This is a genomic window from Enterovibrio coralii (assembly GCF_001559595.1).
Lineage (GTDB): Bacteria > Pseudomonadota > Gammaproteobacteria > Enterobacterales > Vibrionaceae > Enterovibrio > Enterovibrio coralii.
Window position 1 is genome coordinate 57,672 of sequence record NZ_LNTY01000058.1, and the last position, 57,671, is coordinate 115,342.

At 50.8% G+C, this 57,671-nt stretch carries 47 protein-coding genes, 1 other RNA gene and 12 pseudogenes (2 of these 60 cut by a window edge); 40 read left to right on the forward strand and 20 right to left on the reverse strand.

The window, feature by feature from the left end:
• The 7 genes and pseudogenes from mreC to tldD form a co-directional block, all read left to right on the forward strand.
• Nucleotides 1–895 carry the 3' portion of a rod shape-determining protein MreC gene (gene mreC / locus ATN88_RS21855; protein WP_067419678.1) on the forward strand. 56 nt of this gene lie to the left of the window's left edge, so 895 of the gene's 951 nt are visible here — the last part of the coding sequence; its start codon lies beyond the left edge, outside the window; the stop codon is at nt 893–895.
• Nucleotides 888–1,376: a rod shape-determining protein MreD gene (mreD, locus tag ATN88_RS21860; protein WP_067419679.1), complete on the forward strand. Its 489-nt coding sequence runs from the start codon at nt 888–890 to the stop codon at nt 1,374–1,376. Before mreC ends, mreD begins: the two co-directional genes overlap by 8 nt.
• Before the next feature lie 12 nt (nt 1,377–1,388).
• A pseudogene (locus tag ATN88_RS21865) lies at nt 1,389–1,975 on the forward strand (Maf family protein).
• Nucleotides 1,972–3,441: a ribonuclease G gene (gene rng / locus ATN88_RS21870; RefSeq protein ID WP_067419680.1), complete on the forward strand. Its 1,470-nt coding sequence runs from the start codon at nt 1,972–1,974 to the stop codon at nt 3,439–3,441. The pseudogene ATN88_RS21865 and the gene rng overlap by 4 nt, the downstream one beginning before the upstream one ends.
• Nucleotides 3,442–3,459: 18 nt before the next feature.
• Nucleotides 3,460–7,338: a YhdP family protein gene (locus tag ATN88_RS21875; RefSeq protein ID WP_067419681.1), complete on the forward strand. Its 3,879-nt coding sequence runs from the start codon at nt 3,460–3,462 to the stop codon at nt 7,336–7,338.
• Nucleotides 7,338–8,155, forward strand: a pseudogene (locus ATN88_RS21880) (carbon-nitrogen hydrolase family protein). The gene ATN88_RS21875 and the pseudogene ATN88_RS21880 overlap by 1 nt, the downstream one beginning before the upstream one ends.
• A gap of 79 nt (nt 8,156–8,234) precedes the next feature.
• Nucleotides 8,235–9,679, forward strand: a pseudogene (tldD, locus tag ATN88_RS21885) (metalloprotease TldD).
• A gap of 53 nt (nt 9,680–9,732) precedes the next feature.
• Here tldD and yjgA read toward each other — a convergent pair.
• The gene (yjgA, locus tag ATN88_RS21890) at nt 9,733–10,263 is read right to left on the reverse strand and encodes a ribosome biogenesis factor YjgA (RefSeq protein WP_067419682.1); all 531 of its coding nucleotides are present in this window, start codon (nt 10,261–10,263) and stop codon (nt 9,733–9,735) included.
• Nucleotides 10,264–10,484: 221 nt separating this feature from the next.
• Between yjgA and pmbA the strand changes: the two genes are divergently transcribed.
• Nucleotides 10,485–11,825 carry a metalloprotease PmbA gene (pmbA, locus tag ATN88_RS21895; RefSeq protein WP_067419683.1) on the forward strand — a complete coding sequence of 447 codons (1,341 nt, stop codon included), beginning with the start codon at nt 10,485–10,487 and terminating at the stop codon, nt 11,823–11,825.
• A gap of 250 nt (nt 11,826–12,075) precedes the next feature.
• On the opposite strand, the pseudogene mgtE reads toward pmbA, so the two are convergent.
• From mgtE to ATN88_RS21955, 12 genes and pseudogenes are all read right to left on the reverse strand, one after another.
• Nucleotides 12,076–13,441, reverse strand: a pseudogene (gene mgtE, locus ATN88_RS21900) (magnesium transporter).
• Between the two features lie 235 nt (nt 13,442–13,676).
• Complete coding sequence (locus tag ATN88_RS21905) at nt 13,677–13,952, reverse strand: HPr family phosphocarrier protein (protein ID WP_067419684.1); 276 nt, start codon at nt 13,950–13,952, stop codon at nt 13,677–13,679.
• Nucleotides 13,949–14,800, reverse strand: coding sequence for an RNase adapter RapZ (rapZ, locus tag ATN88_RS21910; RefSeq protein WP_067419685.1), 852 nt, complete (start codon nt 14,798–14,800; stop codon nt 13,949–13,951). The genes ATN88_RS21905 and rapZ overlap by 4 nt, the downstream gene beginning before the upstream one ends.
• A gap of 12 nt (nt 14,801–14,812) precedes the next feature.
• Nucleotides 14,813–15,256, reverse strand: a complete 444-nt coding sequence (gene ptsN, locus ATN88_RS21915; RefSeq protein ID WP_067419686.1) for a PTS IIA-like nitrogen regulatory protein PtsN — start codon at nt 15,254–15,256, stop codon at nt 14,813–14,815.
• A 2-nt stretch (nt 15,257–15,258) separates the two neighbouring features.
• On the reverse strand, nt 15,259–15,546 hold the full coding sequence (gene hpf / locus ATN88_RS21920; RefSeq protein ID WP_067419687.1) for a ribosome hibernation promoting factor: 288 nt from the start codon (nt 15,544–15,546) through the stop codon (nt 15,259–15,261).
• Nucleotides 15,547–15,572: 26 nt separating this feature from the next.
• Nucleotides 15,573–17,047: pseudogene (locus ATN88_RS21925) on the reverse strand (RNA polymerase factor sigma-54).
• A 72-nt stretch (nt 17,048–17,119) separates the two neighbouring features.
• Nucleotides 17,120–17,845: an LPS export ABC transporter ATP-binding protein gene (gene lptB / locus ATN88_RS21930; protein WP_067419688.1), complete on the reverse strand. Its 726-nt coding sequence runs from the start codon at nt 17,843–17,845 to the stop codon at nt 17,120–17,122.
• Between the two features lie 6 nt (nt 17,846–17,851).
• Nucleotides 17,852–18,361 carry a lipopolysaccharide transport periplasmic protein LptA gene (lptA, locus tag ATN88_RS21935; protein ID WP_067419689.1) on the reverse strand — a complete coding sequence of 170 codons (510 nt, stop codon included), beginning with the start codon at nt 18,359–18,361 and terminating at the stop codon, nt 17,852–17,854.
• Nucleotides 18,342–18,908, reverse strand: a complete 567-nt coding sequence (gene lptC / locus ATN88_RS21940; RefSeq protein WP_067419690.1) for an LPS export ABC transporter periplasmic protein LptC — start codon at nt 18,906–18,908, stop codon at nt 18,342–18,344. Before lptC ends, lptA begins: the two co-directional genes overlap by 20 nt.
• Nucleotides 18,905–19,461, reverse strand: a pseudogene (kdsC, locus tag ATN88_RS21945) (3-deoxy-manno-octulosonate-8-phosphatase KdsC). Before kdsC ends, lptC begins: the two are co-directional and overlap by 4 nt.
• Nucleotides 19,461–20,429, reverse strand: a pseudogene (locus tag ATN88_RS21950) (KpsF/GutQ family sugar-phosphate isomerase). The pseudogenes kdsC and ATN88_RS21950 overlap by 1 nt, the downstream one beginning before the upstream one ends.
• A 9-nt stretch (nt 20,430–20,438) precedes the next feature.
• Complete coding sequence (locus tag ATN88_RS21955) at nt 20,439–21,401, reverse strand: calcium/sodium antiporter (RefSeq protein WP_067419691.1); 963 nt, start codon at nt 21,399–21,401, stop codon at nt 20,439–20,441.
• Nucleotides 21,402–21,787: 386 nt separating this feature from the next.
• Between ATN88_RS21955 and mlaF the strand changes: the two genes are divergently transcribed.
• From mlaF to murA, 7 genes and pseudogenes are all read left to right on the forward strand, one after another.
• Nucleotides 21,788–22,585 carry a phospholipid ABC transporter ATP-binding protein MlaF gene (gene mlaF / locus ATN88_RS21960; RefSeq protein WP_067419692.1) on the forward strand — a complete coding sequence of 266 codons (798 nt, stop codon included), beginning with the start codon at nt 21,788–21,790 and terminating at the stop codon, nt 22,583–22,585.
• Between the two features lie 35 nt (nt 22,586–22,620).
• Nucleotides 22,621–23,363: pseudogene (mlaE, locus tag ATN88_RS21965) on the forward strand (lipid asymmetry maintenance ABC transporter permease subunit MlaE).
• A gap of 3 nt (nt 23,364–23,366) precedes the next feature.
• Nucleotides 23,367–23,843 carry an outer membrane lipid asymmetry maintenance protein MlaD gene (gene mlaD, locus ATN88_RS21970; RefSeq protein WP_067419693.1) on the forward strand — a complete coding sequence of 159 codons (477 nt, stop codon included), beginning with the start codon at nt 23,367–23,369 and terminating at the stop codon, nt 23,841–23,843.
• Nucleotides 23,844–23,849: 6 nt separating this feature from the next.
• Nucleotides 23,850–24,500 carry a phospholipid-binding protein MlaC gene (gene mlaC, locus ATN88_RS21975; RefSeq protein ID WP_067419694.1) on the forward strand — a complete coding sequence of 217 codons (651 nt, stop codon included), beginning with the start codon at nt 23,850–23,852 and terminating at the stop codon, nt 24,498–24,500.
• A complete protein-coding gene (locus ATN88_RS21980; protein WP_067419695.1) occupies nt 24,497–24,802 on the forward strand; it encodes an STAS domain-containing protein in 306 nt (101 codons plus the stop codon). Before mlaC ends, ATN88_RS21980 begins: the two co-directional genes overlap by 4 nt.
• Before the next feature lie 20 nt (nt 24,803–24,822).
• Nucleotides 24,823–25,080 (forward strand): BolA family iron metabolism protein IbaG, encoded by a 258-nt coding sequence (gene ibaG, locus ATN88_RS21985; RefSeq protein ID WP_067419696.1) that lies wholly within the window; start codon nt 24,823–24,825, stop codon nt 25,078–25,080.
• A 16-nt stretch (nt 25,081–25,096) separates the two neighbouring features.
• Nucleotides 25,097–26,353 (forward strand): UDP-N-acetylglucosamine 1-carboxyvinyltransferase, encoded by a 1,257-nt coding sequence (gene murA / locus ATN88_RS21990; protein WP_067419697.1) that lies wholly within the window; start codon nt 25,097–25,099, stop codon nt 26,351–26,353.
• A gap of 88 nt (nt 26,354–26,441) precedes the next feature.
• Here murA and degS read toward each other — a convergent pair whose 3' ends face one another.
• From degS to zapG, 3 genes are all read right to left on the reverse strand, one after another.
• The gene (degS, locus tag ATN88_RS21995) at nt 26,442–27,506 is read right to left on the reverse strand and encodes an outer membrane-stress sensor serine endopeptidase DegS (RefSeq protein ID WP_067419698.1); all 1,065 of its coding nucleotides are present in this window, start codon (nt 27,504–27,506) and stop codon (nt 26,442–26,444) included.
• Nucleotides 27,507–27,634: 128 nt separating this feature from the next.
• Complete coding sequence (locus ATN88_RS22000; RefSeq protein ID WP_067419699.1) at nt 27,635–29,002, reverse strand: Do family serine endopeptidase; 1,368 nt, start codon at nt 29,000–29,002, stop codon at nt 27,635–27,637.
• A gap of 87 nt (nt 29,003–29,089) precedes the next feature.
• On the reverse strand, nt 29,090–29,500 hold the full coding sequence (gene zapG, locus ATN88_RS22005) for a Z-ring associated protein ZapG (protein WP_067419700.1): 411 nt from the start codon (nt 29,498–29,500) through the stop codon (nt 29,090–29,092).
• Between the two features lie 182 nt (nt 29,501–29,682).
• Here zapG and zapE point away from each other — a divergent pair, with 182 nt between their 5' ends.
• The 8 genes and pseudogenes from zapE to sspB all read left to right on the forward strand — a co-directional run bounded on the left by zapE (nt 29,683) and on the right by sspB (nt 36,032).
• On the forward strand, nt 29,683–30,786 hold the full coding sequence (gene zapE, locus ATN88_RS22010) for a cell division protein ZapE (RefSeq protein ID WP_067419701.1): 1,104 nt from the start codon (nt 29,683–29,685) through the stop codon (nt 30,784–30,786).
• Between the two features lie 233 nt (nt 30,787–31,019).
• Nucleotides 31,020–31,448: a 50S ribosomal protein L13 gene (gene rplM, locus ATN88_RS22015; protein WP_067419702.1), complete on the forward strand. Its 429-nt coding sequence runs from the start codon at nt 31,020–31,022 to the stop codon at nt 31,446–31,448.
• Between the two features lie 12 nt (nt 31,449–31,460).
• Nucleotides 31,461–31,850 (forward strand): 30S ribosomal protein S9, encoded by a 390-nt coding sequence (rpsI, locus tag ATN88_RS22020; RefSeq protein ID WP_067419703.1) that lies wholly within the window; start codon nt 31,461–31,463, stop codon nt 31,848–31,850.
• A gap of 396 nt (nt 31,851–32,246) precedes the next feature.
• Nucleotides 32,247–32,837, forward strand: a complete 591-nt coding sequence (gene petA / locus ATN88_RS22030) for a ubiquinol-cytochrome c reductase iron-sulfur subunit (protein WP_067419705.1) — start codon at nt 32,247–32,249, stop codon at nt 32,835–32,837.
• Nucleotides 32,837–34,101, forward strand: a pseudogene (locus ATN88_RS22035) (cytochrome b). Before petA ends, ATN88_RS22035 begins: the two are co-directional and overlap by 1 nt.
• Nucleotides 34,098–34,834 (forward strand): annotated as a pseudogene (locus tag ATN88_RS22040) (cytochrome c1). The pseudogenes ATN88_RS22035 and ATN88_RS22040 overlap by 4 nt, the downstream one beginning before the upstream one ends.
• Before the next feature lie 86 nt (nt 34,835–34,920).
• The gene (sspA, locus tag ATN88_RS22045; protein ID WP_067419706.1) at nt 34,921–35,556 is read left to right on the forward strand and encodes a stringent starvation protein SspA; all 636 of its coding nucleotides are present in this window, start codon (nt 34,921–34,923) and stop codon (nt 35,554–35,556) included.
• Entirely contained in the window at nt 35,556–36,032 is a 477-nt protein-coding gene (sspB, locus tag ATN88_RS22050) for a ClpXP protease specificity-enhancing factor (RefSeq protein ID WP_067419707.1), read from the forward strand. Before sspA ends, sspB begins: the two co-directional genes overlap by 1 nt.
• A gap of 77 nt (nt 36,033–36,109) precedes the next feature.
• Here sspB and ATN88_RS22055 read toward each other — a convergent pair whose 3' ends face one another.
• The 4 genes from ATN88_RS22055 to ATN88_RS22070 are packed head-to-tail and all read right to left on the reverse strand — an operon-like array spanning nt 36,110 to nt 39,452.
• Nucleotides 36,110–36,661, reverse strand: a complete 552-nt coding sequence (locus ATN88_RS22055; protein WP_067419708.1) for a BON domain-containing protein — start codon at nt 36,659–36,661, stop codon at nt 36,110–36,112.
• 3 nt (nt 36,662–36,664) lie between these two features.
• Nucleotides 36,665–37,255 (reverse strand): phosphoheptose isomerase, encoded by a 591-nt coding sequence (locus tag ATN88_RS22060; RefSeq protein ID WP_067419709.1) that lies wholly within the window; start codon nt 37,253–37,255, stop codon nt 36,665–36,667.
• Nucleotides 37,256–37,258: 3 nt separating this feature from the next.
• Nucleotides 37,259–37,627: a YraN family protein gene (locus ATN88_RS22065; RefSeq protein WP_067419710.1), complete on the reverse strand. Its 369-nt coding sequence runs from the start codon at nt 37,625–37,627 to the stop codon at nt 37,259–37,261.
• A complete protein-coding gene (locus tag ATN88_RS22070; protein WP_067419711.1) occupies nt 37,611–39,452 on the reverse strand; it encodes a penicillin-binding protein activator in 1,842 nt (613 codons plus the stop codon). Before ATN88_RS22070 ends, ATN88_RS22065 begins: the two co-directional genes overlap by 17 nt.
• 55 nt (nt 39,453–39,507) lie before the next feature.
• Between ATN88_RS22070 and rsmI the strand changes: the two genes are divergently transcribed.
• The 17 genes and pseudogenes from rsmI to lpxC form a co-directional block, all read left to right on the forward strand.
• Nucleotides 39,508–40,371, forward strand: coding sequence for a 16S rRNA (cytidine(1402)-2'-O)-methyltransferase (gene rsmI / locus ATN88_RS22075; RefSeq protein WP_067419712.1), 864 nt, complete (start codon nt 39,508–39,510; stop codon nt 40,369–40,371).
• Between the two features lie 53 nt (nt 40,372–40,424).
• An RNA gene (gene rnpB / locus ATN88_RS22080) (RNase P RNA component class A) lies at nt 40,425–40,803 on the forward strand.
• 320 nt (nt 40,804–41,123) lie between these two features.
• Nucleotides 41,124–41,582, forward strand: coding sequence for a division/cell wall cluster transcriptional repressor MraZ (gene mraZ / locus ATN88_RS22085; protein WP_067419713.1), 459 nt, complete (start codon nt 41,124–41,126; stop codon nt 41,580–41,582).
• Between the two features lie 12 nt (nt 41,583–41,594).
• Complete coding sequence (rsmH, locus tag ATN88_RS22090) at nt 41,595–42,548, forward strand: 16S rRNA (cytosine(1402)-N(4))-methyltransferase RsmH (RefSeq protein ID WP_067419714.1); 954 nt, start codon at nt 41,595–41,597, stop codon at nt 42,546–42,548.
• A complete protein-coding gene (ftsL, locus tag ATN88_RS22095) occupies nt 42,548–42,859 on the forward strand; it encodes a cell division protein FtsL (protein ID WP_067419715.1) in 312 nt (103 codons plus the stop codon). Before rsmH ends, ftsL begins: the two co-directional genes overlap by 1 nt.
• Nucleotides 42,859–44,523: a penicillin-binding transpeptidase domain-containing protein gene (locus ATN88_RS22100; RefSeq protein WP_408607730.1), complete on the forward strand. Its 1,665-nt coding sequence runs from the start codon at nt 42,859–42,861 to the stop codon at nt 44,521–44,523. The genes ftsL and ATN88_RS22100 overlap by 1 nt, the downstream gene beginning before the upstream one ends.
• Nucleotides 44,524–44,608: 85 nt before the next feature.
• Nucleotides 44,609–46,096: a UDP-N-acetylmuramoyl-L-alanyl-D-glutamate--2,6-diaminopimelate ligase gene (gene murE / locus ATN88_RS22105; RefSeq protein ID WP_067419716.1), complete on the forward strand. Its 1,488-nt coding sequence runs from the start codon at nt 44,609–44,611 to the stop codon at nt 46,094–46,096.
• Complete coding sequence (locus ATN88_RS22110; RefSeq protein WP_067419717.1) at nt 46,093–47,454, forward strand: UDP-N-acetylmuramoyl-tripeptide--D-alanyl-D-alanine ligase; 1,362 nt, start codon at nt 46,093–46,095, stop codon at nt 47,452–47,454. The genes murE and ATN88_RS22110 overlap by 4 nt, the downstream gene beginning before the upstream one ends.
• Nucleotides 47,448–48,530, forward strand: coding sequence for a phospho-N-acetylmuramoyl-pentapeptide-transferase (gene mraY, locus ATN88_RS22115; RefSeq protein WP_067419718.1), 1,083 nt, complete (start codon nt 47,448–47,450; stop codon nt 48,528–48,530). Before ATN88_RS22110 ends, mraY begins: the two co-directional genes overlap by 7 nt.
• Nucleotides 48,531–49,873 (forward strand): annotated as a pseudogene (murD, locus tag ATN88_RS22120) (UDP-N-acetylmuramoyl-L-alanine--D-glutamate ligase). It abuts the gene before it with no gap.
• On the forward strand, nt 49,870–51,081 hold the full coding sequence (gene ftsW / locus ATN88_RS22125) for a cell division protein FtsW (protein WP_067419719.1): 1,212 nt from the start codon (nt 49,870–49,872) through the stop codon (nt 51,079–51,081). The pseudogene murD and the gene ftsW overlap by 4 nt, the downstream one beginning before the upstream one ends.
• Nucleotides 51,053–52,122, forward strand: a pseudogene (gene murG, locus ATN88_RS22130) (undecaprenyldiphospho-muramoylpentapeptide beta-N-acetylglucosaminyltransferase). The gene ftsW and the pseudogene murG overlap by 29 nt, the downstream one beginning before the upstream one ends.
• Before the next feature lie 12 nt (nt 52,123–52,134).
• Complete coding sequence (gene murC, locus ATN88_RS22135; protein ID WP_067419720.1) at nt 52,135–53,598, forward strand: UDP-N-acetylmuramate--L-alanine ligase; 1,464 nt, start codon at nt 52,135–52,137, stop codon at nt 53,596–53,598.
• A 175-nt stretch (nt 53,599–53,773) separates the two neighbouring features.
• Entirely contained in the window at nt 53,774–54,571 is a 798-nt protein-coding gene (locus ATN88_RS22140) for a cell division protein FtsQ/DivIB (RefSeq protein ID WP_232313479.1), read from the forward strand.
• A 17-nt stretch (nt 54,572–54,588) separates the two neighbouring features.
• A complete protein-coding gene (ftsA, locus tag ATN88_RS22145) occupies nt 54,589–55,845 on the forward strand; it encodes a cell division protein FtsA (RefSeq protein WP_067419721.1) in 1,257 nt (418 codons plus the stop codon).
• Between the two features lie 33 nt (nt 55,846–55,878).
• Nucleotides 55,879–57,054, forward strand: coding sequence for a cell division protein FtsZ (ftsZ, locus tag ATN88_RS22150; protein WP_067419722.1), 1,176 nt, complete (start codon nt 55,879–55,881; stop codon nt 57,052–57,054).
• Between the two features lie 115 nt (nt 57,055–57,169).
• Nucleotides 57,170–57,671 carry the 5' portion of a UDP-3-O-acyl-N-acetylglucosamine deacetylase gene (gene lpxC, locus ATN88_RS22155; protein WP_067419723.1) on the forward strand. Its footprint extends 416 nt past the window's final position, so 502 of the gene's 918 nt are visible here — the first part of the coding sequence; its start codon is at nt 57,170–57,172; its stop codon lies off the right edge, out of view.

Genomic DNA, 57,671 nt, shown 5'->3' on the forward strand with positions numbered 1-57,671 from the left:
TTTGGTATCAGCCAGCTTAATGCTGGCTGATAGCCGTCTTGGTGCATTTACAAACTTCCGCTATCTGCTTAACTCCATGGTCGCGCCGCTGCAATACGCGTCGAACGTACCGCGTGACATGTTGGACAATCTGTTCCGTCAGTTCACGTCTCATCAGCAACTTCTTATTGATAACGCCAAGCTTAAAGAAGAAGTGTTAACGCTTCGCTCTGGCCAATTGCTGTTTGATCAAATGGAGCAAGAAAACCAGCGACTACGAGAATTGCTGGGATCGCCGTTTGTGCGTGATGAACGCAAAATGGTGGCGGAGGTCATGGCCGTGGACTCCGATCCTTATAAGCACCAAGTCATGATCGATAAAGGTCGAACAAACGGTGTGTATGAAGGACAGCCCGTGATTAACGAACGCGGGATTGTCGGACAAGTTTCTTATGTGGGCGCGCACAACAGCCGCGTTCTGCTGATCACCGACCCAACGCATGCGATCCCTGTTCAGGTCGTCAGAAATGACGTGCGTGTGATTGCGGCAGGTCGTGGTCAAACCGATAACATCCAGCTGGAAAACATTCCAAGCAGTGCAGATATTGAACCCGGCGACATGCTGGTGACATCTGGCTTGGGCGGTGTGTTCCCAGAAGGGTATCCGGTCGCGAAAGTCACCTCATTCTCGTTTGATAACAAACGTCCGTTTGCACAGGTGGATGCCAAGCCTGAAGTGCAGTTTGACCGCTTGCGTTACCTGCTGCTTGTTTGGCCGACAAATGTGGACAAGAACAATGCCCCAGCAGCGACTGCACCTGTGACGGAACAGCCACAAACCGAGGCTGCTGAGAAACCAGCAGACGCAGAGAACAAACCGGCAGACGCAGAGAATAAAGAGAAGACCGATGGCTAATTCTACCTTGCGTGGCCACGCACTTATTTGGCTGTCGTTTATTGTCGCCCTGATTTTACAGGCCGCACCTTGGCCGGGAGAGCTGGCACCGTTCAGACCGTCATGGGTATTGCTGGTGGCGTTTTACTGGGTGCTTGCTTTGCCACACCGCGTCAACGTGGGTACGGCACTGGTGCTGGGTTTGCTCTGGGATTTGATGCTGGGTTCTACGCTGGGTGTACGAGGCCTGATGATGTCAGTGCTGGTGTATATCGTGGCACTGAACTTTCAGATGCTGCGTAATATGTCGTTGTGGCAACAGGCGGCAATTTTGTCGTTGCTGACGCTGGCAGGCAAAGTGCTCGAATTTTGGGCGGAATATTTGGTCTCCGATGTGAAGTTTGACCCAACCCTTCTTTGGTCTGGTGTGCTTAACTTCTTATTGTGGCCTTGGTTATTTTTGCTGTTGCGACGCGTGCGTCGTCAGTTCTCGATTAAATAAAGTGGTGAGCCAATGGCGGATCTTCAGCTTTATCTCGCATCTGCCTCTCCTCGCAGAAAGGCACTGCTTGAACAACTAAACCTTTCTTTCGACGTATTGCGCGTCGACGTTGAAGAGCAACGCCAAGCTCAAGAGCAAGCGGTGGACTATGTCCGCCGTTTGTCCTTTGATAAGGCCATGGCGGGTGTCCAAGTGGCACCACAATCCTTACCTGTTCTGGGCTCAGACACCATCGTTGTCTGTGACGGGCAGGTGATGGAAAAGCCAAAAGATATCGAACATTCACGCCAAATGCTGTCGCTGCTATCCGGTCGACAGCATCAGTCATGACAGCGGTGACGCTTGCTGACAGGAACCATTCACTGACAACGCTTGTCACAACAGATGTATGGTTTAAGTCGCTGTCTTTAGACGAGATAGATGCTTACTGGGAAAGCGGCGAGCCGTGTGACAAGGCTGGAAGCTATGCTATCCAAGGCCTCGGCGGTCGTTTCGTGACTCGCATTGAAGGTAGCTACCATGCGGTGGTGGGTTTGCCTCTTTATGAAACAGACGCTCTGTTTAACGAATTTAAAAAATTAAGCGGTGAAAACCTATGAATACAGAGTTGCTAATTAACGTAACGCCTACGGAAACGCGCGTTGCGATGATTGAAGGTGGCAACCTTCAGGAAGTACACATTGAACGTGAAGCCAAGCGCGGCATTGTCGGCAATATCTACAAAGGCAAAGTGAGCCGAGTATTGCCAGGCATGCAGGCGGCGTTTGTGGATATTGGTCTGGATAAAGCGGCATTCCTACATGCGTCTGACATCGTTCCACACACCGAATGCGTGTCTGAGAACGAAAAGCAGCAGTTCCAAGTGCGTGATATCTCTGAGCTGGTTCGCCAAGGTCAGGACATTGTTGTGCAGGTGGTCAAAGACCCGTTGGGTACCAAAGGTGCACGCCTGACTACCGACATCACCTTGCCATCTCGTTATCTGGTGTTTATGCCAGGCGCATCTCACGTGGGTGTCTCTCAGCGCATTGAAAGCGAAGAAGAGCGCGAGCGTTTGAAAAACATCGTGGCAGATTACTGTGACGATTTGGGCGGCTTTATCATTCGTACTGCGGCTGAAGGTGCGTCAGACGAAGAGATGGCGCACGATGCCGCATTCCTGAAACGCCTGTGGAACAAGGTGATTGAGCGTCGCTCTAAGCGTCCATCTAAGTCGATGCTTTATGGCGAACTGGGTCTGGCACAGCGTATTTTGCGTGACTTTGTTGGCACGGAAATCAACATGATTCGCATCGACTCACGCACCGCGATGGAAGCATTGCGTGAATTTACCGAAGAGTTCGTACCTGAGCTAAGCGAGCGCATTGAGCTTTACACAGGCGAACAGCCAATCTTCGATATGTACGATACCGAGAACGAAATTCAGCGTTCGTTGGATCGCAAAGTGGAATTGAAGTCAGGTGGATACCTTATCATCGACCAGACCGAAGCCATGACCACCATCGATATCAATACCGGTGCGTTCGTTGGTCGTCGTAATCTCGAAGAAACCATTTTCAACACCAACATCGAAGCAACCCGAGCGATTGCGCGCCAGCTTCGCCTTCGTAACCTTGGCGGTATCATCATCATCGATTTCATCGACATGAGTTCGGATGAACATCGCCAGCGTGTTATTCAGTCTCTGGAATTGGCATTGTCACGTGATCGCGTGAAGACCAATATCAATGGCTTTACCCAGCTTGGTCTGGTTGAAATGACACGTAAGCGCACCCGCGAGAGTATCGAGCACGTGCTGTGTGGTCAGTGTCCGACCTGTGAAGGTCGTGGCGCAGTGAAAACCATCGAGACAGTGTGCTACGAAATTTTACGTGAAATTACCCGTGTTAACCGCGCTTACGACGCAGACAAGTTTGTGGTGTATGCATCGCCTGCTGTTGGTGAAGCACTGGAAGGTGAAGAGTCTCATGCTGTTGCTGAGCTTGAAGTCTTTATCGGTAAGCAAGTGAAAGTGCATATTGAACCGCTCTATACCCAAGAGCAGTTTGATGTCGTCATGATGTAGTGAGAGTAGCTACGGTTGATGATGAAATTTGCCCGTCGTGTGGCAACGATAATTAAGTGGACACTGGTAAGCCTTTTGGTGCTTGCCGCAGTAGTAACAGGCGCGATGCGCCTGTTCTTGCCTAACTTAGACACCGCAAAAGCTCCCATGCAAAAATGGGCGAGCGACGTCAGCGGTTTTTCTGTCGACTTTGGTTCTTTCAAAGGCCATTGGCGTTATCTTGTTCCTTCCCTGACCCTTCACGATCTGTCGCTGTCGACAGAATCCAGTCACCATACTGTTCTGACGACGGACAGCATCGAGATCCAAATCGATCTGTGGGATTCACTGAGAAAGTGGGAACCCACGTTTTCGAATGTCGCCATTGATGGCTTACGTTTGGACCTTACCCAGCTTCCTGCGAGAAATGACAAAGAAGAAACCGGATTGAAAAAGCAGCTAGAGCAGCTGTTTTTGGTCGGTCTTGGGCACTTCTCCGTTCACGACGCCAAGTTGGTCGTGATGTCACCCGCTCAAGAGCGCAAAACTATCGCGATCCAGTCGCTGCTTTGGGATAACCAATCGGGCAAGCACCATGTTCAAGGCGTGGTGAGTGTTGAAGGGACCTCGCTCAATCAAGTTGATATTCGAGGCGTATTTACCGAAAACCGTGGTTTAACTTCGTTGGATGGCGAGTTCTACCTCAATGCTGAAGATGTTTCGTTGCAAGAGTGGGTGAGCAACTACATCAACCCAGAGTTTAAGTTGTTCAGTGCCACCGTGGGCGGTGAAGCTTGGCTGACCGTTGAGCAAGGTCTGCCGAAAAAAGCCCTGCTGAATCTCTCTGACTCTGCCATGGCGTGGGAGCCGAAATCGACAGCCATTGAATCACAAGGCTCCACACGCACCTTGTCTGTTGAACGTGGTCAGGTATTCCTGTCCTGCGACAGCGAGCAGCAATGGCACTTAGCCACCAATGCCTTTGCCATAAAAACTGGTGAAAGACTCTGGCCAGAGCCGCACGTCAAATTGAATGTCGAAGGCGAAGACTGGAAACTGAATCTCGACCAGTTGGATATCAATCTTCTGGCGCCACTGACAGAAGTGGTTGAGCTGCCAAAAGGCGTCGAGAACGCGCTTCAAATGCTGGCTCCCTCTGGCAAGGTCACCGATATCCGCGTGGCTAAGCAAGCCGGTAAAGACATCGCGTATTCCGCCAACATCAATAACCTCGCGTTCAACCACTGGAGCTATTTGCCGGAAGTACACAAACTGAATGTGGATGTGCAGGGTGTCGGTACCAGTGGTAAAGCGGTGTTGTCGATGAAAGATGACATCTTGCCTTACGGAAACTTCTTCCAAGCCCCGCTTAACATTGAGCACGGTGACGTTGAACTGTACTGGGATTACAACGATACCCGCACGGTAATTTGGTCTGATCGGGTTAATGTTGCTGCGCCGCACATCAATGTAAACGGCGAGTTCAGGCTAGATTTGCCGCATGAAGGTGAGCCTTGGCTGGCGTTTTATGCCGAAGCGAATGCCAACAATGCGGGCGAGACATGGCGTTATTTGCCGACATTGGCCCTTGGCTTTGAGCTCACCGACTACCTTTCTTCCGCTATCCGAGGCGGGCAAGCTGAGCATGCCAAACTGGTTTGGTTTGGTGACTTTGACACCTTCCCTTATCTCAAGCACGAAGGCGTGTTCCAGGCATACGTACCACTGAAAAATGGCCAATTCAGCTTTGACACGCAATGGCCGACGCTGACCGATCTTCGCTTGGACTTGTTGTTCCAAAACGACTCGCTGTTCTTAGATGCCTCCAATGTCAGCTTGATGAAAGCGCGTGGCTATAACCTCAAAGGCGAAATTCCATCGTTCAGTGAAGATTACTCCAAGCTTCTGATAAAAGCGGACGTCGAAGCCACGGGTGATGAATTGCATGAGTACATGCTGGCGACACCGCTGGTGGACTCGGTAGGTGCAGCTTTGACTCATGTTCAAGTGGGTGGTGAAGTGCACGGCAGTATCGACCTCAACATCCCCCTCAATGGCGATGACGTTGACGTCAAAGGCTCGGCAAGGCTCAAAGACAATGTGGTGTCGATTGTTAGCCCAGAAATGACGCTCAATAAGGTCAACGGCGCCATTGAGTTCAATAATGACATTGTTTGGTCGAAAGGCTTTGATGCCATGTTGCTGGAACAGCCCATCAATGTCGGCTTTAAAGGCGAAACCGAAGCGGATAACTATTTAGTAGATATTGATATCCAAGGTGATTGGCAGGCGGACAAACTAAAGCAAGCGTTAGATATCCCTGATTTAGATTTGGTCGAAGGGCAGTCTAAGTGGGATTTGGATGTCGGCATTGCGCTGAAAGATATCGGCTTTACCTACGATGTGAAGCTCGATGCGGATTTGGCAAACATGCACATCGACTTGCCTGCACCGCTTAACAAAGCGGTACTACAAAACAGCAAAGGCACATTGCGAGCGTCGGGCGATGCTGAACGTCTGATTGGCCAAGTCTCTTTGCCAAACGTGAAGTATCAAGCGGATGTCGATATTCGCGGCACCTTACCAGAAGTGCTTCGTAGCCGCTTGGTGGTCGGTGAAGGTGAATTGTCGCTCCAGCCATTGCTTGGCAATGCTGTGAGCATTGATGTGCCGACGCTGGATATTGCCTCTTGGAGCAAGGTTGTTGAGCGCGTCAAACAAGCTGACAGTAAGAACGACAAGCCGTTTCCTGTCATCTTGCACCATCCTTCGCGTATCAACGTGAAAGCGAAAAAGCTGTTGGCAGGCGAGATGACCTTCAACAACTTCGCCATGGCCGCGCGCGACAAGAGTAACGGCTTCCACATTTTGGTGGGCAGTGAAGAGTTGGCTGGTGATGCGTGGTGGGATGGTAAGAAACTTCTCACTGTATCCATCGAGCATTTGTTCTTGAACGTCGACCTCGACAAAAAAGACGAAGACGACAAGGAAACGACGCGAGAAACCAGTTTTGCCACCAATGCCGATAAAGAGATCATGGCGAATATCCCGTCGACCGATCTGGTTATCAATGAGCTTTGGGTGCAAGGGTATCGACTGGGTCGCGTGGAAGCGCAGGTGCTGAAATCTGGCAATACCTTGACCTTGTCCAAAATGTCGATTGGCAGTGGTGAAACGCGTTTGACGGCGAACGGTCGCTGGGCCATCACGGATAAAAACGTCAATGAAAGCCGCATTAAATTCGATATCAAAGGCAACAACAGCAGCGACTTGATGGGACGCTTTGCGGTGTCTGGTGGTATTCAAGACGCCAGCTTTATGACCAAAGCCAACCTGAAATTTAATGGTACCCCTTGGTCTATTAACCTCGCGACACTCAATGGCAATGCGGAAACCAAGCTGGAAAACGGGTATGTCAGCGGTGTCGGTGGTGCGGGTCGACTGCTTGGCTTGTTCAGCCTTGATTCGATTTTGAGAAAAATGCAGCTTGATTTTACTGGGGTATTTGAAGACGGTCTTGCTTTTGATGAGATAAGCGGTAGTGCAGCAATCACGAACGGGGTCGTGGTCACTGATAATATTCAGATGAACGCGCTGGCAGGTGATATGTTTATTAAAGGGATAGCAAATTTGGTGGAAAATCAGGTAAATGCTGATGTCCGCTTTGTCCCGGATCTGACATCGGGCATTCCCGTATTCACCGCCTTTGCTGTCACGCCTCAAACCGCACTCTACGTACTTGCTGTCACCACGGTGATTTCGCCAGTAGTAGATGCGTTTACCCAAGTCAGGTATCAGGTAACCGGGTCGATTGATGATCCCGTCGTCAGGGAGCTTTCTCGTATCACGGGAGAGGTGACGTTACCTGAGCAGGCGACCGAGCGTCTGCGTACCGAACAGCAAGGGAGCGAAAAATAATGACGAAATTCGGTGTCGTGCAAATGAATTCTGGCGCGGTTGCAGAGGACAACTCGACGTGCTGGAAGGACAGTTAAAGCAACTGCGTACTCAAGGCGTCCGCTTGGTCGTGACGCCTGAAAACACCCTGGTATTTGGAAAAAAGGAAGACTACGAGAAATACGCTGAGCATCTAGGCCACGGCCCGCTTCAAAAGAAGCTTTCTCAGCTCGCGTTTGATCTTGGCATCTGGCTGGTGATTGGGTCTTTCCCTATTCGCAACAACGACGGCACGCTGAGCACCACGTGCTTAGTCTATGACGCGGCGGGTAACCTTCGCGCATCTTACGAAAAGCTGCACATGTTCGATGTGGATATTGCGGATAACCATCGCAGCTACCGAGAATCGGATACTTTCAAAGCCGGTGAAGACATGGCGTTGGTAGACACGCCATTTGGTACGCTCGGCCTTTCAATTTGTTACGACATCCGCTTCCCGCAACTTTACGCCGCGCTGCGTCAGCGTGGTGCGGACATCATCATTGTGCCAGCGGCTTTCACCAAAGTGACGGGCAGTGCCCATTGGGAAGTGTTATTGCGTGCTCGCGCCATTGAAACCCAATGCTGGGTGCTGGCTGCCGCGCAATGTGGCTCGCACGAAGGCGGCCGAGAAACATATGGCCACTCAATGATTGTCGACCCTTGGGGACAGGTTGCTTGCGGACTCACGGACCACATTGGTACCGCGTGGGCAGACGTAGATCTTGCGACCAACAGTGCGATTCGGAGCAAAATGCCCGTATTGCAGCATGCTAGGTTGCAATGCGCGATGAAATAGCGCAGTCTCAAATCATCAATAACCCTGCGGCCTGACGCTGCAGGGTATTCTATTTTCAGTGCTAAAGAGCAGTTAATTCATGAGTCTGGAACACGTCGAAGAAACGATGCTGCACCTGTCAGGTATCAGCAAAAGCCAAATCAGCCAAACGCTGGAGCATTTGGCGGCAAGAAATATTGATTACGGTGATGTGTATTTCCAGTCATGCTGGCACGAGTCGCTGGTCTTGGAAGACAGCATCATCAAGGATGGCTCCTTTAATATCGACCGTGGTGTCGGTGTTCGCGCAATCACGGGTGAGAAGACAGGCTTTGCTTACTCTGACCAAATCAACGCCGATGCGTTGATGCAAAGCGCGACCGCGGCACGTGGTATTGCTGACAAAGGCGGCAAACTAAAAGTTTCTGCATTTTCTACCCGTCAGTATCCAGAAATTTATCAAGGCATTGACCCGCTACACAGCATGACCAAGCAGCAAAAGATTGCCTTGCTGCAAGAAGTTGATGCCTACATCCGCGCGAAAGAGCCACTTATTCAAGAGGTGTCAGCGAGCATCAGCGGTGTGTACGAACAAGTGCTGATTGCGGCGACAGACGGCACGTATGCCGCAGACATTCGTCGCTTGTGCGCCTGTCAGTCAGTGTACTGGTAGAGAAAGACGGCAAGCGCGAGCGTGGCTCAGCGGGCGGTGGTGGTCGTTTCGGCTACGAATATTTTGTTAGCGATGAAGACGGTAAAACCGTCGCCATGCATTACGCCGATGAAGCAGTGCGTCAGGCATTGATCAATCTTCATGCGAAAGCAGCACCAGCAGGCACCATGCCAGTGGTTCTGGGTGCAGGTTGGCCGGGTGTACTGCTGCACGAGGCAGTAGGGCATGGTTTGGAAGGTGACTTCAACCGTAAAGAGTCGTCTGTCTTTACTGGCCAGATTGGTGAGCAGGTGACATCGCCGCTTTGTACCATCGTCGATGACGGTACATTGAAAGACCGCCGTGGTTCATTGAACATCGATGATGAAGGTGTGCCGGGTCAATACAATGTGCTGATTGAAAACGGTATCCTGAAAGGCTACATGCAGGACAAACACAACGCGCACTTGATGGGCGTTGCGCCAACCGGTAATGGCCGTCGTGAATCTTATGCGCATCTGCCGATGCCACGCATGACCAACACCTACATGTTGGCAGGCGAAAGTACGCCGGAAGATATTATCAGCAGCGTTGAGTATGGTTTGTACGCACCAAACTTTGGTGGCGGTCAGGTAGACATCACCTCAGGTAAGTTTGTGTTCTCAACCAGCGAAGCGTATCTGATTGAAAACGGGAAGGTGACGACACCAGTGAAAGGTGCAACACTGATCGGTAGTGGTATCGAAGCCATGCAGCAAGTGTCTATGGTTGGTAACGACCTGAAACTCGACCGTGGTGTCGGTGTGTGTGGTAAAGCGGGTCAAAGTGTCGCGGTGGGAGTCGGTCAACCTACTTTGAAGTTGGATGCAATGACGGTCGGTGGCACCGAATAAGCACTCAGCCATATTGAATGCATAAAAAAGCCGGAACTCAGTTCCGGCTTTTTTTATTCCGCATCAGCAGCCTTTAGGGCTTTCAGCATTTGGAAAATCTCGCGAGACGCTTTTGGCGGCTTGTTGCCTTCCAGCTCTTTCTTCGCTTGGCGAGCCAATTGGCGCAGCTTCTGACGGTCTGCACTTGGGTATGCTGCGACCACATCATTGATAGCTTTGTCGCCTTCAGCCACAACACGATCACGCATCTTCTCAAGCTTTTTCAGCTCAATAGATTGCTGGCTGTGTTTGTTGCGCAGCATGTCCAGTGCAGCCTGAATTGGCTCTGGGTCGCGAGAGCGCATCATCTTACCAATCAGCTGAAGCTGACGGCGACGGGCTTCTTTTTCAAAGCGCTGTGCATCAATGATTGCGTCGCGAAGATCGTCATCCAGTGGAAACTTAGCCAATACAGCAGGTTTCAGAGCAACCAGCTCCTCGCCCAACTTTTGCAGTGCTTCCATGTCACGCTTCATCTCGGATCGGCTAACCCAGATGATTTCTTCTTCCTCTTCCCAAGGCTCTCTTTTGTTCTTGCGGCCCATATTCAATCCCGAGGTTATCGCTTACTTTAACTGCGTAGTGTATACCGAAAGCAGATGAACAAGAAATAGTAAGCGTTGAGCAAGCGGTCATCTCGCTTTATGCGCGGGTTATCAAAAGAGGGGATTTGTGCCAGTAATTGTCGTGTTTGCCTGAGTTTTTTCGGCAAGCCAGACGAGGAGAGTGGTATGCTTAGAAGCAACAGACATTATGTGATGAGTTTATGGACGTGAAACAACAAGTTGCTCAGCAGCGTGCCGAGCTCGAAGTCGCTGTAAAGCGCGCACTGGATATGGCGAGCAAGAAAGCTGACGCCGCAGAAGTCGCTATTACAAAAACGACAGGTATCAGTGTCGCAACGCGTATGTGCGAAGTTGAAAGCGTCGAGTTCAACAGTGACGGTGCTTTGGGGATCACTGTGTATCGCGGCCAACGTAAAGGCAGCGCATCGACGTCTGATCTGTCAGAAAAAGCGATCGCAGAGACCGTTGAAGCGGCCTTGGATATCGCGAATTACACCTCGGAAGACCCTTTCTCCGGCCCAGCACCCGCAGAGCTGATGGCGTACGAATACCCAGATCTGGATTTGTTCTACCCTGACGAGCCAGAGCCGGACCACGCCGCAGAAAAAGCGATCGCCGCAGAGCGTGCCGCACTGGAATACGATGAGCGCATCAAATTCAGTGATGGTGCAAGCTACGACAGCCACTACGGTGTCCGCGTGTACGGCAACAGCCATGGCATGCTCGGAAGCTATGCATCTAGCCGACACAGCATTAGCTGTAGCGTGATTGCAGAAGACAGCAAAGGCATGGAACGTGATTACAGCTACACAGTCGCACGCGACAAGAGTGAGCTTTGGACGCCAGAGAAAGTCGGTATTGAAGCGGCGAAGCGCACCATCATGCGTATCGAACCTCAGCGCATGAAAACCTGCCAAGTACCTGTGATGTTTGCTGCCGACGTTGCAACAGGCCTTCTGGGGCATCTGGTCATGGGTATCAGCGGCTCTAACCTGTACCGCAAGTCTTCATTCCTATTGGACAAACTTGGCCACCAAATCCTGCCAGAGTGGTTCAGCGTCTACGAGCGTCCACACCTGCTAAAAGGCATGGCGAGTGCGCCATTTGACAGCGAAGGTGTGGTCACGAAAGACTTGGATATCATCAAAGGTGGCGAGCTTCAAACGTATCTGGCAACCAGCTACGCAGCACGCAAGTTAGGCATGCAGCCAACGGGTCATGCGGGTGGTATTCACAACTGGTTTGTTGGCAACACCGGACAATCGTTCGAGCAAATGCTGAAAGAGCTGGGGACAGGTGTACTGGTCACAGAGCTAATGGGCCAAGGCGTGAACATCGTAACAGGCGACTACTCGCGCGGTGCGGCCGGTTTCTGGGTGGAAAACGGCGAGATTAAGTACCCAGTGAGCGAGTTCACCATTGCAGGTAACCTTGCAGATATGTACAAGCAGATTGTGGCAGTGGGTGCGGATACGGAGTTCCGTAGTCAGATCCAGACTGGCTCGATTCTCATCGAATCTATGAAAATTGGCGGCGAGTAAATCGCGTCGCCCTTTATACCCTGACGTCGTTCGCTGCATATTTTTGCCCTAGTCACTTAGCTTACTAAGCTCCCAGGGACAAAAATATTTGCTGCCTTGTCAGAGCACAAATGGCTTAGCGATTGCAGCGATTTGCTTCAGGGATACAAAGGTTTGAGGCCTAGCTACAACAAAATTGGCTTAGAAAAAATGGGCTAGCAGATGACTGGCTCCAAATAGAAAAAGGCTTTCGAGAGAAAGCCTTTTTTCGTTATACGAGGAAGAGGGTTGCGAGGCCGAGGAAGACGGAAAGGCCCACCATGTCGGTGATGGTGGTCAGTGCCATACCGCCTGCGAGGGCAGGGTCGACTTTCATCTTCTTGAGCACAATCGGGACGGTCACACCGGCAACACCGGCAACAAAGAGGTTCGTCATCATGCGGCGGCGATGATACCACCAAGCATGATATCGCCTTTCCACAGCACGACCACACCACCAATGATACTTGCCCAAACGACACCGTTTAATAGGCCTACCATGGCTTCTTTGCTTAACAGCCAGCGGGTATTCGAGTCACCGATGTGCCCGACAGCCAGACCGCGGATCACGAGTGCGACGGTCTGGTTACCTGCCACACCGCCCATTGACGGTACGATGGTCATAAGCACGGCAATAGCTGCCATCTGTTGAAGGGTTGCTTCAAACAAGTTTGATACAGAAGCAGCAGCCAGTGCGGCAAGGACGTTACAACCCAGCCAGATGCTTCGGCTACGGGCGGACTTCAATACTGGCGCGAAGGTATCTTCTTCATCATCCAGACCCGCCATACTCATCATGGAGTGTTCTGCATCTTCACGGATGATATCAACCACGTCATCGATGGTGATACGACCGACGAGCTGGTGCTCTTCATCAACAACAGGTGCAGATACCCAGTTACGGCGTTCAAAGATGCTGGCAACATCGCTGTCTTCCATGTCGACAGGGATAGCGTCATCCACGTCTTCCATGATGTCCAACACTTCGGTGTCTGGCTGCGTGGTGAGAAGGACGGTGATTGGCAATTCACCAATCAGACGACTGTTTTCATCAACAACGTAAAGGGCATCGGTGGCTTCTGGCAGTTCACCTTTCATGCGAAGGTAACGCAATACCACGTCAACGGTCACGTCTGAGCGAATGGTCACCACTCGGTATTCATCATACCGCCGGCGGTGTCTTCCGGATATGCCAGAGCTTGTTCTACGCGGGCACGATCCTGCGCATCCATTTGCGACAGGACGTCTTGCGAGACCTGTTCTGGAAGGCTTCGCAGCAGGTATGCCACGTCATCGGTATCCATGCCTTCCGTTGCAGCAGCGAGCTGATCCGGTTGCATGTGTACCATGATCCCGTCTTTGACGTCTTCCGACAGCTCTTCAAGGATCTCACCTTGCTCTTCGGGATCGGTTAATTGCCACAGAACCAAACGGCTCTTTGGTGGGGAGGCCTCAAGAAGATGGGCAATATCTTCCGGTTCCATGTCCTCGAGCATGCGTCGGACATGGACGAACATACCGTTTTCTAAGGCGCGGCTAACTTCCTGCAACGTTTGATGCGTTTGGCTAGGTTGTTCTACTTCGTAATTCTCTGCCATGGAAATGTCCGTTTGACGACGGGGGATACCCATTCTGGCTGCGTGTTTGAGCGATATAGTTTGGCGTAATGCGGGCGCAGTGTTGGCAAAATACGTTGCATTACTTTTTGTTCAATGCGTAATCAGACGGGTATAGCGCAATGACATGAATATTAACGCAAACTACGGGCAGTGTCTTTTGACAATTGCCCGTGTAGGAAAGTTGAGACATAAGAGGAGAGAATTAGCGAGAGACTTAACTCTCTTCGTCAAACCCGGCTTCGATAAGCGAAGTGACTGCGTCGAGTGCCTGTTCGGCCTGAGTGCCATTGGCCGATACCATGATTTGCTCGCCTTGGCTGGAGTCCAGTAGCAGGATTGCCATGACGCTATCAGCAGTAACCGTTTGATCACCCTTGGAAACCGTGACTTCGGCATCAAAGCTTTGCGCCAGTTCTACCAGTTTTATCGCTGCGCGAGCATGCAAACCTAATCGATTTCTGATCAGGACTTCTTTGCTAAGTTGACTCATATTTGTCCTTCAAGCGTACGGTGACGCACCTGAACTTGCTGGCCGTTTGCGGCAAAGTAGTCTGCCAAAAACTGTGCAATGTAAACGGAGCGATGCTGGCCACCCGTACAGCCAATGGCGACGGTAAGGTAACTGCGGTTGTTCTTCTCAAGTGCTGGCATCCAAGACTCCAAGAAGCTTTTCACTTGCGCGATAAGCATGGCGACGTCTTGCTCGGCAGCCAGAAACATTTTCACTGGCTCATCTAACCCCGTTAAAGGGCGAAGTGATGGATCCCAGTGGGGGTTTGGCAGGAAACGCACATCGAAGACGTAATCCGCATCCGATGGCAATCCATGCTTGAAACCAAAGGACTCAAACACCATGACCAAGTCGCGATTGGTGCGGCCTAGCACCAGCGAGCGAACGGCTTCGCTGAGGTCGTGCACGGAGTGCTTTGAGGTGTTGATGACCTTGTCGGCACGCTCTTTAAGCGGCGTGAGTAGATGTTTTTCTTGTTCGATCGCTTGCTCGAGAGTCAGGTTGTTTCGAGAAAGAGGGTGCAAGCGACGGGTTTCGCTAAAGCGTTTGACCAGTTCTTTGTCATCAGCATCGAGGAAGAAAAGATCGATATCGAGATCTTTCGGAAGCTTCGCCAGTGTATGAGCGATCTCGTCCGGATCGTCTGGCATGTTGCGAATGTCGATACTGACGGCGATTTGTGAATCATCACCAATTTGTTCTGCCACAAACTGCGGCAACAAGCTGACGGGGAGATTGTCGACACAGTAGTAACCCAAGTCTTCCAGCACTCGAAGTGCAACGGATTTCCCTGAGCCTGAACGACCGCTGACGATTTTCAGCTGCATGAGTGTGATTCTCTATCCGGTGATGATGTCGTACAGCTCTTGGTCTGAGCTGGCGTTACGCAGTTGACGACAAATTTGTTTGTCACCCAGCTTTTGCGCAATCAGAGACAGGGTAGTGAGGTGCTCTTTGCATTGGTCGTCTGGAACGAACAGTGCGAACATCAGGTCGACAGGTTGATTGTCGATGGCGTCAAATTCAATAGGCTCAGCGCATTGAATCAAAACGCCAACAGCATGGTCGCTGTTGAAGATGCGACCGTGAGGAATGGCAATACCGTTACCTATCCCTGTACTGCCCATCTTTTCCCTGCCAAGCATACACTCGAACAGTTTCTGAGGGTTTTGATCCAACTCGTTAGCAGCGAGTTCGCTGATCAGTTCGAGTGCACGTTTCTTACTTGAACAAAGGACTGCACTTTTGGTGCAGTCCAACTTAAGTACGTCTTTAAGTTCCATGATTAATGGTGGTTCATCTTTTCTTTGTGTTTGGTTAACTGCTTGATCAGCTTATCAGTGAGTGCGTCAATAGCCGCATACATGTTGTCTGAATCGGCTTTCGCGTGAATTTCGCCATTATTGACATGCAAGGTCGCTTCGGCAATCTGCTGCAATTTTTCGACATTAAGCACAACGTAAACGTTATTGATGTGATCAAAGAAACGCTCAAGTTTATCAAACTTGGTCATCACATATTCACGGAGAGAGTCGGTAACTTCGACGTGGTGACCGGTCAGATTGATTTGCATAAACATCTTCCTTCTGGTTAAGACGCCTAGATAAGGCGCTTGCGCTGATTTGACGGTGCGATGCCCAGTGACTCACGATATTTTGCAATCGTTCGTCGTGCTACCTGGATCCCTTGCTCCGCCAGCAATGTGGCAATCTTACTGTCGCTGAGAGGTTTCGCCGGATTTTCCGCGGCGACCAGCTTTTTCACCAGCGCCCGTATTGCCGTAGAGCTGCACTCACCGCCATTGTCGGTACTGACATGGCTTGAGAAGAAGTATTTTAATTCGAAGATACCCCGTGGGGTGTGCATGTATTTTTGAGTCGTTACACGCGAGATGGTGGATTCATGCATATCCACGGCGAGAGCGATATCGTTCAGCACCATTGGCTTCATCGCTTCTTCGCCATACTCGAAGAAATCTTGTTGATGTTCGACGATGCAGCGCGCGACTTTCAAAAGCGTTTCGTTGCGGCTTTCAAGACTTTTAATCAGCCATTTCGCATCCTGAAGGTGGCTGCGAATAAACTGGCTGTCGGCAGCACTGCAACCGTTCTTGGTCAGTGCGGCGTATTGTTGGTTCACTTTTAGACGCGGCACGCTGTCCGGGTTGATTTGTACGACCCATTTGCCGCGGTCTTTGAACACAGAGACATCAGGTATGACGTATTCTGCTTCGTTGGTAACGATAAGGTTACCGGGTCTAGGCTCCAAGCTGTGAATGAGGCGCATGACTTCTTTAAGATCTGCCTCTTTCAGCTTGGTGTCTTTCATGATCTGGCGAAAATCACGGTTAGCCAGCGAGTCCATGTGCTCTTTAAGCACCATGCGAGACTCTGCCAACCACGGCGTGTCTTCAGCAAAGGCGGCCAGTTGGATCAGCAGACACTCTTGCAGTGATCGAGAAGCAACGCCAAGCGGGTCAAATTGCTGAACGCGTTTTAGAACGGCTTCGACTTCATCCAGTTCAACCTCTTCGTCTTCTGCGCCAAGACTTTCCAGAATGTCTTCGCAGGTCACCGTGAGGTAGCCTTTGTCGTCAACCGCATCAATGATGGCGGTTGCAATGGCTAAGTCGACTTCGGTGAACGGGGTCAGTTGGACCTGCCATACCAAATAGTCGTGCAAGGTTTCCGTGGTTTCGCCTTGGTAAACCGGCACGTCATCACCGAGAGCAATGCCCGTGCTGCCCGTGTTGGCACTGTAGACGTCGTCCCATGTGGTATCGACAGGTAAATCATCAGGCATTTCTTGCTGGCCCAATGCGTCGGAGCTGTCTAGAGAGTCGGAGCTGTCAGCAGAGACAGTGATATCGTCGCCGTTTTCAAATTCCTGCGCGCTATCGCCATCAATGCTGCTATCTGAGGATTCATCTTGCTCGAGAAGAGGGTTTGCTTCGAGTGCCTCTTGAATTTCCTGCTGCAAATCCAGCGTCGACAACTGTAACAGGCGAATACCTGTTGAAGTTGCGGCGTCATGGCTAGCTGTTGGCCAAGTTTTAGCTGGAGCGAGGGTTTCATAGTTATTGTGGCACCTTTATTTCTCTTGTCAGTGCATGTTCTTAGAATGAATACGCCAACCGTATTCTTTAACTATAGCCTGAACTGGTCGCCGAGATAGACTCGTTTTACATGCTCGTCGTTTAGCACTTCATCAGGAGTGCCATGCGCGATCAAGTGTCCCTGACTAACAATATAGGCGTGCTCACAAACACTCAGTGTCTCACGTACGTTGTGATCGGTAATTAACACACCCAAGCCTCTGTCGCGCAGATGCTCGATAATCTTCTTAATGTCGATGACGGAAATCGGGTCTACGCCTGCAAAGGGTTCATCAAGCAAGATGAATTTCGGGTTTGCAGCCAGCGCGCGCGCAATCTCAACACGACGACGTTCGCCACCTGACAATGCCATACCCATGCTATTGCGGATATGTTGGATGTTGAACTCGTCGAGCAAGTCCTCAGCTTTGTCTTGTCGTTCAGCCTTAGAAAGCTCTTTGCGCGTTTGCAGCACCGCCATCAGGTTGTCGTAGACACTGAGCTTACGGAAGATAGACGCTTCCTGCGGCAGATAGCCGATACCCATACGAGAGCGGTTATGCATTGGCTGAATACTGATGTCGGTCTCATCAATATGAATGGTGCCTTCATCGCGAGCAACCAAGCCGACAATCATGTAGAAAGAGGTGGTTTTTCCTGCACCGTTAGGGCCCAGAAGCCCCACGATTTCTCCAGACTTTACTTCTAAGCTCACGTCGGTAACGACTTTGCGCCCGTTGTAGCTTTTCGCGAGGTTTTTAGCGGTCAGTATGGCCATGAGGCGTTAGTTCTTATCTTGTTTTGTTTGTGGCTGCAGGATCGTTGTTACACGGCTGCTGTTGTCGCTTTCTGCATTCAGCAACTGCTTGTCGATGTTGTAAGTGATCTTCTGACCTTCAATTTGGTTGCCGCCTTCTTGGGTCAGCACCGCATTCTTGGTCATGGTCAAAAAGCTCTTACCCACTTCATAACGCAGATCAAAGGCTTCACCATCAATTTTCTTGCCGTCATCCATGGTTTGCTGGAAGGTGGCAGGCTTGCCGTAGGCATCAATAATTTCCGAACCTTCTGTGCCCGTCGGGCGAGTCACGACCACTTTCTCCGCTTTCAAGCGGATAGAGCCTTGGCGGAGGAATACATTGCCAGTGAAAACCACAGTGTTGGTTTTCATGTCTAAATTCTGTGAGTCTGAGTCAATATAAATAGGTTGCTCAGAGTCTGATGACAGAGCAAGGGCACTGCCTGACAGCAACATCATTACGATGGCAAAGATGCTATTTCTTTTCTGGTTCATACCTGCTCTTCACTTGTTCAATCAGTTCCATCTGATGGGTGCCGAAGTTTCCTTTTACGCGTTCACCGCGTGTCTGAAGGCCTACGCCGGTGATTTCTGTTTCTTTGTCAGACCAGAAATCTCGAGTCTTCAAATCCAGCGTCAGTTCGTCGGTGGTAACCACCTTGATTTGTGCATCAGGTAACAGGTTAAAGATCCTGACGCGGCCTGTCATTACCAGAATCTGGTTATTGTCCAAAACCGCAAAGTCTGAACTGACACGCCATTCTTCGTCTATGCCGTCTTTATAGGTCCACAGCACAGGCTCATTAAAATGGGTTTCGTCCAGCTTTTGATAGTGTTCCAGATAGGCGGATTTCAACAGGTAGTTGCGAATTCCTGACTGGGTGTAGCTGGTCGAAGCAACATTCTCCGATGTAAACAAAGGTTTTTCTGCATCCGGTGCAACCTGAACGTCTTCCTGCCAATAGTGCTGGCCAAGCAGGTAATACCCTGCATAGCCGCATATCGCGAGCAGGAGAATGACACCGAGATGTCGGAATATCATATACTCAGCCCCTTGTGCGCATCGAGTTCGCCGCGCGCTTCTAGGATCAAATCACAAATTTCTCGTACTGCACCATACCCACCTGGCGTGCGAGTGACAAGATCTGCGCGTTGCGCCAGCAGCGGATGGCCGTCGTTTACGCAAACGGACAAGCCGACTTGGGACATGACAGCCAATCAATCAGATCGTCACCAATATACGCGGTTTGTTCGGACGAAATGGCGAGCTTTGCCACTAAATCCCGATAAGCCGAGGCTTTGTCGTCTTGCCCTTGATAGATGTGAGTGATGCCAAGTGCTGACATGCGACGCTCGACAATGGCAGATTTGCGGCCAGTGATAATGGCGATTTCCACGCCCGCGTTCATCAGCGATTTCACGCCATAACCATCGCGTGTGTGGAAGGCTTTCAGCTCTTCGCCGTCATTGCCCATGTAGATGCGACCGTCGGAAAAGACGCCATCAACATCGCAAATCAGTAACTTGATGTCTGCGGCGCGGGTAAACAGGCCAGTCTCTACCGGGCCGTAAAGGGTGTCGGTCATTGATGTCATTACATCACCCCAGCTTTTAATAAATCGTGCAGGTTCAATGCACCAATGAGCTTGCCGTTGTCAGTCACAAGCAGGCCATTAATCTTTTTCTCTTCGAGGGTTTTAAGGCCCTCAGCGGCTAACAAATCCGCATCAACCGTGGTGGGGTTTTTGCCCATCACATCACCTATGGGCGTGCTGTGAAGGTCAATGCGCTGGTCCAGCAAGCGGCGCAAGTCACCGTCAGTGAAGATGCCCTTGAGAGTGTCGTCGCTTTCAACCACGGCGGTCATTCCCAGCCTTTTGCGGACATTTCAAGCAGCGCATCACGAATGCTGCTTTCTGGTGATACTCTTGGCAGTGCATCGCCAGCGTGCATGATGTCTGCAATGCGCAGCAGCAGTTTGCGACCCAACGCACCGCCTGGATGAGACAGGGCAAAGTCATCGGCAGTAAAGCCTTTGGCTTGCATCAATGCCATGGCAATGGCATCACCCATGACGAGCGTCGCTGTGGTGCTAGATGTGGGTGCTAAATCAATCGGGCAGGCTTCCTTTGGCACCTTGATGCACAGGTTCACTTGTGCCAAACGCGCATCGTAGAAGACGGCTTGCTGGTCATGGTGATCAGCGTAATGCCACGACGTTTAACGACAGGCAATAGCGTAATAATTTCAGACGCTTCGCCAGAGTTTGAAATCGCCAGTACCACATCGCCTTTTTCAATCATGCCCAAGTCGCCATGACTGGCTTCTCCCGGATGAACGAAAAAGGATGGGGTACCTGTGCTTGCCAGCGTCGCAGCAATTTTGTTGCCGATGTGGCCCGACTTACCCATGCCCATTACAACCACTTTCCCTTCGGCATTCAGGATCAGCTGCATGCTTTTGTGAAGTCGTCATTAATGTACTGTTCGAGCTGAACGATGGCATCGAGCTCAGTTTTGAGCGTCGCGATGCCAGCTTGGCGAAAATCAAACTCAGTCATAATCTATCCGTATTAAGCGGCAACGTGCGAGAACAGGTAACCTTGATAGCCAACGAAACACGTTAGAAGCGCGATGCCTTCCCAACGGTTGATGGTGCGTGCTTTGCCCACAGCAAACAAGAACAGCAGCACGGACATGGCCAGCATGACATAGAAATCACGATCCATTGCCAGCGGGTTTAGCTCTGACGGTGCCAGCAAACCTGGCAGACCCATCACGGCAAGGATGTTGAAGATGTTGGAACCAATGATGTTACCCACGGCCAAGTCATCTTCGCCTTTCATCACGCCAGCAACAGACGCAGCTAACTCAGGTAAGCTGGTGCCAACAGCGACGATAGTCAAACCGATGACCAGATCGCTCATGCCGAATGCTTTTGCAATCACAACGGCAGAATCGACGACCATGTCGGCACTGAAAATAAGAAGTACAAGACCGACAACGACCCAGATGCCTGCTGAGATGTTGCTGACACCTTGTGGAATTTCGGCTTCTTGCTCAGCCAGGAGCGGGTCTTCTTCGCCGCTTTCTTTACCGAACTTCATCATCAGCAATAAGAATGCGCCGAACATCACGGCCAGTGCGACGCCTTCCCAGAAGCCCAAGTAGTTGTCCCACAAAATGGCACCGGCGATAACGGTCACACCCAGCATCAATGGCAGTTCGCGGCGAAGGATACCTGAGCTGATTGAAAGCGGTTTAATCAGAGCTGTAACACCAAGAATTAAGGCGATATTGGCGATGTTTGAGCCCAGGACGTTACCGACAGCGGTATCCGTTTTACCGGTCAGAGCTGCCGTCGCAGAAACCACCATTTCAGGCGCTGAACTGCCCATTGCAAGGATTGTCATACCAATGACAAGAGGAGAGATACCTACATTGCGGGCAATTGCGGCTGCACCGTAAACCAATCTGTCAGCACTCCAAACCAACAAACACAGGCCTACTACTAATAAGGCGGTCGCTTCAAACATTTAAATACCTTCTGAGATCGATAGGACGAAAGCGTAAAAGGGCAATTTTGACCGCTATTGGGGTAAATGTGAAGAAAAACGGCGATATCTCTTGATGTTAAGCCGTGACATTTTGCTAACGTACGAAATCATTGAGGATGTGTAGCGTGCTGAAAACACGCTTTGCCGCAAATACAGTGACAGAAGAGAAACCAAAAGTGCGAAATGGGAAGGTTATAAGGGGTTTCAATAACCTGTATCCAATCAAAGACAAAGCCTGCTGGTATTCTGAACGTATCTTAACCGAAACTTTGCAAATGAATACTGTGCAATTACTTGTTTTGCCCCTTTAGTGGCTCTATGATCAGTCACTTAATACTCAAGAAAATCAACGCTAAAGGCATTCGATGAGTGATGGAAATCTGGTTGAAGTGAGTCAACTGACTTTCTCTCGTGGAGACAGAAAGATTTTTGATAATGTCAGTCTCACTGTGCCTGTTGGTAAAGTGACGGCCATTATGGGACCGTCTGGCATTGGTAAAACAACGCTGCTGCGATTAATTGGCGGTCAGTTACAACCAGATGCTGGCGAAGTGATGTTCGCTGGGCAAAACATTCCGACCCTTTCTCGCTCTCGCCTTTATGACGTGAGAAAGCGCATGAGTATGCTGTTTCAATCGGGCGCGCTGTTTACAGACATGACGGTGTTTGACAACGTTGCCTTCCCACTCCGCGAGCACACTGAGCTGTCCGAGTCGCTGATCAAAACCATAGTGCTGCTAAAACTTGAAGCGGTTGGGCTTCGCGGCGCAGCGGATTTAATGCCAAGCAGTCTATCTGGCGGCATGGCGCGTCGCGCTGCGTTGGCAAGGGCAATTGCGCTGGACCCTGAGCTTATCATGTATGACGAGCCGTTTGTCGGGCAGGATCCCATCACCATGGGTGTACTGGTGTCTCTGATCAGAAACCTCAATCAAGCATTGGGTCTTACCTCTATTGTGGTGTCTCACGACGTACCGGAAGTGATGAGCATTGCGGACCACGTTTATCTTTTGGCTGATGGCAAAATTATCGCCTCAGGTTCGCCGCAATCACTGCGCGAAAACAACGACCCTCGCGTTGTTCAATTTCTTGAGGGCGACGCGGATGGCCCGGTGCCATTTCGTTATCCTGCCAAAGACATTACACAGGAGCTGTTCTCGTGATTGTGGATATGGTTCAAGCGATAGGGGCACGCGCGATGTCCGTTTCGCAAGCGATGGGACGGGCGACCTTTGTGCTACTTGGCGCATTGATTGGCAAACCGCAGCCAAAGAAAATGTTCCCTCTTTTTGTTACCCAGCTTTACTCGGTAGGCGTGCGCTCACTGGCCATCATTATGGTTTCCGGCCTTTTTATTGGCATGGTGCTTAGCTTCAAGGTTATTTGGTGCTGGCAGATTTCGGTGCTGAAGGGGCGTTGGGGCAAATGGTGGCTTTGTCGCTGCTTCGCGAGCTTGGCCCTGTTGTCACCGCACTCTTATTCGCTGGACGTGCAGGCTCGGCCCTGACCGCGGAAATTGGCTTGATGAAAGCCACCGAGCAAATTTCAAGTTTGGAGATGATGGCGGTCGACCCGCTTCGTCGTGTGATTGCGCCGCGTTTTTGGGCGGGCGTGATTTCAATGCCGCTGCTTGCGATGATTTTTATGATGGTCGGCATTTGGGGCGGTCAGCTGGTGGGTGTGGATTGGAAAGGTATCGATTACGGCAGCTACTGGTCAGCCATGCAATCTTCGGTCGAGCTTGGCTACGACATCGGACAGTCTTTCGTGAAATGTCTGGTATTTGCAATCACAGTGACTTGGATTGCCCTGTTTAACGGTTACGACGCGATTCCGACATCAGAAGGGATCAGTCGCGCCACAACGAGAACCGTCGTGCACTCTTCTTTAGCAGTGCTTGGTCTGGATTTTGTCCTCACAGCACTGATGTTTGGGAGCTAATCAATGCAACAAAACAAAAAAACTGAATTCTGGGTTGGAACCTTCGTCCTTGCGGGCATTGCAGCGGTTTTGTTGCTGATATTCCAAGTGGCAGACGTCAAAAGCTTTACGCGTGCTGACCATTACACACTCGAAGCACACTTCGACAACATTGGTGGCTTGAAAGTGCGTTCACCGGTCAAAGTGGGTGGCGTGGTAGTTGGTCGTGTCAGTGACATTTCGCTTTCAGCTCCGGATTACATTCCGACCGTTACCATGGAAATTGACAGCAAATATGGCTATTTCCCAGAAACAAGCTCTGCCGCGATTTTGACGTCTGGTCTAATTGGGGAGCAATTTATTGGCATCCGTCCCGGTTTTATCGATGAGGACATTATGTTGCTCGAAGATGGTGACCTGTTGGAAGACACGCGTTCTGCCATGGTATTAGAAGATTTAATTGGCCAGTTCCTGTATAGCGTGGGCGGCTCAGAGGAGTAAGAGAACATGAAAAAATGGATAGCAGCGGCATTTGCGTTGTTTTGTATGCTCAGCGCGCCATTTGCTTCAGCCGCAGAGGTTGATTCGACAAACCCTTACAACTTGATCAACGGCGTTGCTGACAGTGCGTTCAGCCGATTAAAAGCCGATAAAGATGTCTATCAAGCTGACCCAGAACTGTTGCGCCAAGTCGTGATTGAAGAGCTGATGCCACATATTAACGTGCGACTGGCAGCACTTAAGGTATTAGGTCCAAGAGCCAACAAAGCGACCAAAGCGCAGCGTGATGAATTCACCGATGCTTTTTATGATTACTTGGTCGCTTCTTACGCGCGAATTCTGACTCAGTACACAGATCAGCAAGTCACCGTTGAACCCGAGAAGGTGATTGATGCCAAACGTAAAGTGGTATCAGTGCGCGTAGATATTGTTGACAGTGCGCGTCCGCCAATTCGCCTTGATTTCAAACTGCGCAAGAACGGCAAAACCGGCGAGTGGCAAGGCTTTGACGTTGTGGTGGAAGGTGTGAGCATGTTGGACACCACGGCGAGTGAGTGGAGCGCGCAACTTCGTAAGAAAAACGGGATAGAAGCGGTGTCAGAAGAGATGATCGAACGTGCTAAAACGCCTATCACGAGAGAAGAGAAAGCATCGTGAATGCGCCACTCTCGTTAGAACGGCACACAAATGGACATTACTGCTTGTCAGGAGAGCTTGATCGTGACACAGTGCCTCCATTTTGGACGAACCGTGCCAACTGGCTGCCTGAAGGCGAGACAGTGACGCTGGACTTGTCTGCTTTGCAGCGAGTGGATTCAGCGGGCATGGCGATGTTGCTGCACCTGCAGCAACTGCTCAACGAAAATCAGCAGTCTTTGACGCTATGTAACGTACCTGAACAACTCAGGGTGTTGCTAAAATTGAGCAATGTAGAAAGTCTTTTCGCTGACGCACCTTAGTCAGCTCAAGAGGAATAATTGTGGAACCTACAGAAATTAAAGCAATTCTTGAAGATGCCTTGTCGCTGGAAGAGCTTCATGTAAAAGGCGATGGTAGTCATTTTGAAGTGATTGCAGTGGGTGAATTGTTTGACGGCATGTCGCGTGTGAAAAAGCAGCAAACAATCTATGGACCTCTGATGGAGCACATCAGAACAAATGCCATTCACGCCCTGAGCATCAAAGCGCTGACCCCTGCAGAGTGGGCGCGTGATAAGAAACTGATGCAACCGCTATAAGTCCACGAGGAACAGCATGCAAAAATTCCGTGTCCACGGTGGTGGCCCCCTGCGTGGTGATGTCACTATTTCAGGCGCAAAAAACGCCGCACTTCCTATTCTGTTTGCTGCACTGCTTGCTGAAGAGCCAGTAGAAGTCGCGAACGTTCCAAAGCTTCGTGATATCGATACCACGATGGAACTGCTGAGCCGTTTGGGTGCGAAAGTGTCACGCAACGGTTCTGTGCACGTTGATGCGAGCGAAATTACTGAATTTTGTGCGCCTTATGACTTGGTGAAAACCATGCGTGCGTCAATCTGGGCTCTGGGTCCATTGGTTGCGCGTTTCGGTCAAGGTCAGGTTTCTTTGCCTGGCGGTTGTGCTATCGGTGCGCGTCCTGTGGATTTGCATATCCATGGCCTAGAGCAACTGGGTGCAACCATCACGTTGGACGAAGGCTATGTGAAAGCGCACGTTGATGGCCGCCTGAAAGGTGCCCACATCGTGATGGACAAGGTAAGCGTAGGTGCGACCGTGACCATCATGTGTGCAGCGACGTTGGCTGAAGGTACGACCGTGATTGAAAACGCGGCGCGTGAACCAGAGATTGTCGACTGTGCGAAGTTCTTGAACATGCTGGGTGCGAAAGTCTCTGGTGCAGGTTCAGACAGCATCACGATCGAAGGTGTAGAGCGTTTGGGCGGTGGTTACCATGAAGTGGTGGCTGACCGTATCGAAACCGGTACTTTCTTGGTGGCTGCTGCTGTGTCTGGCGGCAAAGTGACCTGTCGTAACACCTCGGCAAAACTGATGGAATCTGTACTGGCGAAACTAGAAGAAGCCGGTGCGCTGGTTGAAACTGGCGAAGACTGGATTTCTCTGGACATGACAGATCGCGAGCTGAAAGCGGTAAATATCCGTACGGCTCCACACCCAGGTTTCCCGACTGACATGCAAGCGCAATTCACCTTGCTGAACCTGATTGCGAAGGGCACTGGTATCATCACCGAGACCATTTTCGAAAACCGTTTCATGCACGTGCCTGAACTTCAGCGCATGGGCGCACACGCGGAAATTGAAGGTAACACCGTAGTATGTGGTGATTGCGATGGTCTGAGCGGTGCGCAAGTGATGGCAACGGATCTTCGTGCATCGGCGAGTTTGGTGATTGCGGGTGCGATTGCCAAAGGCGAAACCATTGTTGATCGTATTTACCACATCGACCGTGGTTACGAGCACATCGAAGACAAGCTGCAAGGCTTGGGCGTGCACATCGAACGTTTCAGCGACTAACTAGTTGCGAGCCAAAGAAAAAAGGTCACCGGGGGTGACCTTTTTTGTATTTGTCGCTGACGGATGTAATGGCGTTTACTCATTCGCGCTAGCGCGCCGGGTCCTCTCCGATCGTCACCATCACCTCAATCGGTTTACCGTCGCGAATGACTTTAAATGGGATCACTGTTCCTGGGCGGGTATCTGCCACGATATCAAGTGCATAGCGGAAGCTATTGATAGGTTTACCGTCGATCTCCACAATAAGATCGTTCACTTTTAGCCCTGACTTCTCAGCTGGGCCATTCGGTGCAACACTGGCGATCAATACGCCTTTTACCTGCTCAGCATCGAGCAATCGCGCCATCACCTGATTCACCTCTCGACCTTCAACGCCAAGATAACCTCGGATCACACGTCCGTCAGCAATCAGTTTCTGCATGATTTTCACGGTGAGCGAATACGGAATAGCGAATGAAATGCCGTAGGTATCAATATCGGTTGCTTGCTGGAAGGAGGCAGTATTGATGCCGACCAGTTCACCGCGGCTATTTACCAAGGCGCCGCCTGAATTACCGCGGTTGATGGCGGCGTCGGTTTGGAGAAAGTCCTGACGCTGGTTAAAGCTCATGCCCGGGCGACCCGTGGCAGAGATGATCCCGAAGGTGGTGGTTTGGCCCAAGTTGTAAGGGTTACCAATTGCCAGCACGATATCACCAACAGAAGGATCGTAGCTGTCGTTAAACGGGATCACCGGAAGATCTTCAAGGTCAACTTTGACAACGGCCAAGTCCGTACGCAGATCTTTACCGACCAATTGCGCGGTGCTGATGCGTCCATCTTGCAGTGCCACGATGATTTGGTCTGCACGCGCCACAACGTGATAGTTAGTCACGATGTAGCCTTTATCACTCATGATGACGCCGGAGCCGAGTCCTTCGGCATTCAACTGGAGGCGATTTTCGTTGCTGTATCTTCGGGTATAAATATTGACGACCGCAGGTGAGGCGCGGCGAACGGCATAATTATAAGAAAGCAGAGATTCTTTGGTTTCAAACTGAACCAGGGAGACATCAGGGATCAGTTGGCTGGTGCGAAGTGAAGGGACGGCAAACAACAGAACTGCAGCGACAATGACGCCGTAGATTGCTGAACGCGTTAAAAGTGACAACATGGTCATTCCCTGCACCGACTCAATTCCAAAGAGCAAAGCATATCATTGAAATAGCGACAAGAGTAGGAGAACAAAGGAGCATCAGGAGCCCGAATTTGATTCAGACTCCTGATGGGTTTTGCGGTGATTTAGCGAATCACTAAATACATCGACGAGTCATTACGAAGGATGTTCAGAGCCAGTGCGCTCGGTTTGCTTTCCAGCTCTTTGCGCAGATCGCCAAGGTTTTTCACCTTGTTGCGATTGAGGCCAACAATGACATCACCTTCTTTCAAACCATAACGCGCGGCCACGGAGTCTTTCTCAACACTGGAGACGCGAACCCCTTTGGTTTTGCCTTCGGAGTAATTCTCTAACTCAGCACCCTTAAGGGCTTCGTGCAGTGTTTCGGCGTTGGCTTTGGCCAGTGTGGCTTCTTTGAGCTTCGCCGTCACGGTTTTCTCTTTGCCATCACGAATGATGCCAAGTTTGACGTCTTTGCCAGCACCCAAGGTGGCAATCTTGGCGCGAAGCTCACCAAAGGTACGGATATCTTTACCGTTTACGGACACGATGATGTCACCCGCCTGAATGCCTGCCGCTTCAGCCGCAGAATCTGGCACCACTTGGCTAACAAACGCGCCGTGGTTGGTTTCGTAACCAAAGGCTTCTGCCAGCTCGTTGGTCAACTCACCACCTTGAACACCCAAGACGCCGCGCTTCACTTCGCCAAACTCAAGAATTTGGTCGACAAGGTTTTTCGCCATGTTCACAGGAATCGCGAAGCCGATGCCCACGTTGCCGCCATTTGGTCCCAAAATAGCGGTGTTGATACCAATCAACTCACCATTGAGGTTAACCAGTGCGCCACCCGAGTTACCGCTGTTAATGGCCGCATCGGTTTGGATAAAGTTCTCGAAGTTTTCAAGGTTCAGGCCACTGCGGCCTAGTGCTGAAATGATGCCAGAGGTAACGGTTTGGCCAAGACCAAATGGGTTACCGATTGCGATAGCAAAATCACCCACACGCAGACTGTCTGAGTCGGCCAGCTTGATTTCAGTCAGACCGTCAGATTTTTCGAGTTTCAGCAATGCCACATCTGACATGCTGTCGCTGCCAATAAGTTCTGCATCGTATTCACGACCATCATGCAGTTGTACACGGATTTTGTCCGCGCCATCGATAACATGGTGGTTGGTGACGATGTAGCCTTTACCCGCATCAATGATGACGCCAGAGCCCAAACCACGGAAAGGGCGCTCTCTCACTTGCTCGGACGGGAAGTCAGGGCCGAAGAAAAATCGGAATGATTCAGGGATGCGTTGGGTAGAGGTATGGCTGCCTTCAACAGCAATGCTGACCACTGCCGGGCCGACAGTTTCGAGCATTGGTGCAAGGCTAGGCAGACTTTCGCCAGCAACCGCGTTAGGTAACGCAGCCGTTGCTGGCAAAGCAGTAATAGATGTACTGACGGCGAGTGCTAACGCACTCAAAGTTGCTAAAGACGTTTTTCTCATAAACACACTCCCCACAATAGGTACGAGTTAAGAGTGGGGGTGGTGTTAAAAAGTTCAATGCCTCAGTGTATCGAAAGTGTGATCGAGTTAACTCGCTTTACTCGTTTCCTCGGCATTTTTCAGCAGACCTGATGCGCCGTCGGAATAATCACGTGGTTGTTCTTGAGAGGGAGACTCATCCGTCACCTCAGAGATTTTGCTGATGCGCTTAGCAAATGGATTGTCTTGCTCAGGCAAGTTTGGCATCAGTTCTGCCGAGGTTGACGCCATGTGCTGGTAGAGTTTGCTGTAATCACGAGAAATGTTGTCCAGCAGCTCTGCACTTTGGGCAAAATGATCAACAAGCTCTTGGCGATATTGCTCTAGCTCGTAGCGTGATTTTTCTAACTCTTTTTTTAGGTCTTTTTGTTGAGCGTTATCGCGCATTGTCAGACGGGCAATGATGAAGCCGATGACAATACCGATGATCACAAAAACAAGCGTGTTGATCCAAGCCATAAGTGCTCCTTAACTTTTTCTAACGGTTTGGATGTAATGCAATTTTTTGCACGCAACGCGTCTAATGAAAAGAAATTGCATACTCCTGAATGCTCGGTTTTTACTATACATGGCAAAAGATACGCGTGGTACTATTGATTTTGAGAACATAGTTGCCAAGAGACAAGAGTTGGGTTCAGGGAATGACACCGATACAGCAATACGAAAAAGATCTGCAACGCCCAGATTTTCTTGAAGATGCTTCGCAAAAGCAGGCCGTACTGAAACTGGAAGATTTGTATCATCGACTGGTTGCAAGGCAACAAGTTGCAAAAGAGCCGGAAGGATTTTTACGGTCTCTGTTCAAGAAAAAAACCAAAAGTCTTACTCCTGAGAGGGGGTTGTACTTTTGGGGAGGGGTAGGCCGCGGCAAAACGTACTTGGTTGATACCTTTTTTGAAAGCTTGCCGTTCGATAAAAAACTGCGGATGCACTTCCACCGCTTCATGCACCGTATTCACCATGAGCTTAAGCTGCTTGATGGCGAACAAGACCCGCTCAAGAAGATAGCTGATAAGCTGGCGCAAGAGGCGGATATTCTCTGTTTCGACGAATTCTTCGTTTCTGACATTACAGATGCCATGATTTTAGGGACCTTGCTGGAAGCGTTGTTCGAGCGCGGTATCTGTTTGGTCGCGACCTCTAACATTGTGCCGGATGAGCTTTACCGCAACGGTCTGCAACGGGCGAGATTTCTACCAGCGATTGCTTTGATCAATGAACACTGTGAAGTGGTGAATGTGGATGCGGGCACGGATTACCGTTTAAGAACGTTAGAGCAGGCGGAAATTTACCACTTCCCACTCGATGCAGCAGCCGACAGTAACCTGAAGGACTATTTCTTCAAGCTGGCGACTGAGCCTTGCTTTGAAGCGCACGACATTGAAATCAATCATCGGATGCTAAAAGCAGAACGTGAAGCAGAAGGCATCGTCCACTTTGATTTTAAGACCCTCTGTGATGGGCCGCGTAGCCAATCAGATTACATTGAAATCGCTCGACTCTATCACACTGTTTTGTTGGCAAATGTTCCGCAGATGGGATCGTCTAAAGATGATGCTGCACGTCGATTTATTGCCATGGTCGACGAATTCTATGAAAGGCACGTAAAACTCATCATTTCTGCGGAGGTTTCGCTGACTTCTCTCTATACAGAGGGACGTTTGACGTTCGAGTTCAAGCGTTGCTGCTCACGGCTTAAAGAGATGCAAAGTCACGATTATCTGGCTCTTGAGCACCTTCCGTAAGCGATAACACTTATTGATAGTGTTGATATTCATCAGTTGGAGAAAAAATCGGGACTTTTTTTGAAAAAAAGGTGATTTTTTCTCCACCCTTCCTTATAATCCTGCGACCCACCGTTACTGTTGAAAGGCTACGGCCGAGGGTACCACCACTCGAAGGGGTGCTGAATGGACTCTTAACAGTGGGAGCTTCAGCTCCTTAAGTGAAATCTAAAATATATCGGGTAATTATTAGCATGAAAACTTTCGTTGCTAAACCAGAAACTGTAAAACGCGACTGGTACATTGTTGACGCAGAAGGTAAAACTCTGGGTCGTATCGCAACTGAAATCGCATCTCGTCTGCGTGGTAAGCACAAGCCGGAGTACACTCCGCACGTTGACACTGGTGACTACATCGTAGTTATCAACGCGGAAAAAGTTACTGTAACTGGCGCAAAAACTACTGACAAGATGTACCATCACCACTCAGGTTACATGGGCGGCATCAAGTCAATCAGCTTCGACAAGCTGATCGCGAAGAAACCAGAAATGGTAATCGAGCTGGCTGTTAAAGGCATGCTGCCACGCGGTCCTCTAGGTCGTGCAATGTTCCGTAAACTGAAAGTTTACGCGGGCGCAGAGCACAAGCACGCGGCACAACAACCGCAAGTACTGGACATCTAAGAGGATTTAACAATGGCAGAACAATACTACGGCACAGGTCGTCGCAAAAGCTCCGCTGCTCGCGTGTTCATCAAGCCGGGCAACGGTAACATCGTAATCAACAAGCGTTCACTGGAGCAGTACTTCGGTCGCCCAACCGCTCGCATGGTTGTTAAACAACCTCTTGAGCTGGTAGAAATGACTGAGAAACTGGACCTGTACATCACTGTTACTGGTGGTGGTATCTCTGGTCAAGCGGGTGCAATCCGTCACGGTATCACTCGTGCGCTGATGCAATACGATGAGACTCTGCGTCCTACTCTGCGTGCAGCTGGCTTCGTCACTCGTGACGCGCGTAAAGTTGAGCGTAAGAAAGTTGGTCTTCGCAAAGCACGTCGTCGTCCACAATTCTCTAAGCGTTAATTCGCTTACCGGTTTTATCCGGGAATTCTGGTCAAGAAAAAGCCTGGCATTTGCCAGGCTTTTTTATTGCCTGTCATTTACCGATCCCTTCTGTTTCAAATCCCTCTGCAAATACGCGCATACTGTCCCTATCTCATCATTTTGAAGAAATACGTGGCTTTTAGCCTTTTGGTTAAAAAAAACGGTGTATACCTCACATTTGTTACAAAAAGGTAGCTTTATCTTGTCAGAAAGTGGGGTTTTCCTTATCATTTAGGCGACGTATTCGTAGGTTATTATTGGATAATCGGCGAGAGTTTTACGTAAATTAAAATTCTTTTTGAGTAAGCCGTACGCTCCAGGGACGCATAAGGACAGTTATAAAAATCCATGCGGGAGCACATGGGAGAATGTTGGATGAGCAATGCGCCAGTTAATTCCGGCCGACGTCGTTTCCTGACTATGTCTACCGCTGTTGTAGGCGGTGTAGGTGCAGTGGCAGTCGCTGTACCGTTTATTAAGTCATGGAACCCTAGCGCCAAAGCTAAGGCTGCCGGTGCTCCGGTCGAAGTCGATATTAGTAAAGTTGAAGAAGGCCAGTTGGTTCGCGTCATTTGGCAAGGGAAGCCAGTTTGGATTGTAAGACGCGGGCAGGAATCTCTTTCGCAATTGGATCAAATTGCGGACAAGCTGAGAGATCCTGAGTCTGTTGAGCCACAACAGCCTGATTATATTAAAAATACCTATCGTTCGATCAAGCCAGAGATCTTTGTGGCGGTAGGACTCTGTACGCATCTTGGATGCTCTCCAACCTATTTGCCAGACAGCTTTGGTGAGCAGGTAGAAGGTGTCAAATCTGGCTTCTTCTGCCCATGTCACGGTTCGAAGTTCGACATGGCAGGCCGCGTGTTCCAAAGTGTTCCTGCGCCACTTAATCTGGTTGTCCCGCCTTACACGTATCTTAACGATAACCGTATTTTGGTGGGTGCTGATGAGGGGACTGCGTAATGGAAAACTTGCTGAACTGGTTTGAGAAACGCCTACCTGCGATAAATGCTTACAAGAAGCATTTGTCAGAATACCCAATGCCTAAAAACTTTAACTTCTGGTACCTGTTTGCTCGCTCGCCATGCTGGTGCTGGTAAACCAGCTTTTGACAGGCATTTGGTTGACCATGAGCTACAACCCTTCAGGTGAAGGGGCGTTTGCTTCTATCGAATACATCATGCGTGATGTGGAATACGGTTGGTTGCTGCGTTACATGCACTCCACCGGTGCATCCGCATTCTTCGTGGTGGTCTACCTGCACATGTTCCGTGGTTTGATTTACGGTTCATACCAAAAGCCGCGTGAGCTGCTTTGGGTCTTCGGTATGTTGATCTTCTTGATTCTGATGGCAGAAGCTTTTATGGGCTACCTGCTGCCATGGGGTCAGATGTCTTACTGGGGTGCACAGGTAATCATTTCGCTGTTTGGTGCAATTCCTTGGATTGGTGATGACCTGACCTTGTGGATTCGTGGTGACTACGTGCTTTCAGGTGCAACACTGAACCGCTTCTTTGCGCTGCATGTGGTTGCGTTGCCAATCGTACTGCTGCTGTTGGTTGTGCTGCACATTCTGGCACTGCACGAAGTGGGTTCAAACAACCCAGACGGTATTGACACCAAGCTGCCAAAAGGCACCAAAGGTGAAAACTACCAAACGCAATTCCCATTCCATGAGTACTACACCAAGAAGTACGACATCATCGACTCCGTACCTTTCCACCCTTACGGGACTGTGAAAGACCTGATTGGTGTGGGTATCTTCGGTATTTTGTTTGCGTATGTGATTTTCTTTAACCCAGAGATGGGCGGCTACTTCCTTGAGCCACCTAACTTTGAAGCGGCTAACCCGTTGAAAACACCAGAACACATTGCTCCTGTATGGTACTTCACACCGTTTTACGCCATCTTGCGTGCGGTGCCAGACAAGCTTGCAGGTGTGGTACTGATGGGGCTCGCGATCGTGGTGCTCTTCCTGCTGCCTTGGCTTGACCGCTGTAAAGTGCGCTCATACCGCTACCGCAGCAAAATCCATCTGGCGAACATTGCACAATTCACTGTCTCGTTCATCGCATTGGGTATTTTGGGTGCGCTACCAGCGACACCGACGTATACCTTGATGGCGCAGATCTTTAGCTTTGGTTACTTCATGTTCTTCGTTGCGCTGTTCTTCTACAGCAAAAATGAAGCGACGAAACCATTACCGGAGAGGGTGAATTACAAATGAAGAAGTGGATTGTAATGCTGTTTGCTCTGCTGCCCTCTCTTGCGATGGCGGCGGGACCGAGTATTCCATTGGATGCGGCAAACAATGATTTGTCAGACAAAGCATCTTTGCAAAACGGTGCCAAGCTGTTCATGAACTACTGTTTTGGCTGTCACGCCACGCAGTACCAGCGTTATGAACGCATTGCAGAAGACCTCGATATTCCAAAAGAATTGATGCTGGAAAATCTGGTTTTCGACAGCAATGCCAAGATTGGTGACTTGGTGAAAAACGCGATGTCAGCCGAAGACGGAGCGACCTTCTTTGGTGGTCCAGCACCTGACTTGACACTGGTGGCACGTGTTCGTGGAACAGATTGGATTTACACCTATCTGCGTTCGTTCTACCAAGATGACGCGCGTCCGTTTGGTGTGAACAACTCAGTATTCCCAAGCGTGGGTATGCCACACGTACTGGAAGAGCTGCAAGGCACACCAGTCAAACAGTACAAAACAGTGCTGGTTGACGGTGAGTACGTGGAAGAGTTTATGGGTATCGAATCACTGGGTAACGGTGAGCTAAGCCCAGAAGAATACGACGACGCAGTGCGCGATTTGGTTAACTTCCTAGAATACTCTGGCGAGCTAACAAGCTTGAGCGCCAGCAGATGGGCTATTGGGTCATTGGATTCATCGTGATTTTCTTGATTCTTGCCATCTTGCTGAAGAAAGAGTATTGGCGAGATGTTCACTGATCGGTTAATCTAGTGAGTTGCTGATCCACAATGGGAGCAGGTGCTCCCATTGTTTTTTCTATAGATGAAATATTCTGGAGGGGTTAATGGCTGTTGCTGCCAATAAACGCTCGGTGATGACGTTGTATTCAGACGCATCAGACATGTATAGCCATCAAGTACGCATCGTTCTTGCAGAGAAAGGTGTGACTTATGAGATTGAGCTTGTTGATCCAAACAACCTGCCAGAGGATTTACTGGATCTGAATCCGTACAATTCGGTTCCAACGCTGGTTGATCGTGAACTGGCGTTGTACAACGCTAACATCATAATGGAATACCTGGATGAGCGTTTCCCGCACCCACCATTGATGCCAGTATACCCAGTTGCTCGCGGAAACAGTCGTCTGATGATGTACCGCATCGAGCGCAACTGGTACGTACTTGCTGAGAAAATTGAAAAAGGCAATGCGGAAGAAGCGGACCGTGCACGTCGTCAACTGCGTGAAGAGCTGCTGGCACTGGCACCGGTATTCGCTGAATACCCATTCTTCATGAGCGAAGAATTCAGCCTGGTAGATTGTTACCTAGCACCACTGTTGTGGCGTCTGCCTGTTATGGGCATCGAGCTGAGCGGTCCAGGTGCGAAAGAAGTGAAGACTTACATGGCTCGCGTATTCGAACGTGATTCATTCCTAGCTTCACTGACTGAAGCAGAACGCGAAATGCGCCTGACTCAGTAATGGAAGATATCAATCTGACGCCACGTCGCCCGTACTTGTTGCGGGCGTTTTACGACTGGCTATTAGATAACGATCTGACGCCACATTTGGTGGTTGATGCAACCTTGCCGTATGTGAACGTGCCGTTCGAGTATGTTCAAGATGGTCAGATTGTGCTGAACATTGCACCTCGTGCAGTGGGTAACCTTGAATTGGCGAACGATGAAGTGCGTTTCAATGCGCGCTTCGGTGGTCGTCCAATGACGGTAACCGTTCCTTTGTACGCCGTCGTTGCGATTTATGCACGCGAAAATGGTGCAGGCACCATGTTCGAGTCAGAGCCAGCGTATGAAGCCGAGCTTGAGCGCATCGAAGAAAGCGATGACGTTACTGAGCCTGTGTTAGACACAGTGGAAGAAACCATCGAGACTGAGGAAACACCGGAAGAAACGCCGGCGAGACCAAAAGGTCGTCCGACACTGACTGTCGTGAAATAAAAAAAGCAGCCGATAGGCTGCTTTTTTGTTTTTATCCCATCCCACAAGGTTAAGTCGCAAGACGGCGCGTTCCTATGTTACTGCGCAGGTTGTTGCTGCGGCTCATAATATTGGAAGCCTTTGATCACTTGCTTCACGCCGCTGATGTTTCTGGCGATTTCGGTCGCTTCATTGGCTTGTTCATACGTCACGTAACCCAGCAAAAACACTTCACTGTCTTCAGTAATGACTTTGATGTTGACGTTGTTGAGCTTTTTACTGCCAATCAGTGCAGATTTCACTTTGGTGGTGAGCCAGGTGTCTTTGCTGACATCGCCAAGGGAAAGTGGCGGCTTAATGCGGATCTGATCATAAATGGTCTCTATACCATTTATCTCACGCACCTTTTGCACCAAAGAGCTCCTCAGAGCCTCTGTTTTGGCTTGTCCAATGAGCAACATCTTACCGTCATAGGAAACCGCATTAACGCGCGTATCGCCGCGATAAGGTGGCTTATTGACGATGCCTGCCACTTCCATCGCAAGATGGGTGTCGCTGAGCTCAGTTTTTGCCGATCGGGTATCCTGTTCGTAGATGGTTGAACAAGCACTCAAACCCAATACTGCTGCTAGAATAAGTGCTTTTTTCATACGCTATTCTCCGTGAGTAGGGAACAGATACTGGTCAATCAGGTCGCACAGGGTATGGAGAGTAATAAGATGAACTTCCTGTACGCGGGCAGTGCGTTGAGACGGAATGCGGATCTCAACGTCCTGTTCACCCAAAAGACCTGCCATTTCGCCACCGTCTTTACCGGTAAGAGCTACGATGGTCATGTCTCGCGTTACCGCCGCTTCCATGGCTTTAATGATGTCTTTACTGTTGCCGCTGGTTGAAAGTGCCAGCAGCACATCGCCGCCTTGGCCAAACGCGCGAACTTGTTTGGAAAAGACTTCATCGTGGTGGTAATCATTGGCAACCGCCGTCAGCGTCACTGTATCCGCCGTTAGAGCTAGTGCTGGCAGGCTTGGACGCTCGGTCTCAAAACGGTTCAACAGACACGATGCAAAGTGCTGAGCGTTGGCTGCAGAGCCGCCGTTACCGCAACAAAGGATCTTATTGCCATTGAGCAAACACTGAACCATCACCATCGCGGCCTTGGAAATCTGCTCCGGCAGGGCTTCGGCAGCGGCAATTTGTGTTTGGATGCTTTCGGTAAAGCTCTCTTTGATGCTGTCTAGCATTGATTACCCTTCAATAAATATATTTTTAATCCAGTTTACCGACTTTACATCGCCTTCAAAAGCCACGACATCAAAACGGAACTCGGTTTGTGTTGCTGAAAGTCCCTGTTTTGAAAGCCACAGATAGGCAGACTTCAGCATTTTTTGTTGTTTCTGGGGAGTGACGGAAAGGGCTGCACCACCAAAATGGAGGCTTTTGCGATACTTTACTTCGACGAAAACCAAACAGTTCCCGTCGCGCATAACAAGGTCTAACTCGCCCAGTGTAAAGCGCACATTTTTTTCAATAAAAGACAAACCCTGCCGCTTGAGATAGCGGCAGGCTTGTTGTTCATAATGATCGCCAGATTGTTTCTTACTTAACTGAAACAATCCCCTGATCTCCGAATTTTGCCCAAGACACGGTGCGGTTCACTGTGCAGTAGTCGCCCAGTGTCAATTCGCCGGACTGGCCTTCGAAGCGGTACTCTGGCAAGACTTGCATCTGTGGCAGGGCTTCAATCAATGAGTAAGCATCCATACCTAAGGCATACAGGCGAGTCATACCGTTGTCGAGCTCTGGCCATAGCTGGTGGAATCGCGCAGACGCTGGGTGGTTTGGCTCAACCAACAACGGTACGTCGCTAAACTCAATACCGCGAAGTTCGCCGATTTCACCAACACCTTTCACGCGGTTGTTGCTGCGTGAGCTCGCATAGAGCTTCGGTGGCTGTACATCCGGGTTAATGGCTACTTCGATAAATGGCTTAAGCAGTGTCAGTTCACCTGCGTTGGCAACCAGGTACACCGCATCCACATCGCGGCGACTGCGTTGCTCTGCTTCCAAGTCCAGACCAGTCAGTTGCTTCATCTGCTGAATACGCGCCTGGCTCTCTGTCAAACCAAACACGCGTTGAACGGTTTTTTGCATCGCCGCGCGGTTTTTGAAGAACTCGACTTCAGCCGGCTCGCCGTTCAGTGCTTCCCACTGCTCAGAGAAGGCCTCGCTTACACGTTTACCAAACCCGTTGTTTGGCGCAATGACCAACGGGTACTTCTGACCGTTTTGGGTAATGTGAATCGCAGCTTGCTGCGCTTCTTGCTCTGGGGAGAGCGTAAAGAAACACGCGTTGGCTTCTGCGTGGTCTTCTTTCGGTATGTTCAGAGCCAGCGTTGGCAAGCTGTGCTGGCTGTCTCGCAAGAACGCTTCAACTTTGTCTTTTTGCAGTGGACCAATCACGAACTGAATGCCGTCAGCTTGCATCTGAGCAACGATGTCAGCCATTGAAGTAGCATTGGTGTCGTAGAATTTCACCGCAGGGGCTTTCTCGCCAGACGCATCATCCAGCAATCCTTGGACAAAGCCGTTACGGATGGCTTCGCCTTGCGCTGCAAACTTGTCACTAAGTGGTAGCAACACGCCAATACGCTCTGGACGAAGGATTTCCATCGCCTGCAGGGTGGCTAGATCATCGGGCAAGTATTGGTTTGCAGGATGCTGAGGATTCGCAGCCAACCACTCATTGAGGGCTTCTTGCTGACGGGCAGGATGACCTGCGTAACGGCGAAGCTGTGTGACCAAGTCAATCCAACCGTTCAAGATTTCATTGCCTGCACGGGACAAGGCGTTCAAATCGGGTTGAGGCATTTGGATTAAGCTCTTCCAAACCTTTTCCCAGTTCTTTTGCTTGTCGTAGGTATCGCTCAGGTAAGGCGATGCCTCTGCCCATGCAAACACAGCACCCGGCTGGTTACCCAGTTTCTTGTAGAAATTACCTATCAACTGGTAGTAACGCTGATACTGGATGGCAGGAAGTCGCCAGTCTTGTTGAAAGTTCAGGCTGTCCAATGCGGCTTGTGTTTTGCCTTTTTTATCAAGCAAAAGCGCGCGGTTTAGTAGCCACTCTGACAGTTGAAGCTGGGTGAGCAGCATTTTTGCCAGTCGGCTCACCAACACGTCAGCCTGCGCAAATTGATTTTCTTCAATCAAGGCTTTGAGTGCGAGCAAATACCAGTCTGCATTTTCTTCGTCCGTCGACGTTTCTGCCTGAAGCAGGTAGAAGGTTGATGACTCGCGAGCCGGGGCAGTAATGTCATATTGAGGACCTTGCTCCACAGGCGGCGTCGTCTGACATGCAGAAAGCACCAAAGCCAGCGCGATTGGTGGGAGAAGTCGTGATACACTTTTGCACTTATGGGTTATTTTACGCATGAACATCTTCTGTCCGTAACTTGTTGCCCTCTATATTAATCGCCGAAGGGTTGTGAAACAAATGACTGATGAAACTTCAACCATGGTTGACGTCTCAACTTTATATATCGTACCGACACCGATCGGAAACCTTGGTGATATCACTCAGCGTGCACTAGAGATATTGCAGCAGGTTGACATCATCGCTGCCGAGGATACCCGCCACACTGGTAAACTGTTGTCCCATTTTGGAATCACGACCCGAACTTTTGCTCTGCATGACCACAATGAACAACAAAAAGCGGATGTGTTGATTGAAAAATTGGTCAATGGCCAGAACATCGCTTTGGTCTCTGATGCCGGCACGCCGTTGATATCAGATCCAGGATACCATCTGGTGACGCGCTGTCGTCAGGCGGGTGTTAAAGTTGTCCCGCTTCCTGGTCCGTGTGCGGTAATTACCGCACTTAGCGCGTCTGGCTTACCTTCAGACCGTTTTAGCTTCGAAGGGTTCCTTCCGCCAAAGAGCAAAGGGCGTCGTGACAAATTCATGGAAATCGCCAGCGATCCACGCACCATGATTTTCTATGAGTCACCGCACCGCATCATGGATACCTTGGAAGACATGCTGGCCGTGCTGGGCGAAGAACGCCAAGTGGTGTTGGCTCGCGAACTGACCAAAACCTATGAAAGCATTCATGGTGCACCATTGGGTGAGCTGATCCCGTGGTTGAATGAAGACAGTAATCGCGTTCGCGGTGAAATGGTTTTGCTTGTTGCGGGTCATCGCGCTGAGAAGAACGACCTACCACCAGAGGCAACCAAAGCGGTTGCGCTGCTCGCTAAAGAGTTGCCGTTGAAAAAAGCAGCAGCGATTGCTGCAGAATTGTACGGCGTGAAGAAAAATGCGCTGTATAAATGGGGCTTAGAGAGTTTAGAGCAATAACTTCTCGAGTTTGCGCTGGATCCTGTGCGGCGAGTTCTATATAATCCGCCGCCTGAGTTGGCCGGGTAGCCGCTGCTTCGTTGATGTCCTTTGGGAGACTGACGAAGGGGAGGAAAGTCCGGGCTCCACAGGGCAGGGTGCCAGGTAACGCCTGGGGGGCGCAAGCTACGACCAGTGCAACAGAGAGCAAACCGCCGATGGCTCTTCGGAGATCAGGTAAGGGTGAAAGGGTGCGGTAAGAGCGCACCGCGCGACTGGCAACAGTTCGTGGCACGGTAAACTCCACCCGGAGCAAGACCAAATAGGTCCCCTTTGGCGCGGCCCGCGTTGGGGACGGGTAGGTTGCTTGAGCCTGTGAGCGATTGCAGGCCTAGACGAATGGCTACCACCGTTTTTACGGTACAGAACCCGGCTTATAGGCCAACTCACTAAACACCTTAAAGAAGGCGAGCATTTTGCTCGCCTTCTTTATTTTGGGTATCCCACAACGACTTTTTCTGTCATTCATTCCGACTTTTCTAAGCCGTTTTTGGGGCATACCCCGCGTCTTCCCGATAAAGGATGATGTCTGGTTAAAAAAACAGCGCCGATAATTGGCGGGCAAGCCTTTGATCTAGAATGCTGTTCACAAAATCGTGAGCAATATCATCCCTTTGCCCTGCTTGACTTTCTTTTTGCCTGCTACGTACACTTCTAAGTGGGAAATAGTGGAAGAAAGTGGTTAATTTTGGGATAAAAGGGAAATCAGTGGCATGTTGAGGGGCGTCAGCGCAATCTCGCTCGACACGAAAGGTCGGGTGGCATTACCGAAGCGATATCGAGAAGAACTCGATGCGCTCTGTGATGGCGTGTTTGTATGCACCATTGATCATCAGTTACCATGCCTGCTTGTTTATCCATTGCCCGAATGGGAGCGCATTGAAGCCAAACTTTCCCGCTTATCTAGCCTCAACCCGGCAGAGCGCAGATTGCAGCGTTTGCTTTTGGGTCATGCCTTTGAGTGTGAGATGGACGGACAAGGTCGATTATTGATATCCCCAACGCTGCGTGAGTACGCAGGGTTAGAAGGGAAAGCTATGTTGGTTGGGCAATTGAACAAGTTTGAATTGTGGAACAGCGACAGATGGCAGCAACAAATCGACCAAGATATTCAACTTCAAGCGGAATCAGCGGAAGCATTGAGCGAGCGGCTCAGTAACTTCTCGCTATAGGTACCCAAGATTATGTCAGAGCAGTTCTCACACATTTCCGTCCTTCTCCATGAATCTATCGAAGGCTTAGCCCTTAAACCTGATGGTATTTACGTTGACGGCACCTTTGGCCGTGGCGGTCACTCTCGCGAAATCCTGTCGCGACTGGGTGAAAATGGTCGTCTTTACAGTATTGACCGTGACCCTCAAGCGATTGCTGAAGCAGCAAAGATCGATGATCCACGATTCAACATCATTCATGGCCCGTTTTCTGGTGTCCAACAATACATTGAAGAGCGTGGCTTAAGCGGCAAGATTGACGGCGTATTGCTGGATCTTGGTGTGTCTTCTCCGCAGCTTGACGATCCAGAGCGTGGTTTCAGCTTCATGCGTGACGGTCCGCTGGACATGCGTATGGACCCGACGTCTGGCATTTCCGCTGCGCAATGGCTGCAAGAAGCCGACGCAGATGACATTGCGTGGGTACTGAAAGAGTTCGGTGAAGAGCGTTTTGCCAAACGCATTGCGCGCGCGATTGTGGCGCACCGCGAAGATGAAACCAAAGAGCCGCTGACGCGTACGCTGCAGCTGGCAAACCTGATTGCACAAGCGTCGCCTTCACGCGACAAGAAAAAGCACCCTGCAACTCGCTCATTCCAAGCTATTCGCATCTACATCAACAGTGAGCTGGAAGAGATTGAAACCGCGATGCAAGGCGCGCTTGAAGTGCTGGCACCAGGCGGCCGTTTGTCGATCATCAGTTTCCACTCGCTGGAAGATCGTCTGGTGAAGCGTTTTATTCGCAAACAAAGCAAAGGACCGGATGTCCCTCGCGGCGTGCCGTTGACCGAAGATCAAATTCGCGCACTGGGCAGCGCAAACATGAAACCTGTGGGTAAGGCATTGAAGCCAACCGACATAGAAGTAACAGACAACACCCGCTCTCGTAGCTCGGTGCTGCGTGTTGCTGAAAAACTGGGTAACTAATGGAACAGACGCCAGGACTGACAAGACAGATTCTGCGGGATTTGACCTCGATAGGTAGAGTCCCTTTGTCCTTATTGGTGCTGGTGCTGATTTCTGCCCTTGCGGTGGTGTACGTCACCCAACAAACGCGTTCGGTTATTGCCCTGCAAGACAGGCTGCTGATCGAACGCGAGCGCCTCGATGTCGAATGGCGCAACCAGATACTGGAAGAACATGCGTTGTCAGAGCATAGCCGCGTCGAAGAGATGGCAAGGCGCGATCAAGATATGATCCGCCCTGACAACAACCGTGAAATCATAGTGAGCCAATAGTGATTAAGGGTAAAAACAAACCTAAAAATCCCCGGGCAGTAAAACCGGCACCAACGCTGATCAAGTGGCGCTTTGTGACGGTTTGTATTTGTATCTCCCTCGCCCTTTTTGCGCTCATCGCTCGTGCTGCATTCATCCAAGTCATCGAACCCGACCGCCTTCGTTACGAAGGCGATTTGCGTTCTGTACGTGTCAAAGCCCTTCCTTCTGCCCGTGGTATGATCTCAGACCGAAACGGTGAACCGCTCGCGGTCAGTGTACCGGTGCAAGCGGTTTATGTTGACCCTGTGACCGTGTTTAAAAATGGCGGACTGGCTGAGAAAGACCGCTGGTATGCTCTCGCCGATGTGCTGGGTCTTGATCGCGAACAAATGCTGGCACGCATTGAAAAGAACAAGAACAAACGCTTTATCTATCTGCAGCGCCAAGTTGGCCCTGCCATGTCTGAATACGTGGAAAGCCTCAAGCTGCCGGGCATTGGCCTCAACGATGAATCTCGTCGTTTCTATCCAACCGGTGAGGTTAGTGCTCACTTAGTCGGTGTGACGGGGATTGATGGTCGCGGCCTTGAAGGGATTGAACGTGGTTACGATGGTTGGCTAAGTGGCGAGCCAGGACGCCGAACGGTGCGCAAAGACCGTTATGGCCGCGTGGTTGAAAACATCTCCCTTGAAGCGAAGGAAGAAGGCAAACCACTGCAGCTCAGTATTGACCAGCGTCTTCAGGCCATTTCTTACCGTGCAATCAAACAGGCAGTCGCCGATTATCGTGCGACGTCAGGGTCGCTGGTGATGGTCGATGTCCGTACCGGTGAGGTGCTTGCCATGGTCAATGCACCGTCTTACAACCCGAACAATCGTGCCGACCTCAAAAGCTTTAAGATGCGTAACCGTGCTATCACGGACGTGTTTGAGCCGGGTTCAACCATCAAACCTCTGGTGGTGTTGGCGGCTCTCGAAAATGGCGTGGCCGATGAGCACACCATTATCGATACCGGCAACGGCATTATGTCCATCGGCGGTGCGCGCGTGCGTGACGTATCTAAAGTCGGCAAGGCCGATCTTCGTAAAATTCTCAAAAAGTCGAGCAACATTGGCGTGAGTAAGTTGTCTCTTGCTATGCCAGTGGAAGCATTGCTTGGCCTTTACAGCAGCTTCGGTATCGGCGATGCGACCGGCGTTAACCTCATTGGTGAGTCGTTTGGTCTGTATCCTAACCGACGCCGTTGGTCTGATTTTGAACGCGCAACGCTAGCGTTTGGTTATGGTCTTTCTATTACCCCTGCGCAGTTAGTACGTGCTTACGCCACGCTTGGCAGTATGGGCGTGAACAGACCACTGTCGATTTTGAAGACCGAAGCCATTGTGCCGGGTAAACAAGTCGCGTCGCGTGAAAACACCCGCAAAGTACTCGACATGCTTGAGTCGGTAACTGAAAAAGGCGGCAGTGCTCACCGTGCGGCCGTTCCGGGTTATCGCGTCGGCGCGAAAACCGGTACCGCAAAAGTGGCGGTCGCGGGTGGCTATGGTGATGAATACATAGGTTATACCGCAGGTATTGCACCAATCAGCGACCCTCGCTTGGCTCTGGTGGTGGTGATTAACGAACCGCAAGGCGACAAGTACTATGGCGGCCAAGTTGCGGCCCTGTGTTTGCGGAAGTGATGAAAAGCGCGCTACAGATTTTGAATATTGCACCGGATGCGGAGCAGTCCCAGTTACAACTTGCTAAAACGAACAGGCAGAACTGATGCCGATAACAAGTCTAAAAAACCTTTTGGCACCCTGGTACGAACTGGAACAGGATGTCGTTATCTCAGGATTGACGCTGGATAATCGCCAACTTCAGTCAGGGGATGTTTTTGTGGCCGTTCAGGGCCATGCATTGGATGCGCGAAAATTTATTCCTGCTGCCATTGAAGCAGGTGCTGTTGCGGTTATTGCTGATGATGGCGATACCCAAGGTCAGTTTGATATTGAAATGCGCGGCAATGTGCCTGTCATTTCTTTCCCGCACTTAAAATCCACCTTGTCCGAGCTTTCTGCGCGCTACTATCAATTGCCAAGTCAGGCGATGACAGTGATTGGCGTGACAGGCACCAATGGTAAAACGACCATTAGCCAGTTGGTGGCGCAGTGGATTGATTTGTTGGGCGGTAAGGCGGCGGTCATGGGCACAACCGGCAACGGTTTTCTTTCTGCCCTAGAGCCTGCACCTAACACCACAGGCAGTGCGTTAGACATCCAAGCGCAACTGGCGCGTTTTCATTCAGAAGATGCCACGCATGTGGCGATGGAAGTCTCTTCCCACGGTTTAGTTCAAGATCGCGTGAAAGCGGTTGCTTTCGATGCGGCAATTTTCACTAATCTCAGCCGTGATCATTTGGATTATCACGGCACCATGGAAGCGTACGCAGAAGCGAAACTGCGTTTGTTTACCCATTACGGCACGTCGGTGTCGGTGATCAACGCGGACGACTCTGTCGGCGCAGAATGGCTTCGCAGCATGCCAGAAGCCATCGCTGTTTCTATGACGGAATCTGGCGTAGCGTTTCACCCGGGTCGCAAGCTATGGCTGACCAAGGTGGAGTATGCAACCAGCGGTGTGAGCATTTCCTTTGATTCAAGCTGGGGCGCGTCGAGTTTCACGGCTCCGCTAGTGGGAGAGTTCAACGTAATGAACCTCTTACTCAGCCTGACAACCCTGCTTGGCCTTGGCTACGAAAAAACAGCCTTGATGGCAACTGCCTCTCAGCTTCAAGCCGTGATTGGCCGCATGGAAGTTTTTCATCATCCTGACAAACCTATGATGGTTGTGGATTATGCTCACACCCCCGATGCGCTGGAAAAGGCCCTGCTGGCTTTGCGTCGTCATTGTGAGTCCAAGCTCTGGTGTATTTTCGGCTGCGGCGGTGACCGTGATACTGGCAAACGCCCGATGATGGCGGAAATTGCAGAAAATCTCGCAGACCAAGCCATTTTGACCGATGATAACCCTCGCTCTGAATCTCCACAGCTTATCGTTGAAGACATGCTGAAAGGGATGTCTAACCCAGATGACGCCATTGTTCTTCATGACCGCGCTGAAGCCTGTCGCTATGCCTTTGAAAATGCATCGAAAGACGATGTGATCTTGGTTGCAGGTAAGGGGCATGAAGACTATCAGGTTCTTGCTTCTGGGACGATCCACTATTCAGATCGTGAAACCGTACAAGCACTGCTGGAGGGAGACGTATGATTCCAGTTACATTGAGCGCGCTTTGCGACGTGCTACAAGCAGATCTTGTCGGGCAAGATGAAACGATCACGGCGGTATCGACCGACACCCGTACCTTGGGTAACGGTGCCTTGTTTGTGGCACTCATTGGAGAGCGATTTGATGCGCACGACTTTGTGGCGACCGCAAAAGAAAACGGGGCCTCTGCGCTGCTGGTCTCCAAAAAGGTAGATGTCGATTTACCTCAGCTGGTGGTAGAAGACACCAAGCTCGCACTGGGACAACTCGGTGCTTGGGTCAAATCGCAATGCCACGTTAAAACCATTGCCCTGACCGGCAGCTGTGGGAAAACCACAGTCAAAGAAATGCTGGCTGCGATTTTGTCTCGCAAAGGACAAACGCTGTATACCGCAGGCAACTTTAACAATGACATCGGTGTGCCGTTGACCCTGCTTCGTTTGCAACCGTCTGATGAGTTTGCGGTGATGGAGCTTGGTGCTAACCACATCGGTGAAATCGCCTACACCACCCAATTGGTGAAGCCTGACGTGGCATTGGTCACCAATCTTGCGGCTGCGCATTTGGAAGGCTTTGGCTCGCTTGCCGGTGTGGCAAAAGCCAAAGGCGAAATTTACGAAGGTTTGGCAGCAGGTTCGCTAGCGATTGTGAACTTAGACAGTCAGGGCGGCGAGGCATGGTCTGCAGTCTTGGCAGACAAGCACGTGCAAACCATGACGGTGAAAGATAGTCCGGCAGACTTTCACGCGAAGAACATGCAGCAAATTGATGGCGGTTGTTATGCCTTTGATTTGGTCACGCCAAACGGTACGTTTCCTGTGTCATTGAGCTTGCCAGGTGAACACAACGTTGCAAACGCCGTGCTTGCGGCGATGGCTGCCCTGAGCATCGACAGTATTACCATGGACGATGTGGTGGCGGGCTTGGCGTCAGTCGCACCAGTGAAAGGGCGCGGAGCGATCAGCTTCCCTCGTCCGAATCTTCGATTGATTGATGACAGTTACAACGCCAGCCTTGCAGCAATGAAGGCGGCGGTTGATCTGCTAGACGGTTTTGAAGGCGAAAAAGTGATTGTGCTTGCTGATATGGCTGAGATGGGGGAACACTCTGCCTCTGTGCATCAAGAAGTCGCCGATCACCTCGCCAAGGCATCGATTCAAACTGTTATTACCCATGGACCAGCCAGTGCTGTGATTAGTGCGCAGTGTGGTGGTCAGCATTTCGAGCAAAAAGACGCGCTGATTGCGCATGTAGTAGAACTCATGAAAACAAAACCTGAAGTGTCCGTGTTGGTGAAAGGTGCCAACGGAATGAAGATGTGGGAAGTCGTCTCAGCCATTGAGGAGGCAGTCACATGCTAGATTGGCTATCGGATCTTCTGACACAACATTTCTCTTTCTTCCGTCTGTTTGACTACCTAACGTTCCGTGCGATCTTGAGTGTCCTGACAGCACTTTTACTCTCCCTTTGGATGGGGCCTCGCCTTATCGCACGCCTTCAGATGCTGCAAATAGGCCAGGTTGTTCGCAACGAAGGGCCTGAATCTCACTTTAGCAAGCGTGGTACGCCGACAATGGGCGGCATCATGATCCTAACGGCAATCACTGTGACTGTGCTGCTGTGGGCAGATCTTTCTAACCCTTACGTGTGGGCAGTATTGTTCGTCACGTTAGGCTATGGCGCGATTGGTTTTGTGGATGATTACCGCAAAGTGGTGCGCAAGAACACGGACGGTTTGATTGCGCGCTGGAAATACTTTTGGCAATCCGCCATTGCGCTGATTGTGGCGTTTGCACTTTACGCACATGGTAAAGATACCGCTGCTACCCAGCTTGTGGTGCCTTTCTTCAAAGATGTCATGCCGCAACTTGGCTTGTTCTACGTTGTGTTCACTTACTTCGTAATTGTGGGCACCAGTAACGCGGTGAACCTGACTGACGGTCTGGATGGTTTGGCCATCATGCCGACGGTGATGGTTGCAAGCGGTTTTGCTTTTATTGCGTGGGCGACGGGCAACGTGAATTTTGCTGAGTACCTGCACATTCCGTACATCAAAGATGCGGGTGAGTTGGTGGTCGTTTGTGCTGCCATTGTGGGGGCGGGACTTGGTTTCCTCTGGTTTAACACTTACCCAGCTCAAGTCTTTATGGGCGATGTTGGCTCACTGGCTTTGGGCGGTGCGTTAGGCACAATTGCCGTGCTGGTGCGTCAAGAATTCTTGTTGGTGATCATGGGCGGTGTATTCGTGATGGAAACCCTGTCAGTGATCTTGCAGGTGGGGTCATACAAGCTGCGCGGTCAACGTATTTTCCGCATGGCACCCATTCACCACCATTATGAGCTCAAAGGCTGGCCAGAGCCGCGCGTAATTGTACGATTCTGGATCATTACACTGATGCTGGTTCTTGCTGGACTAGCAACACTGAAGGTGCGTTAAATGAACACGGTAGCCGCAACAAAACGCATTGTGGTGATAGGGCTCGGTATGACCGGGCTCTCCGTCGTTATGCACCTTGTGAAAAAAGCCGACGGCGCAACCATTCAAGTGATTGATACCCGAGACAATCCTCCGGGTGCGGATCAGCTTCCTGCAAATGTCGAGCTTTATGCGGGTGGCTGGAACATGGACTGGCTGTTAAGCGCTGACCAAATTGTTGCGAGCCAGGTATCGCATTGGCTACGCCAGCACTTCGCGCTGCGGCGGAAAAAGGCATTGAGATTGTCGGCGACATTGAACTATTCGCCCGCGATGTGAGCGCGCCGGTGATTGGCATTACCGGCTCAAACGGCAAAAGCACCGTCACAAGCCTGATGGGTGAAATGGCCAACGCTGACAGCGTCAATGTCGGCGTGGGTGGCAACATTGGTTTTGCCGCATTAGACATGTTGGCAAACAACCACGATTTGTATGTGCTTGAACTGTCAAGTTTCCAGTTGGAAACGACCTCGTCACTCGACATGACGGCGGCTATCTTCCTGAACCTGTCTGAAGACCATATGGATCGCTACGACGGCATGGAAGATTATCGTCAAGCCAAGCTACGTATTTTCGACCAAACCCAACTGGCGGTTTGGAATCAGGATGACGTACAAACCAAAGCACCTGAGTCAGTCAATGCCATTAGCTTTGGTTTTACTGAAGGGGATTACACACTGACCCTTCGTGATGGCGAAGAATGGTTGACCGCAAAGGGCGAGCAAGTCATGGCGGTGTCTGACATTGCCTTGGTAGGCCGTCATAACGTGGCAAACTGTCTGGCCGCAATGGCGTTGGCCGATGCAGCGGGTGTGTCTCGTGATGCGCAACGCGCCGCAATGCGTGAATACCGCGGTTTGCCACACCGTTGTCAGCAAGTGATTAAACATGATGGCGTGCTTTGGGTGAACGACTCCAAAGCGACCAACCCAGCAAGCACCTTGGCTGCGCTTGATGGTCTTCAATTGGCGGGTAAGTTACACCTTCTTGTGGGGGGCGACGGTAAAGGTGCGGAGTTCTCTTCACTGAAACCAGCTTTAGATAAGCTCGATGTTGCGCTTTACTGCTACGGCCGTGATGGTGATGCGTTTACCTCACTGGTGGCTGAGCCTATCGTGGTTGATACCATGCAACAGGCGATGGATATCGCAGCGAAAACCTCGAAAGCGGGCGACATGGTGTTGCTTTCACCTGCGTGTGCCAGCTTCGATCAGTTCCAAAACTTCATGGTGCGCGGCGACACCTTTGCGGCTTACGCAAAAGAGATTGCTGCTCGTCATTCAGAGGAGAGTATCTCAGGATGATGGGCATTAAGTGGGAAGACATCAATGTCTGGCGTTGGGTATCTAAACCAGCGCCAACCGCTTTGTATGACCGCCAACTGGTATGGCTTTCTTTTGGGTTGATGATGGTGGGCCTAATCATGGTGTCATCCGCATCAATCCCCGTCTCGACCCGTCTGGTCGATCAGCCGTTTTACTTTGCAATGCGTCAGGGTGTCTACCTCATCGGTGCGCTGATCATTGCCGGGCTCGCCATGCAAATTCCGCTGTCTCGCTGGCAGCAACTCAGTGTCCCTATGCTGTTAACCTCACTAGTTCTCCTGTTTGCGGTCTTGTTTATCGGCCGCTCGGTGAACGGTGCGGTGCGCTGGCTGCCACTGGGTGTGATTAACCTGCAGCCTGCAGAAGTATCAAAGCTTTCTCTGTTCTTGTTTATCTCTGGCTACCTTGTCCGCCGACAAGGGGAAGTGCGTGAAAGCTTCCGAGGCTTTTTCAAGCCGCTCGCGGTGCTTGTGGTGATTGCAGTGCTCTTGCTGGCGCAGCCTGACTTGGGGTCGGTCATCGTAATGTTCGTGACCACAGTGGGCATGCTCTTTATTGCGGGCGCAAAGCTTTGGCAGTTTGGTGCGCTCCTTGCCACAGGCCTTGGCTTGGTGGGCTTGTTGATTGCCGTTGAACCTTATCGTGTCGCGCGTGTGACGTCCTTCCTTGACCCTTGGGATGACCCGTTTGGGAAAGGTTACCAGCTCACGCAATCATTGATGGCGTTTGGTCGTGGTGATTGGTGGGGGCAAGGGCTCGGAAACTCGATTCAAAAATTGGAATACCTCCCAGAAGCGCACACGGACTTTGTTGTGGCCGTGCTGGCAGAAGAGCTTGGCTTAGTCGGCGTGACGCTGGTGCTTCTGATGGTGTTTGCGTTGGTGTTCCGCGCGCTCTTTATCGGTAAACGATGCCTTGAAAACGACCAGCTCTTTGGGGGCTATCTTGCGTTTGGTATCGGTATCTGGTTTGCGTTTCAGGCACTGGTTAACGTCGGTGCTGCCGCGGGCATTATGCCAACCAAAGGTCTTACGTTGCCGCTGGTAAGTTACGGTGGCTCGAGTTTATTTGTTATGTCTACAGCGGTTGCGCTGCTGTTGAGGATTGACCACGAATATCGATTGGAAACCTCACAAGCGCACCAGCGAATTGTGTCTCATGAAAAACGAAAAAGAACAAAAGAATAAACGACTACTTGTCATGGCCGGCGGTACGGGTGGTCATGTTTTCCCAGGGCTTGCTGTGGCGCAAGAGCTTCAGCAACAAGGATGGGAAATTCGCTGGTTGGGAACCGCAGACCGAATGGAAGCGGAACTTGTGCCAAAACATGGTATTGAGATCGACTTTATTCAAGTAAAAGGGCTGCGTGGTGCAGGGTTTGCGCGTAAACTGCTTTCCCCTTGGATGATCTTGAACGCGGTGTTTCAGGCGAGAAAGTACATCAAACAATGGAAGCCTGATGCCGTGTTAGGCATGGGTGGTTATGTTAGCGGTCCGGGTGGGCTGGCAGCATGGCTAAGCGGTGTGCCCGTCGTGCTTCACGAACAAAATGCCGTGGCGGGTTTGACGAACAGCTGGTTGGCAAAGATTGCCAAACGTGTGTTGCAGGCATTCCCGGGCGCATTTGCAGATAAAGAAGTGGTAGGTAACCCGGTTCGAAAAGACGTGTGTGAACTGCCACAGGCTCCCGCCTATCAAGATGGCGAGCCACTAAAGGTATTGGTGATGGGCGGAAGCCAAGGGGCGAGAATCCTCAACCATACCGTGCCAGAGGCCATTGCTTTGTTAAAACGCCCGGTTGTGGTGAGACACCAAGCGGGCAAAGGCGCAAAGGACGATACGCAAGCGAGATACCAAGCCTCGGGCGTTGAAAGCGTCGACGTGACCGAGTTTATCGACGATGTTGCAGCGGCTTATCAATGGGCTGACATGCTGATTTGTCGTTCGGGCGCATTAACCGTTTCAGAAGTGTCGGTGGCGGGCGTCCCGCGATCTTCGTGCCATTCATGCACAAAGACCGCCAACAGGCACTGAATGCTGAGCATCTGGTAAGCAGCGGTGCTGCTTTGATGCTGGAACAGCCAGATCTGACAGCGCAAAAGCTGGCAGACCTATTAGAGAATCAGAATTCAACGTCTTTGACGGCCATGTCAGACGCCGCACGAAAAGCGGGCATCAAAGATGCCGCAGTGCGCGTGGCAGATGTCATCAAAGAAGTCGCAAATTAAGAGAAGAGAGTGATGGGCAAGTTTGATAGTCACCAGTTAGAAAAAATTCGCACCATGGTGCCAGAAATGCGCCGTGTGAAGCGTATCCACTTTGTGGGTATCGGCGGTGCCGGTATGTGCGGTATTGCTGAAGTTCTGCTGAATGAAGGCTACGAAATTACTGGCTCAGATCTGTCTGAGAACGCAGTAACTCAGCGTTTGGAAAGCAAAGGTGCCAAGGTCTTTATTAGCCATGCGGAAACCAATGTGGAAGGCGCGAGTGTGGTGGTTGTGTCTACGGCTATTCGACAAGACAACCCAGAACTGGTGGCGGCGAAAGCGGCGCGCATTCCAGTAGTACGCCGCGCAGAAATGCTGGCAGAGCTGATGCGTTACCGTCACGGTATCGCGGTTGCAGGTACGCACGGTAAAACCACCACCACAGCACTGACCACGCTGATCTATCAAGAAGCGGGTCTGGATCCAACGTTTGTAAACGGTGGTCTGGTGAAAAGTGCTGGTACCAATGCACGTCTAGGTTGCAGCCGTTACCTGATTGCAGAGGCCGATGAGAGTGATGCGTCATTCCTTCACCTGCAGCCAATGGTCGCGATTGTGACCAACATTGAAGCTGACCATATGGATACGTATGGCGGCGATTTTGGCAATCTGAAGCAAACCTTTATCGATTTCCTGCACAAACTGCCTTTCTATGGTCAGGCGGTGATGTGCATCGACGATCCTGTGGTGCGTGAGCTGATCCCAACGATTGGCCGTCAGGTCATCACGTACGGCTTCGCTGAAGACGCAGATGTGCAACTGAAAGACTACCGTCAGGAAGGTCAAAAGGGCATCTTCACCATTTTGCGTAAAGACAAGCCTGAGCTGCACATCGAACTGAACATTCCTGGTCGTCACAACGCATTGAACGCAACCGCGGCAGTGGCTGTGGCAACCGAAGATGGTGTGGAAGATGACGCTATCTTGCGCGCATTGGCAAGCTTTGAAGGCACGGGGCGTCGTTTTGACCAACTGGGTCTGTTCCCAGTGGATGATGGCGAAGTTTTGCTGGTGGATGATTACGGTCATCACCCAAGTGAAGTGGACGTGACCATCCAAGCTGCACGCGCGGGTTGGCCTGATAATCGCTTGGTCATGGTATTCCAACCGCACCGCTACAGCCGCACACGTGATCTTTACGATGACTTTGCAAACGTGCTTGAGCACGTTGATGTGCTGCTGATGCTGGATGTGTATTCCGCGGGTGAAGCACCGATTGCGGGCGCAGACGGTCGCAGCTTGTGTCGTACCATTCGCAGCCGCGGCAAGATTGACCCGATTTTTGTACCGGATGTTGATGCGCTGCCAGCAGCGTTGGAAGCTGTTATTCAACCGGGCGATTTGGTCCTGACACAAGGCGCGGGTGACATCGGTAAAGTGGCCAGAAAACTGGCTGAATTGAAACTGGATAGAAAAGCACTGAGTGAGCAAAGCTAGAAATCAAAGTGTGCTTGCAGCACACCATAACTGGTTGATGTCTAACTTTTAACCTGTTTTTGGTGGTTTTGCATGTATTTGATCTCAGCTTCATCACTTCTGTGTTAAGAAGGGTTGGTGACCTGTCAAACTGACCGTTATAATCGGTCGGCTTTGCAATTAGTAAAGCGGCAGGTTGCCCATCAAGAGCGAGGCAATTGCCAGATATGACGCAAATGACGGCAGAAGACTTACCGGCTCAACCTTCAATGTTGAAATCGCATTGGGGGGGCTGGTGTTTTTGGTATTTGTCATTCTGGCTATCGTTTGGTCTTTGCTCCGAGTACTGGCTTGGATGGGGGATGAGCAGCAGCTCCCTTTGTCCCAGATTGTTGTACAAGGTGATTTGCAGCATGTGTCGCCTGCTGACGTGAGAAACGCAGTGTTAACACTGGGGACACTCAAAAGCTTTATGCTGCAGGATGTCGACACCATTCATGAAGCGGTGGCATCACTGCCTTGGGTGGCAAACGTTGCAATAAGAAAGCAATGGCCAGATACGTTGAAAGTCAATGTGACAGAATATCAACCTGAAGCGGTCTGGAATGGGTCTCGATTGCTGGATACCCATGGTGTGGTATTCAACGCCAAACCCGAAGACGTGAAAGACCTGCATCTGGTCTCTCTTCATGGCCCAGAAGGCAGTGAAGAAGAAGTATTACAAGTGTGGCGGGAGCTGAGAAATATTTTGGCCCCGACGGACTATCAAATCGCCGCGCTGGCGCTCAATGAGCGACGCTCTTGGCGAATTGTGACTCGAGACGGTGTGCGTATCGAGTTAGGGCGAGAGTCCAGAGACGAAAGATTAGAACGGTTTGTTGGGCTGATTAAAGATATCGACGCAACAGGCCGAACAATTCAGTACGTGGATTTGCGCTATGACACTGGTGCTGCGGTGGGCTGGAAAGCCCCTGATCAAGCCAGTAAAGAGTAAACCTGAGAGTAGGTGGGATGAAACAGACAGCTGACAGACCTTTGATTGTTGGGTTGGACATCGGTACTTCAAAAGTATCGGTGGTAGTCAGTGAAGTGCTGCCAGATGGCGCCGTCAATATATTGGGCGTTGGCACCACTCCATCTCAGGGGATGGATAAAGGTGGTGTAAACGATCTGGAATCTGTCGTGAAATCGGTAGAGCGTGCAGTCAATGACGCTGAGCTGATGTCAGATTACAAGATCCGCTCCGTATTTTTGTCGCTGTCAGGCAAACACATTCACTGCCAGACCGAGCGAGGCATGGGCACCATCTCCGACGAAGAAGTCACGCAAGACGACGTGGACATGGTGATTCACACGGCGAAGTCCGTGAAAATCAGTGATGAGCAACGTGTACTCCATGTGATTCCACAAGAGTACAAGATTGACTACCAGGAAGGGATTAAAAACCCAGTCGGGTTGTCAGGCGTCCGTATGGAAGCCAGCGTACACCTGATCACTTGTCACAATGACACCGCAAGAAACATTGAAAAAGCGGTTGAGCGTTGTGGCCTGAAAGTTGATCAGTTGATTTTCTCTGGGCTGGCAGCCAGCCATGCAGTGATCACTGCGGACGAGAGAGAATTAGGTGTTTGCGTTGTCGATATCGGCGGCGGAACCATGGACATTGCGGTATGGACTGGTGGTGCACTGCGCCACGCAGCGGTTATCCCATACGCCGGTAATGTCGTTACCAGTGATATCGCGTATGCCTTCGGCACGCCACTGAGTGATGCAGAGAAGATTAAAGTCAGACACGGCTGCGCACTGAGTGAACTGGTAAACAAAGATGCAAAAGTTAACGTCCCAAGTGTAGGCGGCCGTCCTTCGCGCAGCCTGCAACGACAGACGTTGGCGGAAGTTATTGAGCCTCGCTGCAGCGAATTGCTGGGGTTGGTACAGCAAGAGCTGGAGCGAGTTCAGGAACGCCTACGTGCACAAGGCGTTAAGCACCAGTTAGCGGCAGGCGTTGTCCTGACCGGTGGTGCGGCACAAATGCAAGGGTTAGTGGAATGTGCAGAACGTGTATTCCAGAACCAAGTTCGTGTGGGACTTCCTGAGGGAGTCACGGGGTTGACTGACTATGTCAACACACCGGTCCATGCGACATCGGTTGGTTTGCTGCATTACGGCAAAGATAACCTATTGAACGAAACGAGCGAACCAGAGCCTAAGCGTACTGTATCCGGAATGTTCAGTAAGCTTAGTGGCTGGCTTAAGAAAGAATTTTAAACCTGATGCGAACAGGAAAGACGGAGAGAACACATGTTTGAACCGATGATGGAAATGTCCAACGATGCGGTAATTAAAGTCGTTGGTGTTGGCGGCGGCGGTGGTAATGCAGTCGAACACATGGTACGAGAGTCAATTGAAGGTGTTGAGTTCATCACCGTCAACACGGACGCTCAAGCTCTGCGTAAAACTGCGGTTAGCACTGTTATTCAAATCGGTGGTGATATCACCAAAGGCCTAGGCGCGGGTGCAAACCCACAAGTAGGTCGCGAATCTGCGATGGAAGATCGCGAAGCGATTAAAGCTGAGCTCGAAGGTGCCGATATGGTATTTATCGCAGCGGGTATGGGCGGCGGTACCGGTACCGGTGCAGCACCTGTTATCGCTGAGATTGCGAAAGAGCTGGGCATTCTTACTGTAGCGGTGGTGACTAAGCCATTTAGCTTTGAAGGAAAGAAGCGCATGGTATTTGCTGAGCAGGGTATCGATGAGCTTTCTAAGCACGTTGACTCACTGATCACTATCCCGAACGAGAAGTTGCTGAAGGTTCTGGGTCGCGGCATTACGCTGCTGGACGCGTTTGCGAAAGCTAACGACGTACTGCGTAACGCTGTTCAGGGTATCGCTGAGCTGATCACCCGTCCTGGCCTTATCAACGTCGACTTTGCAGACGTCCGTACCGTGATGTCTGAAATGGGTCATGCGATGATGGGTAGCGGTGTTGCAACCGGCGAAGATCGTGCTGAAGAAGCTGCAGAAATTGCGATTTCTAGCCCACTGTTGGAAGACATTGATCTTGCAGGTGCGCGTGGTGTTCTCGTAAATATTACAGCTGGTTTCGATATGCGACTGGATGAATTCGAAACTGTGGGTAACACTATAAAAGCGTTTGCGTCTGACAATGCGACGGTTGTTATCGGAACTTCTATGGACCCAGAGATGTCTGAAGAGTTGCGAGTAACGATTGTAGCGACAGGTATTGGCAATGAGCGTAAGCCTGACATTACTCTGGTTCCTGGTTCTCAAAAACCTGCGCCAGTAGAAAATAAGGCACAGCCTTTGCAAGAAGCTCCTAAAGCGGCAACGAACGTGCCGGCTGGTCGTCCAGCAGAACAGGTAGCTCAGCCACAGACGAACGTTGCGCCTAAGCCGAAGCAAGAACAAGACTACTTAGATATTCCAGCCTTCCTGCGTAAGCAGGCAGACTAATCTAGGCGGTGCTTGGTTTGTGAGCAGCAGCATGTTATCATGCTGCCCGTTTTGCCCTTTTGTGACACCGTAATGGGTGATTTGGGGCGCAAAAAATTTAAGTTGGGAATGGCAGATGATTAGACAACGAACATTAAAAACTATTGTTCAAACGACCGGAGTTGGTTTGCACTCTGGCCGTAAGGTCACGTTGATCCTGCGCCCGGCAGCAGCTAACACAGGTGTTATCTACCGCCGTACAGACCTTAACCCGCCAGTGGACTTCCCAGCGGATCCAGCGTCTGTACGCGACACCATGTTGTGTACTGCATTGGTAAACGACGAAGGCGTTCGTATCTCTACCGTTGAGCACCTTAATGCGGCGCTGGCGGGTATGGGTATCGACAACGTTATCGTTGAAGTTGACGCACCAGAGATTCCGATCATGGACGGCAGTGCTAGTCCGTTTATCTATCTGTTGCAATCAGCGGGGATTGAAACTCTTAATGCTCCAAAACGTTTTGTGCGCATTAAGAAACCTGTTCGCATCGAAGACGGCGACAAGTGGGCTGAGTTGTTACCTTACGACGGTTTCCGCTTGGATTTCGCTATCGACTTTAATCACCCAGCGATTGAAT

What these genes read in the sequence shown, in the direction of transcription:
- ATN88_RS21955 (WP_067419691.1), bottom strand. Translation starts at nt 21,401, where the DNA reads ATGTTTGAAGCGACCGCCTTATTAGTAGTAGGCCTGTGTTTGTTGGTT.
- sspB (WP_067419707.1), top strand. Translation starts at nt 35,556, where the DNA reads ATGGAAGATATCAATCTGACGCCACGTCGCCCGTACTTGTTGCGGGCG.
- ftsA (WP_067419721.1), top strand. Translation starts at nt 54,589, where the DNA reads ATGAAACAGACAGCTGACAGACCTTTGATTGTTGGGTTGGACATCGGT.
- lptA (WP_067419689.1), bottom strand. Translation starts at nt 18,361, where the DNA reads ATGAACCAGAAAAGAAATAGCATCTTTGCCATCGTAATGATGTTGCTG.
- lptB (WP_067419688.1), bottom strand. Translation starts at nt 17,845, where the DNA reads ATGGCCATACTGACCGCTAAAAACCTCGCGAAAAGCTACAACGGGCGC.
- mreD (WP_067419679.1), top strand. Translation starts at nt 888, where the DNA reads ATGGCTAATTCTACCTTGCGTGGCCACGCACTTATTTGGCTGTCGTTT.
- ATN88_RS22070 (WP_067419711.1), bottom strand. Translation starts at nt 39,452, where the DNA reads ATGTTCATGCGTAAAATAACCCATAAGTGCAAAAGTGTATCACGACTT.
- murA (WP_067419697.1), top strand. Translation starts at nt 25,097, where the DNA reads ATGCAAAAATTCCGTGTCCACGGTGGTGGCCCCCTGCGTGGTGATGTC.
- sspA (WP_067419706.1), top strand. Translation starts at nt 34,921, where the DNA reads ATGGCTGTTGCTGCCAATAAACGCTCGGTGATGACGTTGTATTCAGAC.
- pmbA (WP_067419683.1), top strand. Translation starts at nt 10,485, where the DNA reads ATGGACGTGAAACAACAAGTTGCTCAGCAGCGTGCCGAGCTCGAAGTC.
- zapE (WP_067419701.1), top strand. Translation starts at nt 29,683, where the DNA reads ATGACACCGATACAGCAATACGAAAAAGATCTGCAACGCCCAGATTTT.
- mlaC (WP_067419694.1), top strand. Translation starts at nt 23,850, where the DNA reads ATGAAAAAATGGATAGCAGCGGCATTTGCGTTGTTTTGTATGCTCAGC.
- petA (WP_067419705.1), top strand. Translation starts at nt 32,247, where the DNA reads ATGAGCAATGCGCCAGTTAATTCCGGCCGACGTCGTTTCCTGACTATG.
- murC (WP_067419720.1), top strand. Translation starts at nt 52,135, where the DNA reads ATGGGCAAGTTTGATAGTCACCAGTTAGAAAAAATTCGCACCATGGTG.
- murE (WP_067419716.1), top strand. Translation starts at nt 44,609, where the DNA reads ATGCCGATAACAAGTCTAAAAAACCTTTTGGCACCCTGGTACGAACTG.
- mlaD (WP_067419693.1), top strand. Translation starts at nt 23,367, where the DNA reads ATGCAACAAAACAAAAAAACTGAATTCTGGGTTGGAACCTTCGTCCTT.
- zapG (WP_067419700.1), bottom strand. Translation starts at nt 29,500, where the DNA reads ATGGCTTGGATCAACACGCTTGTTTTTGTGATCATCGGTATTGTCATC.
- mraY (WP_067419718.1), top strand. Translation starts at nt 47,448, where the DNA reads ATGCTAGATTGGCTATCGGATCTTCTGACACAACATTTCTCTTTCTTC.
- rpsI (WP_067419703.1), top strand. Translation starts at nt 31,461, where the DNA reads ATGGCAGAACAATACTACGGCACAGGTCGTCGCAAAAGCTCCGCTGCT.
- ATN88_RS21875 (WP_067419681.1), top strand. Translation starts at nt 3,460, where the DNA reads ATGATGAAATTTGCCCGTCGTGTGGCAACGATAATTAAGTGGACACTG.
- ftsZ (WP_067419722.1), top strand. Translation starts at nt 55,879, where the DNA reads ATGTTTGAACCGATGATGGAAATGTCCAACGATGCGGTAATTAAAGTC.
- ATN88_RS22110 (WP_067419717.1), top strand. Translation starts at nt 46,093, where the DNA reads ATGATTCCAGTTACATTGAGCGCGCTTTGCGACGTGCTACAAGCAGAT.
- rng (WP_067419680.1), top strand. Translation starts at nt 1,972, where the DNA reads ATGAATACAGAGTTGCTAATTAACGTAACGCCTACGGAAACGCGCGTT.
- degS (WP_067419698.1), bottom strand. Translation starts at nt 27,506, where the DNA reads ATGTTGTCACTTTTAACGCGTTCAGCAATCTACGGCGTCATTGTCGCT.
- rapZ (WP_067419685.1), bottom strand. Translation starts at nt 14,800, where the DNA reads ATGCAGCTGAAAATCGTCAGCGGTCGTTCAGGCTCAGGGAAATCCGTT.
- ATN88_RS22000 (WP_067419699.1), bottom strand. Translation starts at nt 29,002, where the DNA reads ATGAGAAAAACGTCTTTAGCAACTTTGAGTGCGTTAGCACTCGCCGTC.
- ptsN (WP_067419686.1), bottom strand. Translation starts at nt 15,256, where the DNA reads ATGGAACTTAAAGACGTACTTAAGTTGGACTGCACCAAAAGTGCAGTC.
- mraZ (WP_067419713.1), top strand. Translation starts at nt 41,124, where the DNA reads ATGTTGAGGGGCGTCAGCGCAATCTCGCTCGACACGAAAGGTCGGGTG.
- ATN88_RS22060 (WP_067419709.1), bottom strand. Translation starts at nt 37,255, where the DNA reads ATGCTAGACAGCATCAAAGAGAGCTTTACCGAAAGCATCCAAACACAA.
- ftsW (WP_067419719.1), top strand. Translation starts at nt 49,870, where the DNA reads ATGATGGGCATTAAGTGGGAAGACATCAATGTCTGGCGTTGGGTATCT.
- ftsL (WP_067419715.1), top strand. Translation starts at nt 42,548, where the DNA reads ATGGAACAGACGCCAGGACTGACAAGACAGATTCTGCGGGATTTGACC.
- mlaF (WP_067419692.1), top strand. Translation starts at nt 21,788, where the DNA reads ATGAGTGATGGAAATCTGGTTGAAGTGAGTCAACTGACTTTCTCTCGT.
- yjgA (WP_067419682.1), bottom strand. Translation starts at nt 10,263, where the DNA reads ATGGGCCGCAAGAACAAAAGAGAGCCTTGGGAAGAGGAAGAAGAAATC.
- rsmH (WP_067419714.1), top strand. Translation starts at nt 41,595, where the DNA reads ATGTCAGAGCAGTTCTCACACATTTCCGTCCTTCTCCATGAATCTATC.
- rplM (WP_067419702.1), top strand. Translation starts at nt 31,020, where the DNA reads ATGAAAACTTTCGTTGCTAAACCAGAAACTGTAAAACGCGACTGGTAC.
- ATN88_RS21905 (WP_067419684.1), bottom strand. Translation starts at nt 13,952, where the DNA reads ATGAGTCAACTTAGCAAAGAAGTCCTGATCAGAAATCGATTAGGTTTG.
- ATN88_RS22055 (WP_067419708.1), bottom strand. Translation starts at nt 36,661, where the DNA reads ATGAAAAAAGCACTTATTCTAGCAGCAGTATTGGGTTTGAGTGCTTGT.
- rsmI (WP_067419712.1), top strand. Translation starts at nt 39,508, where the DNA reads ATGACTGATGAAACTTCAACCATGGTTGACGTCTCAACTTTATATATC.
- hpf (WP_067419687.1), bottom strand. Translation starts at nt 15,546, where the DNA reads ATGCAAATCAATCTGACCGGTCACCACGTCGAAGTTACCGACTCTCTC.
- lptC (WP_067419690.1), bottom strand. Translation starts at nt 18,908, where the DNA reads ATGATATTCCGACATCTCGGTGTCATTCTCCTGCTCGCGATATGCGGC.